This window comes from Paenibacillus segetis (assembly GCF_014639155.1).
In the GTDB taxonomy this organism is placed as follows: domain Bacteria; phylum Bacillota; class Bacilli; order Paenibacillales; family Paenibacillaceae; genus Fontibacillus; species Fontibacillus segetis.
On sequence record NZ_BMFT01000001.1, the window covers coordinates 461,373 to 519,043 of the forward strand.

The following is a 57,671-nucleotide window of genomic DNA, read 5'->3' on the forward strand; positions in this document are numbered from 1 at the left end:
CCGGGTTAATGAAGTGCTGGCTGTGACGTCTTCAATTCAAGGTACCGATCAAGCTGCGAGTGGTAACATGGAAATGATAAAGCCAGACGTTCCAGTCATCGAGTTTGACAAAGTCTCATTTGGCTACAATACAACGGGTGAGATGGCGTTGTCTAACATTTCTGTAGCGATTCATCATGGGGAAACAGTGGGTATTATTGGCGGTACAGGTATGGGGAAGTCAACTTTTATTAACTTAATCCCGAGATTTTATGATGCCACTGAGGGGGAAGTGAAGGTTGATGGGGTCAATGTGAAGGACTACCCGTTACGCCAGCTCCGTGAAAAAATCGGGATTGTTCCACAAAAGGCGGTGCTGTTTAGTGGAACGATTGCGGAGAATATCCGCTGGGGCCATGAGCAAGCTACCGATCAAGAGGTTAAGCTTGCGGCAACTATTGCGCAGGCAGACGAGTTTATCTCCAAGCTTCCAGAGGGCTATCAAACGGTGATCTCGCGTGGCGGTGGGAACTTATCAGGCGGGCAGAAGCAACGATTAACGATTGCCCGTGCTGTCGCGGCGAGACCTGAGATTCTAATTCTGGATGACTCCTCCAGTGCGCTGGATTTTGCTACAGATGCTGCATTAAGACGAGCTATTAAGGAGCACAGCGGGGGGATGACCTTGCTATTGGTATCTCAACGGGTTAGTACGGTTCAACATGCAGATAAAATTATTGTGTTTGATGAAGGACGTATTGTTGGAATAGGCCGTCATGAAGAACTCCTTCAGGGCTGTGACGTCTATAGAGAAGTTTGCAATTCGCAGCTCTCAAGTCAGGAGGTGGGCTAATGGGAACCAAGGAAACATGGCAAAGGTTGCTTAAATATGTAAGTAGATATAAGAGTTCGGCATTCTGGGCGATTCTGTGCGCGGTGATCAGTGTAATTGCTAGTCTCATTGGACCATTTATGATCGGTCGTGCTATTGACGAGATGGTTGGACCTGGGGATGTAAATTTCTCAGGGGTAACGACATTGCTGATCGGACTGGCGTTTATTTATTTGATTGGAAGTCTATTTGGCTGGCTGCTCACTTATCTAACGAACCGTATTGCATACCAGACGGTTAATGATATGCGGAGTGATTTGTTTGATCATATGAACGTGCTCCCACTTAAGTTCCACGACCGTCATCCCCATGGAGATAGCATCAGCCGTTTCGTTAATGACATGGATGCCGTGTCGGATGGACTGTTACAGGGGATCTCGACATTTCTGACGGGGATAATCACCATCGCAGGTGCCATTGGGTTCATGTTATATATCAGTCCGATGATGACATTGGTCGTGCTTTTATCCGCATTGGTGACTTACTTTGTGGCGAGATTTATTACGATGCGTTCTCAAGCGCTCTTCCGGCAACAGGCTCAAATCTTAGGTGGCTTGAATGGATACGCAGAGGAAATGATCGGCGGTGGCAAGGTAATTCAAGCGTTTCACTATGAAGATCGGTCCTTTGAGCAATTTAAGTCTAAAAATGAGGAGCTCTATCAAGCGGGTGTGAAGTCGCAGTTTTATGGCTCATTGTCTAATCCATCAACACGATTGGTTAATAATATTACATTCTCGGTTATTGCTACGATTGGGAGTATGGCGGTTATTTTATCTAAAATATCGGTGGGTGATTTATCTAGTTTTCTTATTTATTCTAATTTGTTTGCTAAGCCTTTTAACGAAATCACTGGGGTATTAACACAATTTCAGGCGGCAACAGCCTCGGCTCAGCGTATTTTCACCATACTTGATCTGCCACCGGAAATACCGGATGCAGTTGCTGATACGGAGGAACTGGAGCATGCTCAAGGGACGATCAAGTTTGATCATGTGAAATTTGCTTATGTTCCAGAGCGTCCACTCATTACGGATTTCAGTCTAGAGGTGAAGCCGGGAACCCGGATCGCTATCGTTGGACAGACAGGTGCGGGTAAGACGACCCTTGTTAACCTGTTGATGCGGTTCTACGATGTGGACGGTGGCTCTATTTTGATAGATGGCGTCAACATTAATGAGATGAGCCGCGATAGCCTGCGGCGTAAATTCGGTATGGTATTGCAGGAAACGTGGCTGTTTACGGGCAGCATTCGCGATAATATTGCATACGGTAAGCCAGAGGCTACGGAGGAAGAGATTATTGCTGCGGCGAAGGCAGCTAATGCGCATAGCTTCATCAAGCGGTTACCGCAGGGTTACGATACTGAAATCAGCGGAACAGGCGATAGCTTGTCCCAAGGACAGAAGCAACTGCTCACGATCGCACGTGTAATGCTGGTTGATCCGCCGATGCTTATATTGGATGAGGCGACGAGCAGCATCGATACCTTGACGGAAATCCGTATTCAGAAGGCGTTCCTGAAGATGATCGAGGGACGTACCAGCTTTGTGATCGCACATAGGCTCTCCACGATCCGCGAGGCTGACCTAATTCTGTACATGAAGAATGGCGATGTCGTCGAGAGTGGCAGTCATCAGGAGCTTTTAGCGAGCGGTGGACATTATGCTCAGTTGTATAATAGCCAGTTTGCTACGGCGTAGATTGATTATCGAGTTGGATGAACAAGTTTTGAACATGAACTTTTAGAGAGAGAAATCTGTGATATAATCATATAAATTGTTCTTTCGGAACATCAAATGGTTTGCCCTTATCTTAGGCAAACCGTTTTTATTTGGATACATAACAGTAAGAGAAGAAAGGAACTTAATCTATGAGTAGAACAGTAACGATCAAAGATGTGACTCTAGGAGAAGGCGCACCCAAAATTTGCGTTCCCATGGTAGGAAAGAGACTGGAGCAATTACAGGATGAGGCAACACACCTAACAACACTTGATCTGGATATTGTGGAATGGCGGGTCGATTTCTTTGAACAAGTGGAGAACATCGATGCGGTTACCGGGGCTTTGACGCAGATTAGGTCCATTCTGGGGGACATTCCGTTGTTATTTACGTTTCGAAGTGCCAAAGAGGGCGGCGAGAGAGAAGTAAGTACTGCATTTTATTTTGAGCTAAATAGAGCTGTTGCTGTAACGGGAGAGGTCGAACTTATAGATGTAGAGCTGTTCAATGAGGAGCAGGCGATCAAGGAACTGATTAGTGTAGCTCATGCACATAAAGTATTTGTCATTATTTCTAATCATGATTTCGACAAAACCCCACCGAGGGATGAAATTGTATCGCGCTTGAAGAGAGCACAGGATTTAGGCGGGGATATCCCGAAAATAGCAGTGATGCCAACAAGTCCGAGCGATGTGCTGACCTTGCTCGAAGCAACATGTAGGATGAAGGAACAATATGCCGATCGACCGATCATCACGATGTCGATGGCAGGTACAGGCGTCATCAGCCGCCTAGCGGGGGAAGTATTCGGCTCAGCGCTAACCTTCGGTGCCGCTAACCAGGCCTCTGCCCCAGGGCAAGTACCGGTAGCGGAATTACGCAGCATGCTGAACCTGCTACATCGCAGCTTGTAGGGACAAGGGGACAGGTTCCTGTCCCTCTGTTCCTAGAGATCTAGCGTTTGGATGAGATGGTCGGCGGCTTCTTCGAATCCGAGTCCGTCAATATTAACGGAGGCATGATTTGAGGAGTATGAGTTCTGACGGGTATAGAATAGTTGTTCTATTTCTTCCATGCTTTTGTTCTGGAGAATGGGTCTGCTATCTATGATCAAGTGTAGTCTTTGTTTCCATGTTTCCCAGGAAATATTAAGATAGACAACGTTGGACGTCGACAGACAGATATTTTTAATCTCATCCTGCAGGAACGCACCACCACCAAGAGAAATAATTTTATGCTGCGAGTTGCTACATACATCGAGAATATAGTCTTTTTCCATTTGGCGAAACGCCTTTTCCCCAAGAGACTGGAATATTTGCGTCACAGGCATTCCGTATTTTTGCTCGATTTGAGCATCAACATCAATAAAATCACGACCTATTTTCTTAGCGAGATGTTGACCAATCGTGGTTTTCCCCACGCCCATAAAACCAATTAAGACAATATTTTTATCCTTTTGAGCTATTTCCTCATGGGACAGCAATCCGACCACTCCTTAACGATTCAGTACTCATTGTGTTTGACACTCATTATAAGGTCAACAAGAAATTACATCAATAACTCTATGAAAACAGGACTCCAAACCATTTTCAATACTTCACTAGGATTGGTTTGTGTTTGATTCCAGTTTCTAACACACATTTATAGGGAAAAACTCCCGTTAATTTGCTGAGAGGACCCCTCATTACAAGTTTAACTGGAATACCTCCTGTTAATTCAATCGATCATACCCACAATGGGCTTGAAGTGCAAAATTAGATGGAGATATTCCAGTTAAGTTACCCTAGAGTTGGATGGCCCCATAATTAAATGGAGAATTTCCTGTTATTTATCCTTAATCTACTATTTGGTGTTGATCCATAACCATTTAGAACAAGAAAAGAGACCTTCAGCAGGTCCCTTTCTTCTTGTTCATATATTTATTCATATGCTAAATCGTTATGGTCCTGCAGTAAGAATTGATAGTTGGTTCGGATGAACTCAAGAACTTTATCACAAATAATCTGGTGACCCGCTTTATTAGGATGGATGCCATCTACACAAATAAATTTGGTGAAATCAGGATGTTCAAGGAAGGCTCCTCTTACATCGATATATTTGGTTTTAGTCATTTCAGACACTTTAATAATCGTCGAATTGTATCTTTCTTGCCACCAATAAATTTTGGTGACGCTCCCCAGCCATTTCATGATGTTGGTCTCAGCTTCAGGATTATTCTGGCTAACCCATTTGAAGTATTTGTCAGCGTTTAAAGGGGGAAGGCTCATTAAGATCGGTGTGATCTGTTGACTTTTTAGAAAATGAATCGTTTCCGTCAGCATTTTCTCAAATACGGTGAAATCAGTCTTAGGGTTGTGTAGCGCATCTGGGTTGTCGGCAATTTCATTCCAATGGAAATCACAATCGTTACCACCATACTCGATCAGCACAATATTAGGTTTGTCCTTCACAATGTCTTTCTTCAGATTGCCGATTCCTTTGATCAGCGTATTGCCAAACCTTGCTGTATTTCGGACGGCGCCTTTAAGTTTATCCTGTAGAAGTGATACATAATTGTCTTCGAGTATAACGTACTTGCTTCTCACTTCATCATAAATTACACCCTTGGAAATGGAATCTCCGGAAACAATATATTTAAAATTATCAGTTAAAAACTCCTTGTTAATTTCATTCATAGTAACACCCCGTTTCCAAACTGCTCAATAACTTGATTGTAATGCAGTTACAAGGATGAACGCAAGTATGGACAGGAGCTATCGCGAATGAGAGAATGTATTTATAATCAGATATAGTCGGAAATAATAGTCGAAAACAAAGGGGATGTGATAACTGTGATACGATTCGGTATTATTGGAACGAACTGGATAACTGAGCGCTTCATCCAATCTGCAATGGAGACAGAGCAATTTGCTCTGACTGCGTTATACTCCCGTACGGAAGAAAAGGGCAAGGCTTTTGCTGCTAAATTTAATGATCCCAAAGTATATACAGATTTAGAACAAATGGTAGCAAGCGATCAGTTGGATGCTGTTTATATCGCTAGCCCTAACTCATTTCATGCTGAGCAGGCTATTCTTTGCATGAATCATGGGAAGCATGTTCTTTGCGAGAAGCCGATGGCTTCCAATGTGTCAGAAATGCAAAGAATGATCGAGGCTGCTCGTAGTAACAACGTGGTGTTAATGGAAGCCATGAAATCTACGCTTATGCCTAACTTAAGAGTGATTAAGGACAATCTGTATAAAATAGGTCGTGTTCGTCGCTATTTTGCAAGCTACTGTCAATATTCCTCCCGGTATGATGCCTTTAAGCAAGGAACCGTTCTGAACGCATTTAATCCCATTTACTCCAACGGTTCTTTGATGGATTTGGGTACGTATTGTATTTATCCTATGGTTACACTGTTCGGCAAGCCCGATTCTATCCAAGCTGTCGGCGTTCAGCTCTCTTCAGGTGTTGATGGGGAGGGAAGTATGGTGCTTAAGTATAAGGATATGGATGCGGTTATTATGTACTCCAAAATTGCCGATTCTTACTTGCCAGCAGAGATTCAAGGCGAGAACGGTACTTTAGTTATTGATAAGATCAATCAGCCCTATAGTGTGAAGATTCATTATCGAGACGGGACGATTGAAAACCTTACTCAGCCGCAATATCAAGAGTCCATGTATTATGAAGCCGAGGAGTTTATCGAATTGATTCAGACGGGTTGTCGTGAAAGTAGTATCAACTCATGGAGTAATTCGCTTATGGCCGTAGAAATTATGGACGAAGCTAGACGACAGATAGGGCTTACTTTCCCAGCGGATTTAACCTAATAGCAAATTTATTTACAAACTTCTCTAACCGAAATGGTTAGGGAAGTTTTTTTTGTGATGAGGTAGAGACTTTACATAGTTTAATCCCTAGTTAACACTGTCCTGATAAAATTTTAACAAACGTACCTAATTATACCTGTAGTTCAGAAAGGAAGCTTGTGATGATCAAATTCGGCTTATTACGCCGGTCATTCTGCATACGAGCGTCAATGTTGACGTTATTGGTAATGACATTGTTGCTGTCTGGATGTCAAAGTGACTTGTTCTCTAGCAGCTCAAAAACGTTTGTTATTCTGTCGGGCTCCGAGAATAAACCCTTGGAACCCTTAGTGAAGCGAATCGCTAAGGAATCAGGATATGATGTTTCATTCGATTACAAAGGTTCTATCGACAGTATGAATCTACTACAAGCGGATTCCAGTCGGTATGATGCGGTCTGGTTGGCCTCACGATTCTGGATTGAGCTTGGTGATCAGAGTAAAAAAGTGAAGCTTACGCAGTCGATTATGACTTCACCCATTACGTTTGGTATCCAGAAGTCGAAGGCAGAGGAATTAGGTTTCGTCGGTAAGGATGTTACCATTCGTGATATTTTAAACGCGGTAAATTCGCATGAACTGAATTTTATGATGACTTCGGCAACTCAATCAAATTCAGGATTAAGTGCCTATCTAGGATTTCTACATGCTCTATTACAAAAAGACCAGGCGCTCACGCATGACGATTTGCAGAATGAAGCGCTACGCGCAGAAGTGAAGCAATTACTACAAGGAGTGAACCGTTCGTCGGGTAGCTCGGGCTGGTTGAAGGATCTGTTCCTACAGGGGGATGGCAGCTACGATGCTATGGTCAATTATGAAGCGGTCTTAATTGAGACGAATCAGGAGCTTGTGAAACAGGGGAAGGAGCCATTATATCTGGTGTATCCTACGGATGGGCTTAGTATCGCTGATTTCACCCTTGGATATATCGATAATGGTGATGCTGACAAAGAGGCGTTCTTTAAAAAAATGCAAGAAAATCTATTGAGCGAATCGACACAGCAGGAAATAGGGGAATTGGGTCGACGTACTGGATTTGGTGGAGTGGTCGCCAATCGTAATCCTAATGTGTTTAATTCCGAATGGGGAATCGACTTAGATCGTAACATTTCACCAATTGCATTTCCCAGCAGCGATGTAGTTCTGGAGGCTATGAACCTGTACCAGACTGCGCTTAAGAAGCCAAGCTATACCGTTTTTGCGCTAGATTATTCAGGCAGCATGGCAAATAACGGAGAGACACAATTGAAGAAAGCGATGGAGACTATTCTAGATCAGGAGCAAGCGAGCAAGTATTTGCTGCAAGGTTCTGACGAGGATGTAGTCGTCGCGATACCTTTTAATAATCAATTGATTGATGTGTGGAAAGCTGATCATTTAAGTGATTATAAGTCACTATTAGAGCAGATCGAGAATTTAAAAGCTGATGGTGGAACTAATATCTACAAAGCATCCATACAAGGTTTGGAGCAAATGAGGAACGTGGATACCAGTAAATATAATGTGGCAATTATCCTGATGACGGATGGAATGTCAGATGGATCTTATGATGATTTTGCACAGACTTACCGCGAAGTTGGCAAAGACATTCCCGTATTCCCAATCATGTTTGGCGATGCCTCTGACGAACAATTGAATGGACTCGTCAAACTCACTCGTGGGAAGTTATTTGACGGTACGAGTGATCTGATTAGCGCTTTTAAGGAAGCTAAGGGATATAACTGAGAGAAGGGACAGATGATCCATGCAAGCTGCTAAAGGAATCACAGCGGGAGTGCTCGGAGCTGCGGCTTTTTCCCTCTTTCTGTTCGTCATCCATGCCCCATTTCTACTCTCGGTTGGTAGTGGAGTTGCGGTACTGGTAGCTGTGGAGCTATTATGGCGAGGCCGGGCGAAGATCGAGATACAGCTACCAAATCAGCCTGATGAGACCTCAATGGACTTTTATAAGCAAACGATTCAGGAAGGCCGGGTTCATGCTGAACAAATTAAACAATATTTGAAGCTTGTGGAGGACGCAGGTGTGTATGAGAAAATATTAGAAATTTGCGATACTTCCGATCGAATCTTTGAAACATTGCATAGTAAGCCCCAAAGTGTGAAGGTTATTCGCCAGTATTTCACTTATTATCTGGAGACAACCAGCAAAATTATTGGCAAATATGTAGAGTTGAAGCGGCAAAATATCCGTGATCAAGAAGTGGAAGAGATTATCACCAGAACTGAGAGTGATTTGGATTTGATAGCGAAGTTGTTTCAACAAAATCTGAAGAAGCTTGTTTCTGATGATGTCCTGGATCTCGATGTGGAACTTGATATGCTGCAATCTATGCTCAAATCGGAGGGCCTGAAGTGAAGGGAAAACAGTGGGGGACCTTAATTGGGATTATTATTCTAGTCTTTGTTGTAGGTATTGGTTACTTGTTTAGTAGAAACAGTGATCTCACTTCTGGGGGGAAGGGGAATATTACGGTGGTTGGTAATCTTGGGGGAGAGAAGATCGGTTTATTCTCCGACGAGGAAATTATCAAAATATTGAAAGATAGATATCATATCACCGTTGATTGGAGAAAAGCAGGTAGCATTGAAATGGTCAAAGACTATAAGCAAGGGCCTGACTTTTTATTCCCTTCGAACCAGGTAGCACTCGAGTTGTTCAAGAATAACCACGCGGAGGAGATTAAGGGTAGTGAAATTATTTTTAATTCTCCCATTGTATTCTATACATGGAATCGCATTGCAGACGCTCTAATTGACCAGGGAATCGCCCGTCAGAACAATGGAGTCAACACCGTAGATACTGAATCTCTGTTAGCGCTCGTAAACGAAGGAAAGTCATGGGATGACATCGGTGCAAATAAGAATGATCCAAACTCCAAGCTGTATGGTAAGGTGACGATCATTTCAACGGATCCATCCAAATCGAATTCCGGCAATATGTTTGCAGGATTGTATGCCAATTTAATCAGTGGAGGCGTAGTTAACGATAGCAACATTGCTGCTGCGCTACCTCAAATCAAAGCTTTTTTTCAAAATTTAGGGTACCTAGAGCCCTCCTCGGGTGATTTGTTCGAGCAGTATCTCAAAACGGGCATGGGCGCCAAGCCGATAATTGTAGGTTACGAGAATCAGATGATCGAGTTCGCTGAAGATAATCCCGCTGTGTGGGAACAGGTCAAGGACCGTATGCGGGTGCTCTATCCAGTTCCAACGGTATGGAGTTCACATCCTTTAATTGCGCTGAGTGACAATGGTAAGAAACTTATTGAGGCTTTAAAAGACAAGGAAATTCAAGAACTAGCTTGGAAAAAGCACGGGTTCCGCTCGGGAATCGTAGATATTCAGAACGATGTGTCTGCACTTGGAATTGGGAATATCCCAGAGACAATTGACTCGGTTATTGCAATGCCCACACCAGCCATTATGGATCAAATCATTCAAGCTGTTCAATAAAAATAAGGAGGTTTTCTCATGATCGAATTGCAAAATACACCTAATCAAGGTGAGTTAACAAACGAACAATTGGAGAAGGTACAGACCATTGCGGCAGAACTTGATTTGTCTGATGGTCAGAGCATTACATATTATGGAGCAGGTGTGCAGAAGGAATTATCCACTTTTTCGGATAAAGTTCTTGAACATGTAACGATGAAGGACTCAGGTGCTGCGGGTCAAATCCTGGGTGATCTGACTTTGAAGCTAAAAGGGTTGGATGTAGATAGCCTATCTGGAGCACAATCGGGGTTTTTCTCGAAATTATTTCGGACATTTGCGAACAAAATCGAAAAGTTTATCATGCAATATCAGGAGATTAACGGGTACGTTGAGCAAATTACAGTGAAGCTCGAAAAAGCAAACAATACATTGATCAAAGAAACACTCACTTTGCAGGAGTTGTTCGAACGTAATGGAGCGTATTATCAGGAGCTATCCGTATACATTAAGGCAGGTGAATTGAAACTTCAGGAGCTGCGTGATAAGGTTCTACCTGCCTTAGAGGAGCAAGCGAAGTCGTCACAGGATCAACTGGTGATGCAGAGGTATTCAGATCTGGTGTCGGCTGCGGATCGCTTTGAGAAGAAGCTGTATGATTTGAAGCTTTCGCAGACAATCTCTCTACAAGCTGCGCCTCAAATTCGTCTGATCCAATCTAACAATCAAGTGCTCTCTGATAAAATACAAAGTTCAATTCTCAATACCATCCCGATCTGGAAGCAGCAAATCATCATTGCTATTAGCTTATTCCGTCAGAACGAGGCGTTGAAGCTTCAGCAGGAAGTGACGAAGACAACCAATGAGATGCTGCTCAAGAACTCGCAAATGATGAAGCAAGGAACGATAGAGATCGCCAAGGAAAGCCAGAAGGGGATTGTTGAGATCGAGACGTTGAAGAAGACGCATCAGAACTTGATTTCCACACTCGAAGAGACGATCAAGATTCAACAGGATGGGCAAGCAACCCGGAAAACGGCCGAAGAAGAAATGATCAAAATGAAGGAAGAGCTCCGGGATAAACTATTGAAATTTGCCGAAGAAGAACGTAGCATTAGATAAATTTATGGAGGAGCAATTATTAGCTTTCATAACGGAGCATGAGTTTGATACTTAGGAATTGGAGAAGGACAGCACAACAGAGTATATCTCTTTTGTTCTGCCCTTTTTTTGTTGCTTATCGATTTGGCAATATATAACTGGGAATTTGCAGAAAACGGTAGTATATTGATACACATCAAATTTGGTGGTGACGAAATGATCAAACGATCCAGATTTATTAGTATTAAAACAAAAATTATTGTTCCCTTCCTGTTTGTTATCATCGTGCCTATTCTAATTATGTCCGTCAATTCTTATATTTCATCTCAGCAACTTTTGGAGAAGAAATATAGAGATTTATTGATCGATATTACTCAGCAGTCGAATATCCGCATTGAAGAATTTCTAAATGAGATTGAGAAGATTTCACTTGTCTCCAGCTATGGAATAAACAGCTATGTGTCAGCAAGTTCCCAAGAGAACTACCCGATTCAGAATTATCTCCGCGACAGCAGCACGACCCATGAGAATGAGGCCTCACGTTTATTGATGAACTATATTACGATGAAAGATCGGGCTTTCTCCGTTTATATTTACAATATGAATCAAGGAGAAAATCTATATATCAGTTCCAATAAACCTATTGATTACACTTATAATCCGAAGAAGGAGCCATGGTTCCAAAATTTTTTGAAATCAGAAGACGTTGTTATGAATCTTCCAACCCATTTGGATGATCAGACTAAAAGTAAAGATAATTGGGCGATTTCCAATGTCCGTAAAATATTTGATCTAAAGAATGGAAAGCTGCTAGGTGTAATGGTTATCAGTATTGATTTGGATTTTATTAACAAGGTCAATGAGCGGCTCCAGGAAGAACGGCGTTCAGCTTTTACGATTGTTGATGATCAAGAGCGGATTATTTATAACCGTGATTATAGTAAAATAGGCAAGCTCTTTAAGGAAACCTTGTCTTTGGATCCGAAGGAAGACTTAATAAACGACGGGAGTCAAATTGTTCGAACGGAGGGCAGAGACTATATCCTGATTCGAAATCCATTTAAAGAGCAAAAGTGGACTACCTATCTGTACATGCCACTGGAGGAATTGTCGGTGGAAGGGAAAATCTTGAAGCGCAATTTGCTCATCATTGTGGTAATGCTGGTTTGTTTTGCGATTATCTGCTCCATTTATTTGTCCAATCTGGTGACTAGACCGATAAAGAAATTGATGAGAAATATGAGTTTGGTGGAGAAAGGGAAATTTGATCATCTCCCTTCAGGACAATCAAACGATGAAATCGGTCTCCTTGCTAACCGTTTTGATCAGATGAGTTCCGAGTTGAAGCAACTCGTCGAACGTATCTATCAAGAAGAAGAACAGAAATCCGAGGCGGAGATTCGGGCGCTTCAAGCGCAGATTAATCCTCACTTTCTATACAATACCTTAAACTCTGTGAAGTGGATTGCCTCAATGCAGCGTTCAGACAAAATAGTAGAGATGACTGAAGCATTAATTTCCATGCTGCGATATACCGCGAATAATACAGGTGCTCTCGTACCCATTCGAGAAGAAATGGACAATATTGAGCACTATATGTCGATTCAAAAAGTAAGATATTTCAACCGTATTCAGGTTAAATATGAGGTTGACGATATCCTATTGGATTATCAAATTTTGAAGCTGACGATACAACCGATTGTTGAAAACGCTATCTTTCATGGTCTCGCTGAACAAGAAGATGAAGGGACGATCACGATATCCATTTACCGGGAAAATCAGGATATTATTATCGGGGTCAAGGATAATGGACAAGGGATGGATCAGGAAACGATCGAACATTTGCAACGAGATGTTCTGGGCGTTGAAGGGAACTTTAACGGCATCGGAATCTCCAATGTCCATAATAGATTAAGACGCATTTACGGTTCCAATTATGGAATTCACTTCGTAAGTGAACAAGGTATGGGAACCATTTTTTATATCAGAATTCCACAAGTATTGATGTCAGATGGGGGAGGACAACCATGATCAATGTAGTAATCGCCGATGATGAACTGCTCATGCGGATAGGACTCAAGTCGATGATCAATTGGGAGGAGCAGGGCTTTCAAATTATAGGTGAAGCAGCTAATGGTAGGGAAGCGCTTGAAATCGTTCAGGAGCACCGTGTCGATTTAATCATTACCGATATCAAAATGCCTGTCATGGATGGGTTGGAATTGATTCGTGAGGCTTCCCAATGGATGGACTCTTGCCAATATGTGATCTTAAGCTGTGTAGATGAATTTAAGTATGCTCAAGAGGCTTTGAAACTAGGGGCCGCTGATTATTTGATCAAGAGTGATATCAAACAACAGCAGTTAGTTGAGGTTCTTAATACCGTCAAGAAAAAAATAACTCACTCCGCCCCTAAAGGTCATTCTGATCAAACGGAGCAGTATAAACAAAGTGTAAGTTACTTGAAGGAAACGTTGTTCAAAGAAATATTCAGCGGGTTTCGAGAGGAACAGGAAATACTTCAACAGATTTCTGCTTTAAATATTGCCATAAGACCGGACGATATGCTCCTCTTCAAGCTTAGGGTAGATCAGTTTGAGACGATTCGGACCAAATATGTGGAGAAAGATGAGAAACTACTCCGATATGCGGTCGTCAACATATTGGAGGAAATGATACCAAAGAAGTGGGCCAAGGAGATCATTATTGAGAATTCGGCTGAATATCTCTTGGTGATGAATATACCGGGGGAAAGCGAGGGTAGGCGGCCTAAGGAGGAACTTAACCGGTTGTTCGATAAGATTACGTTAGCGATGAAGGATTTCCTCAACATTTCCTTCTCTGTTGGTGTAAGCTCCATCGTTCCTAGCTTTAGTTACTTGAAGACGGCTTATAAGGAAGCTGATTTGGCACTCAGAAATCGTTTTTTTGCAGGGTCCGGTAAAGTTATCTATTATGAACATGCCACGACTGTGGTTGCTTCCGATAGTTATGGATTTATATTGAGTAGGGAAGATGAGAGAGCTTTAAAGACTGCATTGGAGGGAGACGATTACAGTCAGTTTCGGGAACGATTGGAAGTGATTAGAAACGCTTTGAATAACGAGTCTATTTCGGAGACAGTCATACGTAATGTTTATATTCGGGTCATGGAATTGATCAGCTCACGGTTTCCTGGTACTCCGCCCTCTGTAGCTGGGGGGAAAACACTGTACGAGCAATTACTGGGGCAAGAAACTTTTCAGAGTATCCATGACTTTGTAACGGGTTATTTAGAGCAGGGAATTCAATATGGCCGTACTTTAGAGATTGCCCCGCAGAGCTATGCGGATTCGGCTATTGCTATCATTATGCGAGATTATGCTGTAGACATCTCACTGCAAAGCGTGGCCACTCAAATCAATGTAAATCCGTCTTATTTAAGTCGGATCTTCAAACAGGAAACTGGCGGGAATTTCATCAATTTCCTGACAAAGGTCAGAATCGATAAGGCTAAATACTACCTGGAGGCGAAAAACTTCAAAGTGTATGAAGTGGCTGAGAAGGTTGGGTATCCGAATACAACGTACTTCAGTAAAATTTTCAAAAAGATCGTAGGGGTCACTCCGGAAGAGTATCGTGGGTAAAAAAAGTGCTAGAAGTAGTAAAGGAAGTGCATACCTGGTATGCACTTCTATTTGTGAGCAGGGATAGTAGGTAAAAAAAGTGGAAGGTCGTGTAAAGAACGTTTATTCAGGAACCGGCCGAACTTCTTTATAGTAATAGTTGTACAGCAACGGAATGAAGAGAGGGGAATAGATATGTTGAAATCAAGTAAAGGATGGGTATTGCTATTAACCGTGATGTTAGCGGTTTCATTAACGGCCTGCGGTGGTGGTAATACTGCAAACAGCGGTAGCAGCAAAGAAGAAGAAAAGGCGGACAAACAAGTAACGCTTCGTTACTCCAGTTACTTACTCGATACGGCGCAAGCAGGTAAAGCCTACTATGATGCGATTGCAGAATTCGAGACTCAAAACCCTAACATCAAGATAGAGACTGACTTTATCCAGAATGCCAACTATACCGCAGGGATTAAGACACGGCTTCTTGGTGGGGAGAAGATGGACATATTTGATACCTGGTCCCCTAGTTTATTCGCTGAATTTAATGCATTAGGTGAACAAGTATATTTGGATCTAACCGGATCGGATTTCCTTAGTGACTTCCTCCCGGCTTCTCTGGAACCTGTAACTATTGACGGTAAAGTTTTCGGCGCTCCAGAGGTAATGCACAGCGATGGACTATTATACAACAAAACAATGTTCGAAGAATTAGGACTACAGGTTCCACAGACGTGGGATGAATTTATTGCGCTATGTGAAACGTTGAAGCAAAAAGGAATTATACCCGTGGCTATGGACTCTGAGTGGTGGGTTCCGCAATTTTTCTGGGGCTCTATTATGTCTAATAGTGGTGCGGATGCAAACTGGACGAAGAAGCTGGAGAGCGGCGAAGTGAAGGTGTCTGATCCCATCTTTGTCGATGCGATTCAGAAACATAAAGAGCTTGTAGAGAAAGGGTATGTTCCGAAAGAATGGACCGGAATGAAGCATGAGCAGTCCAAAGACCTTGTAGGTCAAGGGAAGGCGGCGATGATCATCACTGGAACATGGGATATCCCAAGTTTGATGGAACGTAACACGGATATCGATATTGACTTCATGATGGTACCGGGTAATGAGAAGACAGTTCCAAATATTAATATCGGGACTTATCGCGTTATTAACGCCAATACGGAGCATCCAGAGGAAGCGAAGAAATTCATATCGTTTATGAATGGTAAAGTCAATCAGGAGAAATTGGCCCTAGGAACTCTTGCGGTTCCATCTATAGCAGGTTCTAAAGTCGATAATCCGGTCGTTGAGAAAATTGCAGCGGTTGTTACTCGTGACGATGCTACTTTGTACTGGCCTCATACGGTTTCGACTGAATCTCTGCAAGTAAAAATTCTAGAAGGCGTTAATAAATATTTAGCAGGCCAAAGCCTGGATGATGCGATTGCAGAAATTCAAAAGTCTGTGGACGATGCTAGAAACAATAGATAGATCACATAAGGTTCAAGATTTCTTCAAGTCATCTTGAACCTTATGAATTCATTGGATCGAAGGTGACCTAAAGATGAGTACACATTCCCTCAAGAAGCACGCTGGTCGTCGGAAGAGAAACACCATACTGTTCATGTTCACTGTTCCAGCCCTACTTGTGTATACCATTTTTTTCATGCTGCCCATTCTGGGTGATGTCTATTTAAGTTTCTTTAAATGGAACGGCGGTAAAAGTGCGGCAATGACTTTTGTTGGACTAGATAATTTCATTCGTCTCTTTACGGATGATAAGGAATTTGTAAGTGCTATGTGGCACAATCTGGTTTATATGATTACAGTTATCGTGATTCAATTATCACTAGCGCTTCTGTTTGCATTGATTCTATCGAAGAAGCTTCGCGGAAGCAGCTTCTTTAAGACGGTATTTTTATTGCCGGTAGTTCTGTCCAATGTGACACTGGCCTTGGTATGGTCCTATATGTTTGATCCACTTAACGGATTTGTAAACTCATTTCTGGAAACAATCGGTCTCAGCTTCTTAACGCATAATTGGCTTGGAGATAGCTCGACAGCTTTGTTCTCCATCGCTTTTATTAATGCGTGGCAGTATGTGGGGTATTCTATGGTGATCTTTATTGCTGGATTGCTTACGATCCCGGAATCCCTATACGAGGCCGCAGAGATAGATGGAGCTGGTAGATGGGGAAAATTCAAGAATGTGACGATCCCTTTGTTAATGCCAGCTATTATGATGAATGTGGTGCTCTCGACAACTGGAAGTCTAAAAGTGTTTGATCTGATTTATGTCATTACACCGCCAGGTGGACCTGTCAGCAGTTCCACAGAGGTACTGGGAACACTGATTTATAAAACAGGCTTTACATATGGGGAGATGGGTTACGCTGCAGCCATGTCGCTGATTCTACTACTCATTATTATGGTTGTTGGGTTTATGCAAATCAGGGTTTTCCGCGCTCAGGAACTGGACTAATAGAGGAGGGACTAACTGACATGAAAGATAGATTATTGCCTTTACAATATGTGCTTTTGGTACTCTTTTCATTAGTGATCTTTACCCCGCTCGCCATTGTATTCTTTGGTGCATTCAAGACTTCGGGCGAGTTATTCAACAATCCATATTCCTTTCCCGGAAAGCCGGTATTTGAGAATTTTAAGGAAGCTTTAATTCAGGGGAATATGCTGATTTACTTCAAAAACTCGTTTATTATTTCATTTGTTTCCCTAGCCGTTATTCTGTTATTTAGTACATTGTCTTCCTATGCAATTACAAGGCAAGGATTCAGAATGGGTAACAAAATTTATATTTACTTTGTGTTTGGAATTATCGTACCCTCGCAAGCGGTTATGATTCCGACTTACATCATGATGGCTAGATTAGGACTCGTCAATACGATGTGGTCTGTCATCATTATTTATATCGCTACGACGATGGGATTCTCAATCTTTATTCTAAGCGGGTTCTTCCGTACCATTCCGCGTGAGCTGGATGAAGCAGCGGTTATTGATGGGTGTAATGAAATTCAAGCGTTCTGGAAAGTAATTCTGCCTCTCTGTAAGCCTGCCGTCACTACAGTTCTGATCCTGAACTTGCTTACCATCTGGAACGATTTCTACAATCCGCTGCTGTACATTCGAAGCGAAGACATCAAGACACTCTCGCTGGGCTTATCGAAGTATATGGGACGTTATATTACGAACTATCCGATTATGTTCGCTGCGGTGGTCATGGCTTCACTTCCGGTGATTGCAGTGTTCGTAGGATTACAGAAGCAGTTCGTTAGCGGGATTACCGCAGGCTCTGTGAAGGGATGATAGCGAATAGTTCTTCATCAATCTATTTAAAAGTTAACTAAAGAGGTGCAGACATGTCACAGTTCATATATATCGAAGAGAACGGTTTATATCTTACTTTTGAGATTAGTGATACGAAAGATGTCCGTCTTTTACACTTTTCCGCTCAGCCGAATCCAGATATTGAATCCTGGGACGACAAACGAAAACGTAAATTTCGTTTGGTTGAAGTGCACGTAACAGGAGAGAACCAGAATGATCACCATGGGTCCAAACATACTGGCTCCATGCCGGGTAACCGTTTGCGACTGCTGGAATGGAAGGACAACCATAATGAATTAGGACGGACGTTGGAAATTGTGCAGTATGATGATTCCACGTGGATCGAGGTTGCGAGTCATTTCCAATTTTACAATGGGATTCCGATAGTACGAAGCTGGACAACGGTAAGTAATAAGGGGCAAACGGCAGCTGGACTGGAGTATGTTTCCTCTTTTGCACTAACAGGTATGGATAAGGATGGCTTGTCCCATAGAAATGAGGCTATCCGGTTGCATATTCCTCACAACACTTGGTTTGGGGAGTCACAGTGGAGTGAATATTCCCTTCCTGAACTAGGGCTGCACGATATAAACGAATTTTCAATGAAGCGTATTTCTATCAGCAGTACGGGGTCCTGGTCTACTTCACAATATGCTCCCTCCGGGATTATGGAGAATATGGAGAGCGGTTTATCTTTATTCTGGCAGATTGAGCATAATGGCTCCTGGCAATATGAAATTAGTGACATCAGTCATCTACTCTATTTGCAGCTTAGTGGTCCTACCGAGCAAGAGCATCAGTGGTGGAAGGAACTGCAGCCGGGGGAGAAGTTTGTGAGTGTTCCGGCGGCAGTGGGCTGCACAGTTGGGGGATTCAACGAGGTTGCCGGCAATTTAACCAAGTATCGCAGAACTATAAGAAGAGTAAATGAGGATAATAAGAAGCTGCCGGTTATTTTTAATGATTATATGAATTGTTTGTTCGGTGATCCTACCACGGAGCGTCTTTTGCCTCTCATTGATGCTGCAGCCGAAGCCGGATGTGAGTATTATTGCATTGATTGTGGCTGGTACTCGGATGGTGAATGGTGGGATGGCGTTGGTGAATGGCTGCCTTCTCCGGCTCGTTTTCCCGGTGGTATCAAGGAAGTATTGGATCACATCAAGAAGAAGGGGATGGTCGCCGGATTGTGGCTTGAACTGGAGGTTATGGGTATTCAGTGCAAGCTAGCCTCTGAGGTGCCAGATGATTGGTTCTTCATGAGACATGGCAAACGGGTCATTGATCATTCACGCTATCAACTAGATTTCCGTAATCCTCAAGTTAGAGAGTTTGCGGATACGGTTATCGATCGTCTAGTCCTTGAATATGGTGTTGGATATATTAAGATGGATTATAACATTAATGCGGGTGTAGGAACTGACCAAGCTGCCGATAGTTTAGGTGACGGTTTGCTGAGTCATAATCGGGCATATTTGGAATGGCTGGATGAAGTGTTTACCCGTTACCCAGAGCTCGTAATCGAGAACTGCGGCAGTGGTGGAATGCGTATGGACTATGCTCTGTTAAGTCGTCATAGTATTCAATCCAGCAGTGACCAGACGGATTATTTGAAGAATGCAGTAATTGCTGCGGCTTCGGCCTCGCTCGTCACTCCTGAACAATGTGCAGTGTGGTCTTATCCACTTCGTGAAGGAGACAATGAAGAGGTTATTATGAACATGATTAACACCCTATTGCTCCGCGTTCATCAGAGTGGCCATTTGGTAGAGATCAGTGACGAGCGGTTTGCGCTTGTTAAAGAAGGGATCCAGTACTATAAATCAATCCGCAGAGACATCAAAGAGGGGCTGCCATTCTGGCCGCTTAGCAAACCGGGATTCTATGATCCTTGGATCAGCTATGGTCTGGATTGCGGTAAGACTCGTTACGTGGCAGTATGGCGTATGGAAGGGGAGAAGGATACCTGCGTATTATACATGCCGGATTTAGTTGGCAGAGAGGTTCTTGTTAAGGTTGGCTATCCGCAGGAAGGCACTCTATCTTACCAATGGAATAGAGAACAGGGGAGTTTGAGTGTTCAAATTCCAACTCGAAGAAGTGCGAGATTGCTTGAGTTACATGTTAAATAGACAAAGGCTCAGGGGATAGTTTGGCTATTGCACCCACTTTATGGTTAAATTGAACTAACGAAACAACTAAACAGTGGGTGAGAGACTAATGAATACAACAAAAAAGAAATCGAATCGTATGGCCGAAATTTCGCTGGGTGTCATGGGCGCGGGATTTGTGGCAACCCTCCCATTCTCGGGAACGGGACTTGCCCTTCTACAGGGCGGATTTGAAGCAGGTCTAGTCGGAGGACTAGCAGACTGGTTCGCCGTTACGGCACTTTTCCGTCATCCGCTGCGTATTCCGATTCCTCATACGGCGTTGTTGCCTAAGAATCGGGATAAAATGACGAAGGCGATCACTACCATGGTGGAGACGGAGCTACTGAATCAAGAAAGTATTCGGGCTAAAATAAAGCAAATCCGCATTACGGATATTGCGCTGCAAAAATTAAAGGAATCCGTAGAGTCGGAATCTTTTCAAAGAGGGATTGCTGGTGTACTTGAGACAGCTGTGAGAAGCTTACCTACGGACACGGTAATAGAATATGCCAAGCGAATGCTGGTGCGGTACTTAGATCGTCTTGATGAAGGTGCGCTGCTGGATAAATTGATCAAGGGAATCATTAGTCACGACTATGACGAGAAGGCACTTGATTTCGCGTTGGAACGAGCGGAACAATGGGTGAAGCTGGATTCTACGAAAGATTTCCTTGGGAAAATGGCAATGCAGCGTATTTCGGAGTTGGAAGTCAACGGCTTGATGAAGTTTGCGCTGGGTGCATTCATGGGCTATTTGAATGAAGAGAAATTAGGCTCGGTGCTGCAAACTTTTATATTAGATAAAATATCAGATTTACAGATTCCGGATCATCAAGACAGATATAAATTACTCTTTTTCTTTCAGAAAGAGTTATTGTCGCTCTCTAAGTCACCTTCTCTGTTAAATGAACTGTCACGCCTTAAGCATGTATTGGTCGAGAAGGGGGCGGAAAGCGATAAAATTAACGCAATGACAGAACGGGCCTTGGAACATTTGGCAGTCTACATTGGAAGTGATGAGTTCCGCACGGAGCTTCTTGTTCCTTTCATGGAGAAGATGGTAGCAGAAATTGACCGGAGACCCGAGTTAGTGGATCGTGCCGAAAATTGGATTCAAGAGCAAATTGTTTCCTTGATGGAGAAGCACTATTCGAAAATCGGTGAGCTAGTGGAAGAAAACTTAAATAAGCTCGACAATGATTCTTTGATTGAGTTTATCGAGGATAAGGTGGGGCATGACTTACAATGGATTCGGGTGAACGGGGCCGTATGCGGGTTTATCGTTGGTCTTGTTTTAACGGGATGTAAGCTATTGTTAACCTAGAAGTTAAGCTGATGAAGAGTAAAAGGCTGGGACCACTCGTTAATCGAGAAGGTACCCAGCCTTTCTTTGTATAGCGCACTATTCTAAAATAACCTTAAGCTTTGATGTACATTTTGTTGTAGTAATCTTCAAGCATCCGCTTTGTAGCGAACTCCTCGCGTGTAGTCTCAATACTCTTATGCATCATTTCTACCCATTTCGCACGGTTCTCATAGTAAGTCGGGAGCACGCGGTTCAATAGGGTGTCATACAATGCTTCGCTATCGTGGCGATCAAGTACGGCGAAGTCCGTTGTTTCGAAACCATCGCCGATTGCCCAACCATTTTCGCCATCGATACAAGCTTCTGGCCACCAACCATCAAGAATCGAGCAGTTCAGTACGCCGTTCATGGCGGCTTTCATTCCGGAAGTACCACTTGCCTCAAGTGGTCTACGTGGGTTATTGAGCCAAATATCTGATCCGCGAGTTAATTGTGCTCCGATCGTCATATCGTAGTTCTCTAGGAACACGACGGCCTTCGGATATTTCTTCATCATAGCTACAAGGTTGCTGACGATTCTTTTACCGGTGTCATCAAGCGGGTGAGCTTTCCCAGAGAAGACGATTTGGATTTTACCTGTTTCCAAATAAGGCTCGATGATTTCCGGTTGGGAGAAGATCAGATCACTTCGTTTATAAGGAGCTGCTCTACGTGAGAAACCGATCAACAGGTTATCTGGATTTAGCTCGATTCCGGAACGCTCAGCGATGAACTGAATGAGTTCGCCCTTGATCTCCGTATGGGTTGCCCATAAGTCGCCACCATTTTCAAAAGCGTTGGTCATGCGTTCATCAACCCAAGTTGGGGTATGAATCGCATTTGTAATTCCGATGATTTCGGATCTGCCGGAGACTTCTTTCCACATCTTGTTGGAAGTGTCGGCATGAAGATCAGCTACACCATTAGAGATGCGGGATAGGCGAAGTCCAGCAATTGTCATGTTGAACGGATTACCGCCAATGCGTTCCATTTGATCACGAGTCAAACCGTTGAAAGCACTCATATACTCAAGACGTTCCAGTGGATGAGTCTCATTTCCTTCTTTGATTGGAGTATGGGTCGTGAATACGACTTCTTCTCTAGTTGCCAGCCAAGCTTTCTCGAAAGTGAGGCCTGCACACATTTTCTCACGGATTAATTCAATGGCAGCAAGTGCAGCATGACCTTCGTTAAAATGGTAGACGTCGATCGGGATTTGAAGCGCGCGCATGGCCTTGACACCACCGATGCCCAACACGATTTCCTGTGCGATCCGTTCTTCACCAAACCATCCGTATAGTTGGCCGGTAATCCAAGCATCACTGTTCTCAGGGATGTCAGTATCGAGTAAATAAAGTGGATTATTGCCGAATTTATCTGTTTTCCATACTTTACAAATCACATCGACATTTCTGACTTTTACGCTTACCTTGACCCCTGTATCTTCAAGAAAATCGTAGACATAGTTGTGATACGTGTCGTAGGGCTTACCGTTTGCATCAATTCGTTGATCCGTGTATCCTTGTTTCCATTTCAATCCGATAGGTACGATAGGGGCATTAATGTCCTTAGCACCTTTGATGTAGTCTCCAGCAAGGATTCCTAATCCCCCGGCGTACATTTTGAAATCAGAATGAAGTCCAAATTCCATGCTGAAATAAGCAACAGTAGGTAATTTCTTCTCACTCATTTGAAGTGACCTCCTAAAAATTTGTAGTTATTAATGCAAACGTTTGTCCATCGGACGATGACATGCCCAACTGTAAGCGATTTCTAAGGATATATTAGCATAATTTTTCCTGAAACGGACGAGTTATTTTTAAAATATATGACAAATCACAAAAATATTCTGAAAAATGTGATATTGAACACTAAAAATGAACAAACGTTTTCATTAGAACAGAAATATTAATAAATATATTATAAATTAAAGATAATGAGAGGAATTGGATGAAAATAACGGATAATGGCTGATTTAATAGTACTTTATGATATTCGAACTGGTTGACGGATGATCCAAATATTGTATGATAATCGCAAGATATAAAGCGCTTACTTTGAGTTGCATGAGATTATATCTATTATTGCGCTCTTTCGTACAAACGTTTGCATTATTTTATGAGTAGAAAGAGAGCAAAAGACCAACAGCCTATGTGAAGACAGATATCAAAATGTATAGGAGGTCATTAAGGGAATGAATCGTGGAATGAAAAGGGTGCTTTCCTGGTTACTTATTATTTGTTTGGTGCTGAGCTTCTCCACAAACCTGCAGCCTGTAGTTAAGGCAGAGGGCGATCAACCGACAATTCTAGCACAAAGTACTGAAGGTCAGGTGCTGCAGAGCCCGGTTATCGGGACTCGTAATGCTTCGGGAGCTGAGGTTACTTTTAATTATCAAGGTGCCGAAGCGGATGCAAGAGTAATTGTAAAGGGAGAATTCTATAATAACTGGGCAGCAATAGATCTAGATAAGGGAGCGGACAATACATGGTCCGTGAGTCGTCAAATCGAAGCTGGTTGGTATGCATACGGTCTGGCAACATATGATTCGAATGGAAAAGACGACTGGAAGAGAGATCCTCTAAATACTACGGTTATAAAGGATGGTAATCCAGGACTTTCTGTACCAGGGATTAAAATTAATATGGATGATGAGGTACAGATTGGTACCTCAACCGTTATAAATGCAGTATATTATACGGGCGATAAAGATGTTACTGAGAAGGTACAACTTAATGTGACTGACTCTTCTGGTAATGCTATTTCAGGTATTACAGTTTCAGATGTAGGCGACGGCAAGCAGAAAAATCTAATTATCGACAGTGCCGTCGAACCTGGAACAATTAAAATTGAAGGAATTTACGATACTTGGACGCTAACAAAGACAGTTAATTTAACAAAAAATAAACTAACAAGCCCTGTCATTAATGGGGACGGGACGGTTACTTTTAATTCTAAGTATACGGGAGAGACACTTTATCTCGTTGGTGCCATGAACGACTGGCATGAAAATGATGCCATTCCGTTAACTAAGAAAGATGGAGTGTTTAGTTTAACAATTCCATTATCGCCTGGGACGTATGAATATAAGTTTATCCCAACGCTAGGTAGCTGGAGCGGGGATATGCTTGATTCCTTAAACCCTAACAAAAGTAACGGCAATTCTTTAGCTATCGTTCCAGGAATAATTATTAATTCGGATAGTACTGTTGAAACAGGTTCACAGCTGGATCTAAAGGCGTCACTTCAGAAAGCGGACGGGACCAAAGAATCTATCTCTCCTACATGGTCACTAAAGGAAGCTATAACGGGTGTATCGCTCACGAATGATAAACTGATTGTTGAGCCAGGAGTTGCAGCTGGTCAGAAGGTAACGGTTATCGCTACTTATGACGGTAATACCTCGCAACAGGAAATTTCCATCGTCGAGAAGATGAACTCGTATACCATTAATTATTACCGTTATGATCATACCGCCAAGGATTGGAATTTGTGGCTATGGCCTGATGGTGTGGGTGGTAAGGGTTTTAAGTTCACTCATGAGACTTCGGATGGATTTGCCCAAGGTACATTTAAATTTACGGAGTCTTCACTTAATATTATTCCTCGCTTGAGTACAGCTGACAAAGAATGGGCTGCTCAGGATTCTCAAGTAAAAGCATCTATACAGAATGGGAATTCCGTCGAGGTTTGGCTAGTTGAGGGTCTTGCTCAGGTATTTTATTCGAAGCCAGATGTTGAGGCAATTAAACCTGCTGAAAGGTCAATCCGCTTTGACTATGTCAGAGAGGATGGACAATTTGATGGCTGGAATATTTGGACATGGAACACAGGAAAATCGGATGGTGAAGTTAAATTTACGAAAATAAACGGTAACACTGCAACAGCAACGATTCCGATCGGTTCTACCGTTCAGAAAATCGGATTCAAGATACGTAAGGGCACTGATTGGGTTGTTATTGATCAGGATTATGATCGTGAGATTATAACCGGAACGCAAGTGCTGACCAAAGTAGTCGTTCAAGCGGGACAGGGACCGTTCCGCACACTGCCATCTGCGATGCCTCCGCATTTAGAAGATGGTAAGGCGACTTTCACTTATAGGGATCAAACATTGTTTGAGCAAGATAAGATGGATACTATTGATCGTGTCGAGTTGAAAATCAATGGTTCCACATACCTGATGCAGTACAATGCGAATGATGAATTGTATGAATACACCCTTAATTCACTGACTGAAGGGACTCATGAATATACCTTTTTAGTGACAAAAGATGGCGTGACCACGGAACTTAGTGATCCTACCAATATTAAAGACGGAAAGTCGGTTATCACTTATAAGCGGACGAATGTGAGTATTCAATCTGAGGTGAAGCCGTCAGCAATTTCATACAATGAAAATGCCGTGCTCGGGATCTCTTTGAGCGGCATTGCAGAGGATGAAATCAGACAGATCTATGCAAATTTAAGCTCACTTGGTGGTAAGTCTGAGGTTAAGATCGATATAGAGCTTAAGGCTCTTACGATCGCAGTGAAGGATTCGGTTTCAGCCGGAATTAAATCTATTCCTGTTACGGTTATAGATGTTTATGGAAATAAACATACACAGACTGCCCAGGTTACTGTGAAAACGCGGCAGACCGTAGGTAAAGACGATTTTGATTGGGATGAAGCACGGATTTATTTTATGCTAACGGATCGTTTCTTTAATGGTGATTCCACTAACGATGATCCAAACGGTGAAGGTTATGATAAGAGTCATTTGGAGTCCTACCATGGTGGTGATTTCAAGGGAATAACTAAGAAAATAGGTTACCTTAAGGATCTAGGGATCAATACGATTTGGATCACACCTATTGTCGATAATATTGATTTTAATAAAGGTGTAGATTTTGGTGGAACACAATACGCCTATCATGGGTATTGGGCTAAAGATTTTACGACGATTGACGAGCACTTGGGGGACTTGAACGACTTCAAGCAACTACTCGATACAGCGCATGATAATGGAATTAAGGTCATGGTAGACGTTGTATTGAACCATACCGGGTACGGAATGGATAAATTGACTCCAGCCTGGGTTACGAACGGTGTAACGAACCTTCCAACGGATGCGGAACGTGGTGTGTTCAATGGCATGTTGCGCAGCGAAAATGAAGATCCAATCATTCGCAATAATGTAGCTGGTTTACCGGATTTGATAACGGAGGATCCTGCCGTACGTGAGCAAATTGTAGCTTGGCAATCGGATTGGATTGAGAAATCAAAAACGTCCAAAGGGAATACAATCGACTATTTCCGCGTCGATACGATCAAGCATGTGGAAGATACGACCTGGATGGATTTCAAGAATGTAATGACTTCAATCAATCCAGCGTTCAAAATGATTGGCGAGAATTTTGGTGCCAGTGTTGATAATGATGGAGGTTATCTGCGCAGCGGAACCATGGACTCGGAGCTCGATTTTGCCTTCAAAGGAATTGCTAGGGAGTTTGTAGATGGAAATATTGAATCTGCAGAACAAAAACTTCAATCGAGAAACGGTAAGTTAGACAATACAGCGACGATGGGACAGTTTCTTAGCAGTCATGATGAAGATGGATTCCTAATCTCAACATTAAGCGAAACTGACAGGGTTAAATTCAAAAATGGAACGCTGGATGCTGAGGTTCTACGTGCAGCGCAAGGTAAACAAAAGGTGGCAGCTTCATTACAGATTACCTCTAAGGGACAACCGGTAATTTATTATGGGGAAGAGCTCGGACAATCTGGATTGAACGCTAATTTCGATATTGGCAGATATAGTGATAATCGCTATGACTTCAACTGGAACGGTTTGTCTGACCCAACTTATAATCATATTTACGATCATTACAAGAAGATGCTCAGCATCCGTGGGCAATATTCGCAGATTTTCTCCAAGGGAACTCGTGAATCAGTGGCTGGATCTAACGTTCAAGGTTACGATGTATTTTCTCGTACGTATGAGGGGAAGAGTGTTTATGTAGGAATAAACACGAAGACGGAGGCGCAACAAGTTACATTTAAGATTGAAGGTTCTCCGAACACGAAATTTGTGGATCAATACAGTAAGGTCACGATTGAAAGTGATGAAGAGGGGCAAATAACGTTCACGCTGCCAAGCAATTTGGACGGTGGAACAGTTGTCCTGACGGAGAAGACGGACTCACCGGGTACAACACCGACACCAAGTCCAACACCAACACCGACTCCATCGCCAGGTTCATCGTCAAATTCCTCATCATCCTCTAATGCTCAACCGAGTGCTACCCCATCCAAGTCAGCCGAATCTTCTTCGACTCTGGAAGTAGTAGCTAAGACTGGGGCGAACGGAAACAAAGAGGTTGAAGTATCTGCTGCAAGCTTGGAGCAAGCCATTGCAGCTGCAGCGAAGAAGAATGAGCCGGTAACGATCCATGTGACAGGTGTTACGGCTGGTGAATCGGTCGATGTGATTCTTCCAGCTGATGTATTGAAGAAGGCAGAATCGCAAAACGTAGGTTTACAACTTCAACTCCCGGATGGGGTAGTGAAGCTTCCATCGGGAGCCATTGACAGTGGTTCATTGAATCAAGGTGGACGCGCTATTTTCTCCAAAAATGTAGTTGCTGCAGACAAAGCAGAAGAGCTTAAACGAAATATCACTGCACTAGATGGAGCATATCGTCCACTCAGCGCCATTTATGATTTCTCTGTGAGCGTGATAGATGGTTTAGCGGGTACTCCAATTCATATCAATCTAAATGGTCCATTTACTATTGAACTTAATTTGGATCAGGCGACATTAAACAGTATCTCGAACAAGAACAAGGTGGGAGTATATCTCATCGGAGATGATGGTTCGCTGCAATATCTGGGCGGTAAGCTGAAGGATGGCACATTAACATTCCAAAGTGACCGTATGGGTCAATTCATTGTCATGGAATACAACAAGGTATTCAGTGACGTGAAACCAGGCTGGGCGAAGGAATTTATTGGAATTCTTGCTGCCAAACATATAGCGACTGGTAAAGACACTGATCGGTTTGACCCGAAAGGAAACGTTACGAGAGGTCAATTCGCAGCATTGTTGGGTCGGGCGCTTGGACTGAAGGCAGATATGGGAGCTGGTTCGGGTACGAATGCGAGTGCGTTAGCCGATGTACAGGAAGACAGCTACTATAGGGATTATGTGACCATGCTGAATAAGATGGGCATCATTTCTGGATATCCAGATGGTACTTTCCGACCAGATGAGTTGGTAACCAGAGAACAAATCACGACGATGTTGATGAAGGCTTACACTTACGTAACTGCACACTCACTGCAGGAGATTGCGGGGATTAATGAGGAATCCTTTACGGATATAGGAGAAGCCTCCAGTTATGCGCAGGAGAGCATCAAAGCAGCGAAGGCGCTCGGGATCATACAAGGAACAGGTCAGAATAAGTTCCAGCCTTCCACAATATCAACTCGTGAGCAGGTAGCAGCAATGATCGTGCTCTGGCTAGAGCAAGTAGGACTATAAAAGATCTGGGACAAGGGAACAGAAACCTTGTCCCTTTTTTTGTCCCCCTGTCCCTACTCCTCTTGGTCGGCGATGGATTGGATTTCTTCCATGCCGATATTGAGGTAGATATAGCCATCGTTGTTATGTTTCTTCAACGCACGATCTTTAACGAATTTGGGGCTGGCTTCGCCGGCCTCTTCGTCATAGACGAGCAGGATTCCATCTGTTTTTCGAAACAATAGCTCGTCCCTAGCGAGAAACTGCCATTTTCCGATATACGATTCTTTGCTTACTGCAGCGGAATAATCTACACGTTGAATAATATCCTGATAATAGTTTTTTTTCTCGTCTTTCCAATTTTCTTCTTGATTACTAAAAGCGGTGATGATGGAGCATTTTAGATGAGGGAACTCAGGCTTTAATGACAATGCTGCTTCAATAGCCCATAAGTCCACACCATATTGCCCAGGTGTAATGATCCATTCCAGACCTTCCTCAAGCAAAGGAATTAACCTAGAGGCGATCGCTTGGCGGATGTAAGGAATACCTCGATGCTTATTATCGTAAATTCCAAGCTCATGGGCTCGGTAACCGGTGACTAGAAGATTTTTCAAACGAAAGGGTCCTCCCTGAAGTAGTTCTTATATGATATTATATAAAATTAAGCAACATAAACTAAGGAAATGAATATGATCATGTCGCGCTAAAATGAGACTTATCGATCTGTTAAGTATAACTTATCTTTGGTTAAATGGATTAAGAACTCAAAATTTGGGAGGACGAATACTTGAAAAAGTGGACTTTAGGATTAATGGCTATGATTTTGGTGTTAGGAATTACAGCATGTGGAAATGACAAAGAAGCTAATGGAGGCAATACAGCTAACGGGGGAAATACAGATAAAGTAGCAGGAGCTAATGGAACTGCAGATTCAGCAACAGTTCCTACACTCGAAGAATTACTTCAGAAATCTGCGGACGCTTCTAAGGATTTGAAGAGCTTATCGATGGTAGCGGAAATGAATCAGGACATGGTCATAACACAAGGGGATCAGAAACAAGAGCAGAGTATTATAATGAAGATCACAAGTGATATTATCAAAGATCCATTGCAGTTGGTTCAAGAAATAAAAATGACGCTACCTGGTCAAGGCGATACAGATATGAAGCAGTATGTTACTGAAGAAGGTGTATTTGTAAATGTCGGTGGCGTTTGGTCCAAACAACCTAATGAGACACGAGAGCAGTTGCTCGCCAGCATCGAGGATTCGGCTAATCCACAAAAGCAATTAGAACAGTTCAAAACGATTTCTAAAGATACCGTAATTACGGCAGAAGGCGATGAATATGTATTGACAGCAGATGTATCAGGTGATGCTGTTAAAGGTCTGGCGAAAGAATTGATGAGTCGTTCCGGAGGAAATGCGGAGGATACGGCGGCCATGATAGAGCAAATGAATATCAAGAGCATTAAGATTACTACAGCCGTAAATAAAGACACTTATCTTCCTACTAGAGCTAACGTAGACTTAGTTCTGGAAATGGAACAGGAAGGTGCAAACATTTCGATGAACATGGTCATGAAGACTACCTCCTCCAAGTACAACGAAATTAGTGAAATTAAAGTGCCACAAGAGGCGCTGGATAGCGCTCAATAAAATACAAACCTAATTTAGGGACTGTCCTCATGAAGTAGATCCATCTACTCGAGGGCAGTCCCTTATTGTTATTACTTTCATCCATGAATGCACAGAAGGGTAAATATCGTATAAAAAGCGGCGTAGAACGTGCCGAGTGCAATGATTAAAAGGAATACGTTACTGGCATCTTTACTTCTTTGATCGGGCATGAAGTATCAGCTCCTTTTTAGTGACTCACAGTTCTAAATGTGAACATTTTGTGACATATCTAATTATTGAACATTTTGTGTCTAAATTCAAACATTTTTTTGAGATTAATTTTGGGGTAATCGATACCACATAGGAATGAGAAGCGTTTGGGATCGTGTAGATGCTCAATAAATCCACAAACAGAATGAAAAAACAAGAAGATCAAAACAAAAAAACCTCAACGAATCCGAAGCTCCGGGTTGTAAATCCGGGACGGTGTTCATTGAGGTTAATTATTTAACTTGGGGAAAGAGATTAAATTAACAGGAAATATTAACAGAAAATCCTCAGCTCATCAGCCATCTCACAGAGCTATACTTTCTGAGGCGCAAAACCTTCCTCTGCCAAGTATTCACCAGCTTCTTCGCGGGTTTCAAATACCATTTCCAAGCTCTGGCCGGAATAGATGTACCAAAGGTCATCTTCACATTTCAGCGTAAGTAATTGCCCATTTGGATCACTCCATAAGCCACCTGGACTTTCTTTCCTTGGGATCTCATTGTCCCTACTTATCGTAGTCACAGGAGCGAGCACATTTTCCTTCACGCCCACCGAGAGAGAGCGAATCGATTGCTCCACAATTTGTCGTAGTTCAGCTTCCGTATATTCGCGAATATTGACAAGCCCTTTCTCATCAACCGGATATCCCTTTAGTAGTCCGGCATAAATATAACCGTTGCCGTTCGGATGAATATGGTATGCGACGGTTTTCTTGTCGTAGGCACTATTTTCATAATGGAAGTTCACACGTCCTAAAGAGACGTCTCTGCGTTCTAACTCTGGAAAAGATTGTAGAATATCAAGTTTTTGTTCAAAAGTAAGCATTCGTCATCCTCCGTAATACGGTTTCAATTCATTTACGTTTGTGATTATATCATACCCCGATTGCGAGAAACTTCGTTTTGATAATTAAAGATGAACCTAATGAGCAAATTTTATAACTAATTGTATATATTCGCCAATATGGTTTTGAATTATAATGACTATGTGGACGACTATATAAGCTAGTGACTGGAGGAATCACAATATGTTATTACAAGATAACGACGTGGTGTTATTTCAAGGTGACAGCATTACCGATGCAGGCCGTAATTATGAAGATGGAGCATCTCTTGGTGTAGGATACTCGCTTCTGATTGCTTCCCAACTGGGACATATGTATCCCAAAATGAATCTTTCTTTTCTGAATCGTGGAATCAGCGGTAACCGAGTTGTTGATTTACAAGGCCGTTGGGATGAGGATTGTCTGGATCTGAAACCAACTTGGGTGTCGATATATATCGGAATTAATGACACGTGGCGGAGATATGATGAGGGGCAAGAGACAACGGCAGCACAATTTGAAGCTACTTATCGAGATATTATTGTTCGTACACAAGAGAAGTTGAATGCTAACCTCATTCTTATCGAGCCTTTTGTACTTCCAGTACCAGAAGATCGTAAGAAATGGCGTGAGGATTTGGATCCAAAAATCACAGTCGCTAGGGAGCTTGCCCGTGAATTTGGCGCGATATACATACCGCTTGATGGACTTTTTGCAGCAGCTTCTACCCAAGCTGAGCCTCACTTTTGGGCACCGGACGGAGTGCATCCTTCCCCAGCGGGACATGGACTCATCGCTGATGCATGGATGAAAGCTGTAGGAGCTATTCGTTAATAGCTGACGTTACCGTCGTATATTAGAAATTGACCAGACCATACTAGCCCGATATCAGTCTCTTAACTGATGCCGGGCTCTTTTCATATATTGGGTACATATTAATAGAGTGTTCGCTTTGTTCTAATATGGAGGAGGTAGATTATGAACATACGTAAAGATGGAAAGATCAAATGGGGCATTATGGGGACCGGTGTCATCGCCGAACAGTTTGTAGCTGATTTGGTACACACGACAAATGGGGAAGCTTATGCGGTTGGTTCTCGTAGGGAAGGAAGTGCTGAAGAATTTGCCGAGAAATTTAATCTTCCTTGTGCCTATGGAAGTTATGAGGAGTTAGTCCATGATCCAGAGGTTGATGTGATCTATATTGCGACACCACATCCTTTTCATCAGGAGAATGCGATGAATAGTCTTCGTGCGGGCAAATCCGTGCTGTGCGAGAAACCATTTACAGTGAATAGTAATGAGCTTGAACTGTTAATTTCAATGGCACGGAAGCAGGGATTATTTCTAATGGAAGCCATGTGGATGCGCTTTTTACCACCTATGGTAAGGGTTAAACAATGGTTGTCCGAAGGTAGAATTGGCGATGTGAGATTGGTAAAAGCGGAATTTGGAATTATGAGTGATTGGGACCCGGAAGGTAGATTGCTGAATCCTGATCTTGCTGGAGGAGCACTGTTGGATGTGGGGATTTATCCCGTATCCTTTGCTTCTATGATTTTTGGGTCCTCACCCACAGAGGTATGGAGTACTGCACACATCGGTACAACGGGCGTGGATGAACAATTTTCATTGATTCTCTCTTATGGCTCACGCAGGTCTGCTTGTCTACACGGAGCAGTTCGTCTTGATTTGAAGAATGAAGCATACATTCATGGTACGAAAGGCTATATCCACCTTCCTTCCCTGCATAATGCCGCTTCAGCCACGCTTTATGTGAATGGCGAAGAAGTGGAGACTTTCTGTGATGATCGGGCAGGTAAAGGTTACTCCTATGAAGCAGAAGAGGTCGGAAACTGCATTCTTAATGGCCTCAGGGAAAGTCCTATGATGCCTTGGGAGGAATCGCTAGGGGTTATGAGATTACTTGACGAGGTCAGAGAGCAATGGAAACTGCAATATCCATTTGAATAGGAGCGGGCGAGATAGTCATCTGGAGAGCAAATTGGTAAAATAGAGCTGAGGGACCCTATATCAAGCTTGCTAGGAGGAAGAGGAACTATATGAATCAATCAACTGCTAGAAAAGTAAAGTGGGGCATTATGAGTACGGGATGGATTGCTGAACAATTTGCCCAGGATTTGGTTCATGTTAACAATGGAATAGCCTATGCAGTTGGATCACGTAGTCAGGAAAGTGCAGATCGTTTTGCGGCTAAGTTTAACATTCCACATGCTTATGCTAACTATGAGAACTTGGTGAACGATCCTGAGGTTGAGGCCTTATATGTTGGAACACCACATCCATTTCATTGTGAGAATGTATTGCTAGCGTTGCGGGCTGGCAAGGCGGTATTGTGCGAGAAGCCTTTTACGGTCAATAGTGATGAACTGTCAGAACTGATTACCACTGCTAGGCAAAGTAAGTTATTCCTGATGGAAGCGATGTGGACCAGGTTCCTAACTCCCATTGTTCAGGTAAGAAAATGGCTTAAGGAAGGCCGTATCGGTACAGTGAAGTTGTTGAAGGCAGACGCTGGATTTCGAGCGGATTGGAATCCACAAGGAAGATTGCTTAATCCTGATCTAGGAGGAGGCGCGCTACTGGATATCGGTATTTATCCAGTGTCTTTCGCATCGATGATATTTGGGCCCCATCCGGAGAAAATACAGAGTAATGTGCATATTGGAGAGACTGGAGTTGATGAGCAGTTCTCACTCCTCTTGGATTATGGTGAGGGAAGAACAGCTACATTAAATGGAGCTATTCGCCTTCAACTCAGAAATGATGCTTATATTTATGGAACAGAAGGAATGATCCATGTTCCATCTTTCCTCGAAGCAAAGTCAGCGACTTTGTTTGTGGATGGGAAGGAAGTAGAGAAGTATACTGATGAGCGAGAGGCAATTGGTTATGCGTTTGAAGCTGAAGAGGTTGGACGTTGTCTCCTTACTGGTGTTACTGAGAGTTCCGTCATTTCTCTCGACGAATCTCTCAATATAATGAAGTTACTAGATGAGGTTCGTAGGCAGTGGGGATTACGATATCCTTTTGAATAAGTAGTCATAAGGAGGAGACCGAAATGAAATTGTATTTCAAAGACAATTTTCTTAACGCGGGGATTGGCGATATTATGAACGAATCCGGAGGCAAGATCGGTAGTTTGGATCTGAAAGGTGCCTTCGGTTCCTCTCTGGACGTGTATGATTTGGCAGATAACCTCTTATTCGGGGGTAAATTTCAATGGGGAAAGTGGGAAGTTACGGCTGCTGATGGACGCTCTGTTGGGTTGTTAAAGGCCCGAATCAGTTTCTTCTCCAAGCGATTCACGTATGAGGCTTTTGGCCGAGGCGAGTTCGAGATAACATCCCCTGCCATGTCCAAGGAATACAATATTGAAAGAAGTAATGGGGAAACGGTAGCGTCTTTTTCCAAAACGAATAGCTGGATGATGCCTGGGGCTTATTGTTTGAATAATTATAGTTCTGACTTAGATGACTATGAACTTGTCACAGTTGTGATGGGTGTCAATGCTATACGTAAGCGGCAGCAGTCTAGTGCTAATTCTGTTTGAGTAAATCATTTTTATTACATAAAAGTCTTTCAGGGGTTACATAGTAAATAGAATATGAAGGTTGTGGAAGCTGTAAAGTTATGGATTATTCGTGGTCAAGAAGCAGGTATTTCGAAAATATTGTATAATGGAGAGAAATGTGTGGTCCTGCAGATTTATTAGAACTGAGGCTGTACAGCAATAATTTGGAAGAGGTGTACCATTTTTGGAGAATCATGACTTACTGCTTGAACAGAAAAATATACAACATGCTATTATAGGTGATGTTATTACCGACTTATCTGAGATCCTTAGTAATCTTTCAAAGGCAAGATTATCTGCATTGGCGTCGACACTTAAGCTACAAGGTCGCTCGAAGATGAAGAAGGATGAGCTTGCTGCTGCTTTGGTGAGTGAGATTACAGATGTGGAAAAACTAGAGTCCATTCTACTACGCTTAGAATCCGCAGAGTGGGAGTTGTTCGAATCACTGCTCGATACACCGATTCAACAGGACAATTTCGCTAAATACGGATATTATTATTTCTTAATGGAGCACGGGTTGATCTTTACTTATTTTAACGACAATAAGCTGTATTTGATTGTTCCTGATCAGGTTCGTACTGCTTATGCTCAAATAAATCAGACTGAATTCAGAAAAGCCCATGACAGACGTCTTAATATCTATAACTACACTTTGGCTTTGACTAACCTGTATGGGATCTTTAAGCCGGATCAACTTCTGAAGATCTTTAATGATCAGAAGAATGACTCGCCACTTAGCGAACAAGAGCTTATGTCAAATATCTCTGTTTTCTTAGAAAGAGAGCAGAACTTCGTCCTGAAGGATGAGTATATTGTTAATACCTCTCTCCTGTTTGAAGGGGACGAGAAAGAGTACAACGAACTATTGAAGCATATTAAGAACAAGCCACATTATGTTCCAGCTAAGAATGAGCTTCTCCAATATGCGGATGACAGTTATTTTGAGATTACAAAGCAACTAGTAACTCTACGCAATTATTTATCCAAAGACCTGTGTCGTGATCCCGAGCTGCTCGACTATTTGATCGATGATATTCAGCTAGCATGTTCAACGGAATCGTCACTACAGGAAATTGTCTATGAATTTGAGAGAAGAGAAATTCAATTTCATAACAAAGAACAAGCCCAAAACGTAATGTCTCTAATCGCTGATGTGTACAACCATACTAGACTGTGGTCGAACTGTGGATATACACCAACAGAGATGAGTAAGCTTCCGGGTAATTTCCGTTCAGGTCCGATGGCGGTACCGTTCCGTGTACCTAACAACCAGCCGGTTAACGTAACTAAGATCGGTAGGAACGACCCTTGTCCTTGCGGTAGTGGGGCTAAGTATAAGAAATGCTGTGGTAAGTAGCATTACGTTTAAAAAGAAAGGCAAGCTCCTTAGGGGCTTGCCTTTTTTGTATCAGTGAACTTTAATATTTGACAACAAATGGTGTGGGGGAGATACTATTTTTACATACGTAGGCATAGATAAGTAGTGATCAATATATGGAGGTGTATGTTACAGATCAAAGTTGGATATTTCGGTAAGTACGCTGCCAGGTCAGTTTGTATATCATGGGATGAATAAATTATGTAACCAAATATAATTAAGGATGTGACTACATATGGCTTTCTTTGATAAATTAGGCGAGAAAATTACAAGTACAAGTAAAGATGTAGCTAAGAAAACGAAGGATCTAACTGAAATTGCTAAGATCAACATGCAAATCGGTAGTGAAGAAGATAAGCTGAAGAGCAAATATCTTGAGATTGGCAAATTGTATTATGAGTTATTTAATGAAGCCCCAGGCGAACAGTTTACCAATCTATGTGAAGAGATTACAGCTTCTATCAACCAGATTGATTCATCGAAACGGCAAATCCTAAGCATTAAAGGAGTGAAAATCTGTACCAATTGTGGTGCAGAAGTACTTCAAGATGCTGCATTCTGCGGCTCATGTGGGGTTAAAGTAGAAGAGGAAATTCCTGAGGAATCATTAACGGTAATCGATGCCGAAGTAGAAATCATAGTACCGCAAATCCATTGTTCACACTGTGATAGTGTGATTAATGCAGATGCTGCATTCTGTGGAAGTTGTGGACAAAAGGTCGAACAGGTGTAAATGTAGATTCAAAGTAAATGAAGAAAAGATTTGAATGTTGAACTCCCCTGAACTCAGGGGAGTTTTTGTGATTTATAGTCTCTTTAGCATAGAAATTTATCAACAAGATAAATTTCAGGTTGTAATGGCTGCTGCTGAATTACCCTTATATATGGAGAGATCGAGATCACAGAGCTACCTAAGTGTTATTGTAGGAAATTAACCCCCGATTAGAGGATTTTGGACCACTGAGATAAACGTGGGAGAGTTACTATTAAGGTGTGTATTCTTACTATAACGGAGGTGCTTTCATGCGGATTATTGTAAAAGATACGGAACAAGAGCTGGATATGGCAGCCGCACTTGAAGTAACCAAGCAGGTTATTGTGAAACCGGACAGTGTAATAACCTTTGCCGGAGGGCAGACCACGATTGGACTTCATCATGAAATCGTACATTTGTATCAGCAGTGGGGCGTGGATTACTCAAAAATGAAGGCGTTTACATTAGACGAGTATGTGGGACTCTCTCCCGAAGATCACAAAAGTGTGAGCTTCAGAATTCGCAATCAAGTATTGGACCATCTCAATATAAAAAGTGAACATATTCATATGCCTGATGGCATGGCGGAGGATCTGGACACAGCTTGCCATGAATACAGTCGTCTTCTGGACAAGCATCCTGTAGACCTTGAAGTACTAGGTATAGGTACGAACGGTCATATCGGTTTTAATGAACCAGGAACCGCCTTTCATCTGGATACGCATGTGAAAGATCTGGAGAGCAGGACTGCCGAGATGAAGGCGGGATTTTTTGGCTCTGCGGCGATGGTACCGAAGCAAGGTCTTACTGTGGGAATCAAGCGAATCATGATGTCCAAGCAAATTTTGCTACTTGCCAAGGGGGAGAGCAAAGCAGAGATCATTAAAAAGGCATTATATGGTGAAATTACACCGGAGATTCCTGCATCCGTTCTACAATTACATCCTTTTCTAACCGTGATCCTTGATAAAGAAGCTGCCAAAATACTCTAGAAGTGAGCCGTAGTAACTAAACTCAACCCATAGGAGGTTATCGCGTGTACCCAGATGATCCAGTTACCATTGGAATTGACATTGGTGCAACAAAAATACTTATCGGATCTGTGACGCGGGAGGGAAAGGTTGTTCAGCAACGTAGATATGACATCGATCTTTCGACTGAAACTGTGCTGAAAAGTAGTATATATGATTCTATCGATGATTATATGGCGGGGCAGCCAGGTAGAAATGTATCCAAGACCATTGGTATTGGGGTGTTCGGGCATGTCGATTACGAACACGGTAAATGGTTGGGAAGCATGCGGTTGCCTGGAATGAGCAAGCTCCATTTTAGAGAGGATTTACAGGAAAAATATGGTTTTGATATTGCAGTGGATAACGATGTTCATGCGGCAACCCTTGCTGAGATGTATCTGGGTAAAGGACGTCAATACAGAAACTTCTTATATGTGAATATCGGAACAGGAATTGCTGCCGGTATTGTAAGTGATGGAAGATTGGTGCGCGGGGCTGTTAATTATGCAGGGGAGATCGGTCATATTTTTGTTGGAAAAGATATGGAACCTTGCATGTGCGGGAGAAACTGGTGTATGGAAACAGCCGCTTCTGGTGGAGGGTTGATCCGCCGGGCAAGCAGCTGGTTAAGTGATTATCCAGATTCAATTCTAGCCCCTCTGATCCAATCGGGCACTGTCGTCTCGATGGATATTTTCCTAGCAGCGCGGCTTGGAGATTCATTAGCGAAAAAAATTTACAAGGAATTCATCTGGTCCATGGGAATAGGTCTAGTTAATCTAGTGAATATACTGAATCCGGAAGCCATCATCATGGGTGGCGGCGTCATGCAAGATGAGTGGATGTTGAAGGAATTGAGTGGTTTTGTGTATCAGAATGCGGCAAAAGTTCCCAGCAGTGCACTGCGAGAAATCACGCTCACCGAGCTTGGACCACAGGTAGTAGGTCTGCTTGGAGCGGCATGTCTGGCATGGAATTACGAAGGAATGAAATGAAATCAAAGTTAATCAATCTATATTATTTTGGAAGGGATATGAGGTAGCAATGAAGATACTAATGAATCATATCGGATATGACCGTTGCGCCGCAAAACACGCAGTTATTATAGGAATAAACGGAGAGGAGGCAGGGGAGTTTCGGGTAGTTGATGGTGCTACGAGCTCGGTAGTATACAGCGGGTCAGCGATAGCAAATGGTCCGGTAAATCGGTGGAAGGACTGGTATTTCTGGACAATAGATTTTGATAGTGTGCAAGAAGAGGGCAGCTACTATATCGAGTGTGACACTTCGGGAGGAAATTTGCGTTCCTATGAGTTTTTAATAGAGGATAATCTACTAGGAAGACAAAGTCTTTCCGATGTTATATTTTATTTTAAAGCACAGCGCTGTACGGGTGATTTCGATAGATACGATTATCACCTACCTTTTACGGGAGAGAGAGAAGGTCGACATGACCTACATGGTGGCTGGTATGACGCCACTGGAGATTATGGCAAACACTTATCTCACCAATCACATACAACCTACTTTAATCCACAGCAAGGATCATTTACGGCTTGGGTGCTATTTAAAGTGCATGAACTTTTGGAGGATTCAGGTAATTCCCATTATTATCAGATCAAGCGTAGAATCATGGACGAAGCGATGTACGGTGCGGATTATATGTATAGGATGAAGGCACCTTCAGGAACCTTCTTCCGTTCGGTAAGGCGGATCGGTGAATTTATGAAGGCCGAGGATCGGGGAATATCATTTCAATATAAGGGTTCATCTACTCAGTTTGGAGCTGCAGCGACTGCGGGTGAAGAACAGATTACCGATGAGTCTTACGAGACAGGTTTTCGGCAGGGGGCAGGTTTTGCCATTGCTACCTTGGCTGCGGCGAGCAGGTATTCTTATCCTGGAGACTATACTCGTGAGCAATATCTCGAGGCGGCAAAGGAAGCCTACGCTCATCTGGAGAAGAATAATCACCTTTATTTAAATGATGGTAAGCCCAATATTCTTGATGAATACTGTGCGCTTACAGCACTTACCGAATTGTATAAAGCATCTCTTGAACCTGATTATCTAAAAAAAGCTGGTGAAACGGCTAGCCGCTTGATTGGATATTTACGTTCTAGTGGGGAGTGGAATCATTACTGGAGTGCCAATGATGAAGGGCGCCCATTTTTTCATCCTTCGGATGCAGGGCTACCGGTAATCGCACTGCTGAACTATTTGGACATCGAAAAGAATAAGGATATACGCGCCAAAGTTCTGGAAACGGTAAAAAAAGCGATGCAGTTTGAGCTAGAAATTACCCGAGAAGTGAACAATCCTTTTGGTCTGGCGCGTCAATTGGTTCAAAGTAGTGATGGAAGAAGATACACCGCGTTTTTCCTTCCTCATCATACCGAGGCTTCACCTTGGTGGCAGGGTGAGAATGCCCGATTGGCTTCTCTTGCCGCGGCTGCAAGGTTGCTCAACAAGCATCTTGATGAACAAGACAACCTGAAGGTAGAGTTACAGTCTTATGCAGATCATCAGCTCAATTGGATTCTAGGCCTGAATCCATATGATAGTTGTATGCTCCAAGGATCAGGTAGGAATAATCCAGCGTACCATTTTATATATGGTTTCGATTATATGAATTGCCCAGGAGGAATCTGTAACGGGATTACAGGTGATGATTCTGGTGGAGATGGAATTGAGTATTTTGCACAATCAAAGGTGGGCGTAATCGATGATAACTGGCGGTGGGGTGAACAATGGCTACCTCATGCTTCCTGGTATATGTATACCGTTGTGCTTGGGAGTTTAGAGTAGAATAAGGGGCAATAGGGAAGGTGATTATACAACAAAACAGCTCTCCACAGAGAGCTGTCTAGTAGATAAAGATTTTATGGCGTAGCTTATGGCTGCGCCTTTTCGTTGTCTCCATTAAAGAAAGTCTCTGCTTTATCCCGGTGCTCGTCCGTAACCTGAGCGGAAATCGCCTTGATTCCTGCCGCGATTACGGCTGCATCATCAGTAAAACCAAGTCCAATTAGCGCATCAGGAATAGCGTCTATCGGGGAAATGAAATAAGCGAGCGCACCGAAGGCGATGCCTTTTGCCCATAATGGGGTTTTGGCGTCTAACGCACAATAGTACATTGCAATCGCATCCTTGGTGAATGGGATTTTCCCGGCGAATTTCTTGGTTTTAGCCCAAAAGTTCTTCGTCACTATTTCCTCATTCTCTTTGCTATAGGGTAGCTCCTGCGCTGTCAACTCCGGACCAAAATGATCATCGACTTTCATTATGGATTACCTCCTGAAGAATCATATAACCCAGTATATTACTTTCTGTTACTATAGACAAAAAATTGTGATATAAAATTATGTTAAATAATGGATTTGACTTGCGATTTGTTAAGTAGTATATTCTATGTGTAACCGGTTACCTATCTGAAGTGGAGTGAAGATATGGCTTCAATAAAAGATGTTGCTAAGCTTGCGGGCGTATCCGTTGCCACGGTATCTAGAGTGCTAAATGACAAAGGATATGTGGGACAGCATTCGAGGGAAATGGTAGAACAAGCGATTAAACAGTTGAACTACAAGCCAAATGAGGTAGCTAGAAGTCTGTTCAAGAAACAATCGAATACGATTGGTCTAATTGTGCCGGATATCATGAATCCTTATTTTCCCGAGTTAGCTAGAGCTGTCGAAGATACGGCTTCTAAGTTTGGATACAATGTTATTCTATGCAACTCAGATGAAGATAGGGTGAAAGAACAAACATACCTAGATATGCTACAGCAAAACTATGTAAACGGTATCATTGTTTCTTCTAATACAATGACCGCTGAACAGATTAGAGAACTTAATATTCCCGTTGTAAGTATTGACCGAGAAATTAGCAAAGGGCTTCCGACGATTGTTGTGGAGAACATGAAAGGGGCCAGTAAAGCTACTCACTTTCTGATGAATAAAGGATGCAGCAGAATTGCACATATCAGAGGTCCTCAGGGGGTTGTCAATGCGGAGGAACGTTGTGAAGGTTATAGAGAAGTAGTTCATCAGGAAGCATGGTTCAGTGAAAGCTACATTGTCGATGGAGATTATGACATGGAATCTTCGATCGAAGCTACGCTAGAACTTTTAACAACTCACCCTGAGATTGATGGTATTTTTGCAGCGAATGATATCATGGCGATTGGCGCTATGAAGGCTGCTAACCAGCTTGGAATAAGGGTGCCTGAGGAGCTTGCGATTATTGGATTTGATGGAATTAGGTTATCTTCCGTAACGATTCCTGAATTAACGACCATTGTTCAGCCGATCTACGAGTTGGGTGAAAAGGCAACAACGATGTTAGTTAGTTTAATGAATCAGCAAGAAGTTGGACAAACTTATTATAGATTAGATGTGGAACTTATAGAGAGAAATTCAACGTAAGGAGTAGATAGAGATGGAGAAGAAACCAAAAATTACTGTTGTTGGAAGTATAAATATGGACTTAGTTACAATAACTTCTCAAGTGCCGAAGAGAGGGGAGACGTTATTCGGAGAACATTTTCAAATGAATCCAGGTGGAAAAGGAGCCAATCAAGCAGTAGCTGCGGCTAGACTAGGAGCGCATGTCCAGCTGATTGGTTGCGTGGGCAATGACAGATTTGGTCAGGATATTGTAGAACACTTGCAAGAGCAAGGTGTCGATGTAAGCAATGTGGAACCGGTTACAGATGTAACTGCTACGGCTACAATCATCGTTTCTGATCAAGACAACAGTATTATTGTTGTCCCTGGGGCTAATAATTATGTAACGGCATCATTCGTTGAATCGAAACGAGATGTTATTGCAGATAGTGATATTCTGATCGTTCAGTTGGAAACACCACTTGAAGGTGTGCGAAAAGCGGTACAGATTGCTAAGGAAAACGGAGTTAGGGTCATTCTCAATCCAGCACCTATTCAAGAGTTACCTTCAGATTTGATTAAGGATATTGATTATCTTACCCCAAATGAACATGAACAGGCTTTGCTCAGACAAGGAAGAAGTGCAGACGAATTAAACGGGAAGCTTATCGTCACGAAGGGTAGTCAAGGGGTTTGTATTTATGAAGAGGGTAAGGAAATAAATATTCCTGCTTATAAAATAGAAGTTGTTGATACTACCGGAGCAGGTGATTCATTTAATGGTGGATTAGCTCATGCACTAAGCAAAGGATTTAATTTAAAAGATGCTTGTAAATACGGCAATGCTGTCGCTGCTTTATCAACGACTAAGCTTGGAGCCCAAACAGGAATGCCTACCGGTGCAGAGGTTGAATCGTTTATTAAGAGTCGGGGGTGATCAGACTACAAAGTCTGTACTATTATTGAAATCGCTTACTTCATACATTCAAGGAGGAACAATACAATGACTACAATTAGACCAATTATTATCGACACAGATCCAGGGATTGATGATGCAGTTGCACTCGCAATAGCACTATACAGTGAGAAATTAGATGTTCGCTTAATAACTACTATTGCTGGTAATGTTGGACTTGATAAGGTGACAAAAAACGCCTTGAGATTGCTGAAGTTTTTCAATAAAAATGTACCGGTTGCTCTTGGAGCGGATAGACCGCTGATCAAAGCACCTATCGATGCTAGTGATATACATGGATCTACGGGGATGGACGGTTTTGATTTTGAAGAGCCAACGGAAGATCTTGTACTTAAAGAAAATGCTGTGAATGCGATGCATCGCGTCATTATGGACAGTAAGGAGCCCATTACATTAGTTCCGATTGGTCCATTAACGAATATTGCTCTCCTATTAAAAATGTATCCAGAAGTCAAAGAAAACATTGCTGAAATTGTCTTGATGGGCGGTTCAACAGGCCGGGGCAATGCTGGTGTTATGGCGGAATTTAACATTTTTGCCGATCCTGAAGCAGCAAAGATCGTGTTCCAGAGCAATCTTCCACTTGTTATGGTGGGACTCGATGTTGGTTGGAAAGCATTGGTCTACCCTGAAGATAGCGAACAACTAAAAGTGATGAATCAGACGGGAAATATGATCTATCAGCTATTCCAGAAATATAGAGGCGGCAGCATGAAGACAGGATTGAAAATGTATGACGCCACTGCAATCGCTTATTTGCTTGAGCCGGAAATGTTCCAAGTAGTAGATACATTCGTGGATGTAGAGTTGAACGGTTCCATGACAACAGGATGCACAGTAGTGGATTTAAAGGGATATTTAGGGAAGCCTAATAACGCAAAAGTATGTGTGGATATCGATCCGCAAATGTTTAAGCAATGGTTCATGGATAGCTTGAAGAAATGTAACTAACAGTGAGGAGAAGGGGGTTCAAACATGAGTTCTAATTTAGTAATGTATGCCTCGGCTATTATTGGAGTAGCAGTAGTGATCTATATGTTGATCAAAAAAATGGACATTAAGATCTCACTATTCCTTATCGGGATTCTATTGATCTTAGTTAGTACTGCTATGGGAAAAGAAATCGCCGTCAAAGACTTTGTCTCAACGGGAGCCGTATGGTTAGATCCGCTCCAGGTGATAGTCACCCAGTTTAAACAAACGTTTACTGCAGCAGGTTTTATTATTCTCCTACTGGGAGGATATACAGCTTACATGTCATCCATTGGTGCCAATGAAGTTACTGTAAGCGCACTAACGAAACCGATCTCAAAGATTAAATCAGTATATGTGTTAGTTCCCTTGGTATTCTTATTAGGAAACGCATTGTCACTTGTTATTCCAAGTGCCTCAAACTTGGCTATTATATTACTTGCAACTCTATATCCGATTTTAAGAAAAACGGGTATGTCTGCATTAACTGCGGGTGCGGTCATAGCTACGTCAGCCACTATTGTTCCGACTCCACTAGGAAGCGACAATGTGGCGATCGCGGAAGAATTGGCGAAACATTCATCCTTTGCGGGCTTAACAGTTACTGACTATGTGTTTAACTACCATGCCTTAATTTCAATACCAACTTTGATTTTTATAGCTGTCGTCCATTACTTCTGGCAGAAGAGATTGGATAAAAAAGCTGGCTTAACTGGACAAGCTGGAAAAGATGATCATGTGGAAGTGGATAGCGTCGCTGAAATTACTGGAGGTAAATTATACAAAACGGTATATGCGATTCTCCCGATCTTCCCAATTATTCTTTTGTTAGGCGCTTATGCTGTTCAGATTACTACGGGTAGCACCATCGAAATTAGCGTTGAGATTGCTACATTAGTATCCTTTGTTCTTGCTATTGTGTGTGAATTAATTAGACATAAAGGCGATAAGAGCGTCTTAGAAAAGACGGAAGCATTCTTTAAAGGAATGGGCGGAGCAGTTCCAATTGTGGCTCTGTTGGTTGCAGCATCTGTATTTGTAACCGGTTTGAAATCGATTGGTTTGGTTGACGAACTTCAATCAGCCATGCAAAGTGTTCAAGGCAATGGATTAGACTTTATTCTACCTCTCATCTTAGTAGCCTTAACGGCTCTGATTGTAATATTGAGCGGAAGTGGTACGGCTCTGTTCTTTGCCATGGTACCTCTAGTCGTTCCATTAGCTGTGGCGGCAGGAATTAGTCCGATTGCCATTTCGGTACCACTTGGTCTAGCAGGAAACCTCTTCAGAGCTGTTTCTCCTGTAGCTGCGGTTATCCTCATTGTTGCCGGAACAGTTAAGAAGAATCCAATTGAATTGGTAAAAAGAACTTCGGTTCCAATGATTGCTGGTGTAGTGTTTATGTTCGTATTGTCCATGATTGTATTCCTTTAATTTCGTAAAGAGACCGTAATAATTACCAGAAAGAGCAAGCATTATGCTTGCTCTTTTTTTGTTGTTGTGCAACATATTTGAACTCTATTCTTCGTGACAAAATGCTATTTTTGTGCAAAAATTTACATAATCTAGTACTTCTAATAATACTCGAATGGCAGAATGAGGATGTTGTACTAGCTATTAAAATATGGGAGGGTAATAATGAACAAGTTTACTAGAATCGGAGCCAAATGGTTGAGGTCAGGAATTGCGTTATCCTTGGCATTATCACTTCAATTAGGGTTTGGTAGTGAGCTTCAATCTATTTATGCCGAAGGACCAAGCGATCCTGCACCATTCATTACGGCAAAAGTAGTCAATGAAAATGCAGGTAAAAAAGTTCTTTTTGATAACACGCATGGACAGACAGCTGGAGCTGCGGATTGGGTGATTGATGGTGGATTTTCGGATTTTGGGAATGCGTTAGCCAACAACGGTTATGAAGTCAAAGAACTTCGTAAGGCTTCACCTTTTACTTACAGTGATTTGAGTAGCTACGCGGTATTTGTTATTGCTGAGCCGAATATTCCTTTTAAACAAAGTGAACAAGCCGCTATGGAACGGTACGTAAAAGAAGGTGGGAGTATCTTCTTTATCGGGGATCACTATAATGCAGATCGTAATAAAAACCGTTGGGATGGCTCCGAATCCATAAATGGTTATCGTCGGGGGGCATGGACGGACCCTGCGAAAGGAATGAGTACGGAGGAGAAAAATTCCGCAGCGATGCAAGATGTTGTTAGCTCGGATTGGCTCGGAAGTAATTTTGGTATACGGTTCCGTTATAATGCGTTAGGTGATATTACTGCAAATGGGATTGTTGCTTCGAATCAAGCTTTTGGAATTACTGCGGGTGTATCGAATGTAGCGATGCACGCAGGTTCTACATTAGCTATTACAGATCCTACTAAGTCCAAAGGAATCGTATATCTCCCAAAAACGAATGAAGCTTGGGGGAGTGCGGTTGATCAAGGCGTTTATAATGGTGGGGGAATTGCAGAAGGTCCATATGCAGCTGTATCCAAAGTTGGACTGGGCAAGGCTGCTTTCATTGGAGATTCCTCGGCTGTAGAGGATGCTTCCCCTAAATATTTACGTGAGGAAACAGGAACTTCGAAGACAACCTATGATGGTTTTAAAGAACAAGATGATGCGAAACTACTCGTCAACATCGTGAATTGGTTATCGAAACAAGAAAACTATACAAGTCTGGATCAAGTCCCTAATTTACAATTGGATGAGAAGACGGCATTACTTCCTTTTGAGGCACCAGCAGCTTCTACTGAACCGCAATCTGAACCATGGTCTGCTCCAGCAGCCGGTTACAAATGGTGGGATCAGTCAACCTTCAAAGCGGGTTCTTATGGTGGTCCTACTGCAAGTGCAAATCCTTCATACAGTTTCGTACATCAGGCTACACTTCCAAATGCAGTGGATTTCCAAATCCGTGTCGTAGTAGATAATCTATCACCGAATTCGACCGTATCAGGATTTAGCGCGGGAATTTACCTGACTTCTGGGGGAACTCAAATAGCCAAGATTCAGAACGAAGATGGAACTTGGCCAGCTGCCTATGGCTATGGTAATTTTAGCGTGACTGCAAATAGCCAAGGTCGTGCCTATAAAGATTTAACAGTTAGAATCAAACCAGGTACAACAGGAGCTTCCAATCTGAGATTAAGACAAAATGGTAATAACCTATTAACTACACCAGTAACGTTAGGCGATGTGCCAGCAGAAACACTTCCACCTGAAGGAAATCCTACGCCTGCCTTAATCACGATTGCCGAAGGACGGAGCAAGCCAGAAGGTACTGTAGTCACATTTCAAGGTACGATAACGACAGAACCAGGAGCATTTGGAGGTCAAACCTTCTATTTGCAAGATGCAACTGGTGGTATTTATGTATATCAGAATACAAGTGGATTTCATCAAGGGGACGTTGTTAAAATCACAGCACCACTAGCTCTTTATAATACGGAGCTTGAATTGAGTAATCCTGTTTCCATTGAGAAGACGGGAACAGCACCATTACCTGTTGCAGTACAGACTACTACTGTAGATAATAGCAACCAAGGACAGCTGATCGAACTGAGCAATGTTACGATTCGTAATATAATTAGTGCTGTTCCTACAGGTTCTTTTGAATTTGATGCTGTAAACGGTAGTATTAGTAATCATGTGCGTGTAGATGTCAGAACAGGTTTACAGTTAGCTGACTTCCCTTATAAGGAAGGTCAGGTCGTGAATTTGAAGGGGATTTCCTCTATTTTCAAAGATGTATATCAGTTGAAATTACGGGGATTAAACGACATATCTCTTCCTCCAGTATTTCTTCCACCAGTAACCACTGCTACTCTGTCAGGGACACCAAACAATAGCGGTTGGTTTAATCAGAGTGTGAACCTTACTTTGGCTGCTACAGATCAAGGTCCGGGCCAAGTCACGACGAAATACGCGATAAATGATGGACCTGAAGTTTCTTATGTTGGACCTATCACAATTGACGCTGAAGGATTTAATGTTGTCCGTTATTTCTCTATTGGAGCTACTGGTAGTGTAGAAACAGCCAAGTCTATAGAAGTGAAGCTGGACAAGACTGCGCCAACGGTTACATTGTCTCAATCAGGAAAAGCAGTCGGAGATGTTCTGGAACAGGATATCTTGAAGTTTGAGCTAACGAGTACGGATGTAGGCTCTGGTGTAGCTACTCAACAATTATTGGTAGATGGAAAAGAAGTTCAACTGGGTCAGTCGATGAATGCGAAGGACCTTGGTTTAGGTAATCATACAGTGCAATATACTGTGGTGGATGTTGCCGGTAATATATCAACGAAAAGTATTCCTTTCCAAGTAATTCGTCCTCTGTCCCAGGGAGCACCTGGTAAACCTGTACTGTCGGATAATAATACTTACGATAATGGGTTAAGAGATGGAGATTATTCCGTTACGATGAATTTATGGTGGGGTAATAACGGTTCCGAATTCAGATTGTACGAGAATGGGGTATTAATCAGTACGAAGAAATTAACGGATGCTTCTCCTAATGCACAATCAGTTATAACTGATATTACTGGTAGAGCGAACGGAACGTATACCTATACATGTGAATTGATCAACTCCCAAGGAACAACTTCGTCTGATCCACTTGTTGTCGTTGTTAGTGATGCTTCTCCAGGCAAACCTGTATTATCACAAGATAACTGGGACGGTGATGGAAACTTCAACGTATCCATGAATATGTGGTGGGGAACGAATGGTTCGGAGTATCGTCTGTACGAGAATGGACAATTAATCGATACGCAAAATCTATCACTAATTACACCTAACGCACAGCGTGCTGTAACTTCGGTGAAAGGTAAAGCAGTAGGCACATATGAATATCGTGCTGAATTAATTAACGCTGCGGGTGTAACTTCTAGCGAGAGCATTACGGTGCAGGTTGTAAAATAACACTATATTATTGTGGATTAAATAGCTTGAAAAAGATAAGGCCACGGATGATCTATAAGATCGCCGTGGCTTTATTTAAACTCATATTGCTTTTACTCATGTTCATAACAAAACATAATTCTATAGATTTGCCCAGACGAATTATTGACCCCGTTGAGATCCATCGTCTGGGCGATCGCATCAATCATCTGACTCAACAGTTGTTCTCGTGATTGGAACAAAAAAAGGATCTATTTTACTTTTTTTGGTTTAAATTTTACACAATCGTTTATCGACGTTTACGATCACTTAACCATGCTACCTAGGATTGAGTGTACAATTTTGATTGAACAGAAGACATTTTCCTAAAAATTTAACACAAAACAGGGGAAATGGAGTGGGACTTTATGTATCCAGAGAAGATCTGGGTTGGGTTAGCACTTCGGTTAAATTGAAAAAATAAAGGTGGCCAACAAGATGTTTGAGCTTATTACCCCGCAGGGGGGCAGAACTGTATCAGCTATTCTATTTGATAAGGATGGAACACTGCTTCAATTCGTGTCCCTTTGGGGAAGCTGGAGTGAATGCCTTCTGAATCGATTCACCGAGCATTTAGGGAAGAAGGGGCTAGTGATCCCGGAAGAGGTCTTTCCTTCATTATTAGGTACTGTCCATGACCATAATGGAGTCATCTATGATTATGATCGAAATGGTCCGCTGGCTATGGGCACGATGGAGGATATCTATGCGATTCTGTCCTGGCAAGCTTATTTGTCTGGATTGTCCTGGGTAGAGTCCATAGAGCTTGTTCATCTCTGTAGACAAGAAGCGGATGAGATGTTGGAACAGAAACGACCAGTGCTTCCGCTTGCTGGGCTGGAGTGCTTTCTGGATGCTTGTGCTAGCCAGGGCATTCCTATGGCTGTAGTCACTGCTGATGAAACAGCGGCGGCGGAGAAGCATCTACATTGGCTAGGGATACGGCATTATTTCGCTGAAGTCATTGGAACGGATCAAGTGGTTCACGGTAAGCCGTTTCCTGATATGTTGCAACTAGCCTGCAGGAGGCTTGACCTAGATCCCTCCGGAGTAGCAGTCATCGGTGATACCAATGGAGATATGAGAATGGCCAAGGCAGCCGGTGCGGCAGTGGGAATCGGACTTACAGGTACAGCAAGCTATGAATCGGCGCTTAGTATGCTACCTGATGCAGATATCATCGTGTCATCTTATGAATATCTGCAAATCGAAGAGATCACAGAATGAAAGTTGCTGAGGGCATGTAGGCATGGATTTTTCTGGCTATGGCCATCAGTACTTATGTTTCTATTCTATGGAATCTGCCGAATATAATCTTTACATTAGGTAACCATGATGTGGGTCTCGGACGCATGGCTTCTAAATTGAAATTTATAAAGATAAAGTACTTGTGCGTGACCGGGACTTTCGATCAGAAACTTGGATCGAGAAACAGTACATTTCAATATAGCTCAACCAAATAAAGCCACGGTGTCATTTTAATGATCACCGTGGCATTATTTAGGTTGAGGATTAGCATGCCATAAATACAGTAGTCAAGAGGTGTATATCAAAGTAAAGACTAGTGTATAGAATGAATGCGGTTACATTATTATACTGAAATCAAGCAAGAAAGCTGTGAAACATACAGTTAGAGCTTGGTATTATATTTTGACAATTGGGAGGGGTTACATGAAAAGAAAGCAGAAAAGTCTTCTGATCGGTGCATTGATCCTCAGTTTTGCCTTAACTGCGTGCGGCGGCAATAATGCGATGAATAAGGCGAATCAGGCTGAGGAGCCAGGCAACGCGACAACAGCACCGATACAAGAGGGCGCACAGGATGTGCAGGAAGTTGTGGAAGTGTCGACGGTTTCACAAAGTGATCCATATCTTAAATTTGATGAAGGCGAGAGCTTTGACAAGAACGCAGTTTACGACGCGTATGAGAAAGACATTGGCGTGAAAATTACGAATAAATGGGTGGCAGACGTCACTCAGTTCAAAGAAAAATTGAAAATGACGATTGCATCCAACGATATTCCGGATTTAATGCTTGTGGAAGCGACACAGCTCAAAGATCTGGCGGATGCAGATATGATCATGGATATCACGGATGTATACGACAAGAACGCAACAGAAGAGACGAAGAAGTTCCTGACGATGGACGGCGGCATGCAGATGAAGACGGCGACGATCGACGGGAAACTGATGGGGATTCCGAGCTCCTACAATCCTTACCAATTCCAATACTTGTACGTACGTACGGACTGGCTGAAGAAATTGAACCTGCCTGAACCGAAGACGATGCAAGACGTGATGACAATCGCCGAAGCCTTCAAGACGAAAGACCCAGGCGGCACAGGCAAGCCTTACGGTCTCGCAGTCAGTAAGGAACCATTCAAGATCGATACAGGTGTAACAGGTCTCCGCGCATTCCTCAACGGCTACCATGCGTATGAGAATATGTGGATGGAAGATGACAACGGTAATCTCGTGAACAGCGACATTCAACCGCAAGTGAAAGATGCGCTCAAGGCGCTGCAGGATATGTTTAAGAAGGGATTAATCGATCCTGAATTCGCGGTTAAAGATACGGAAAAAGAAGCAGAGCTTCTCTATAACAACAATGTAGGTCTCGTATTCGGTGCATCCTGGACGCCTGCACAGCTGGCGAAGGGCGCTATCAAAGACGGTAAAGTCGTGCAAGAGTGGGGCGCATACCCAATTCCATCAGCAGATGGTAAACCAACACTGAATCAAATTGGCTTAGGCGTGGATCAGTATTATGTTATTTCCAAGCAAGCGAAGCACCCAGAGGGCGTTATCCGCTTGGTGAACCAATGGATCACGGTGGATAATGCTATGAATCAGACAGATGAGCAAAAAATCTATTTGTATGGTAAAGACAAGGAAGAAAAAGGAAACAACTACTGGCTGCTTAGCCCACTACGCGTTGGTAAACAGCTGGATAACAACGGTGAAATTCTGCCGAAAGCAATTGAGACGAAAGATGCTAGTATTATTCAAACCCAAGATCAGAAGAATCGTTACGAGCGTGCTATGAAATACGTTGACGGCAGCGATATCAACATGTGGTGGGAATATTTGATTTCGGGCCCGAATGGTGCAAGCTCTCATAATCCTAAAATGATGCAAAACAAGGAGTATCTTCAAGACAAATTCTATGGCGCAGCTACGCCTACGATGGTGGAGCGTCTAGAACTTCTGAAGAAGAAGCGCGACGAAATCTATTTCAAAATCATTATGAACCAAGTGTCCGTCGATGAATTCGATAAATTCGTTACAGAGTGGAAGAAGCTTGGCGGTGATGACATTACCAAAGAAGTGAACGAGTGGTACGCAAGTCACAAATAATTGCATGAGAGATGAATTGAGGGGTTGATTAACAACAACCCCTCTTTTAATACAGCGAGGTGAGATGCATGAATGTATTGGCACGAATGTGGAAGCGGGAGTGGCCTCTTCATATGATGTTGCTTCCAGGATTAATCTTGGTATTGATCTTCAGCTATTACCCGATGGCTGGCATTATCATGGCTTTTCAAAAGTATATCCCGAACAAAGGGTTGATAGGATCACCCTTTATTGGGATGAGGAACTTTCAATTGTTAATGGAATACCCCGACATCGGACGTGTCTTTCTGAACACGATTTATATTGCGGTTATGAAAATTATTGCCGGATTGATTGTGCCTATCACGATAGCGATTCTGCTCAATGAGCTGCGGAAAGAATGGGTCAAGCGGACGTTCCAGACGCTCGTATACTTGCCACACTTTCTATCTTGGGTTCTATTAAGCGGTATTTTGGTTGATATTCTATCCCCATCCTCCGGTATCCTTAATCAAGTGCTCAGCATATTTGGGATCAAGCCTATATTCTTCTTAGGTGATAATGCCTGGTTTCCTTATGTGATGGTCATATCAGATGTATGGAAGGAGTTCGGGTTCGGGACGATCGTCTACCTGGCTGCACTAACTGGCATTAATCCATCGTTGTATGAAGCAGCTGAGATCGATGGAGCTGGACGATTCAAACAGATATTGAACATCACACTGCCAGGGATGATGCCAATCATTATCCTGATGCTCACACTCAATATCGGTAATGTATTGAATGCTGGCTTTGAGCAAATATTCAACCTGTACAGTCCACCGGTCTATGAAAGTGCGGATATTATCGACACCTTCGTATACCGTTTGGGGGTCCAACAAGCACAGTTTGGATTCGCGACAGCGGTAGGGCTGCTTAAATCCATCGTTTCCTTTATCTTCATTTCGGTTTCTTATGTCTTAGCCTATCGGATAGCGAATTACCGCATCTTCTAAGGCAGGTGTCGGTAATTCAGAAGGGAGAGACACACATCGTGCATAATAACAGATCATGGTCCAGAAAGTTATTCATGATATGCAACTTTATCTTTTTGGCATTCATATCCTTCTTATGTCTTATGCCTATTATTCATATTCTAGCGATCTCATTCAGCTCCGGACAGGCGGCAGCAGCCGGTAAAGTTCTACTCTGGCCGGTTGAATTTACAACCGCTGCTTACCAAAACGTATTCGGAAAACCGGAGTACCTTCGCGCATTCTGGATCTCGATCCAACGGGTCATTATAGGGACAACGATCAGTATGACGCTGACGATTATTACAGCGTATCCGTTGTCCAAAGATTCCAGGCAGTTCCGGCTGCGTACATTCTACGCATGGGTATTCGTATTTACGATTTTATTCAGCGGAGGACTCATTCCAACGTACACCACGATTAAATCTCTCGGAATGATCGATACGATGTGGGCGCTGGTTCTACCGGGAGGTGTCGCAGTATTCAACGTCATTTTGCTCCTCAATTTCTACCGCAGTTTGCCGAAGGAACTTGAGGAATCTTCGCGAATTGACGGAGCAGGACATTTCAAGACGTTATGGAAAATATACGCGCCGTTATCATTGCCTGCATTGGCAACGACAGGCTTGTTCACGATGGTAGGCCATTGGAACAGCTGGTTCGACGGGATGCTCTATATGAATCATACCGAGAATTATCCACTGCAGACCTTCTTGCAGACGGTCATTGTTAAACTAGACTTCCGTTTCATTAAGGCGGAGAATGTCGAATTGATGCTTAAATTGTCGGACCGCACAAGCCGAGCAGCGCAGATTTTCGTCGCTGCATTCCCGATTCTCATCGTGTATCCATTCTTGCAGCGATTCTTCATTAAAGGAATTGTGATGGGGAGTGTCAAAGAATAGTATCGGAGTTACTCTGATCATGAACTAGATGGGAGAACAAACGATGAAGTTCTTATTCTTTTTACGCGACTCCTCCATTTTCAAGAAGGTGATGGTTGCCTTCTTGACAGCGCTGCTACCGCTGATGATGATTACCTGGATGATTAATGAGCGAGGTTCTGACAATATTCGAAAGGAAATATCGGAGTCGATTCTGAATACGACAAGGTTCTATCTGGACTCATTGGATAAGGAGGCAGACAGGATTGACCGCTATTTACCGAACTATGTCATGGACAAGGATTTGATGGAAATTGCCACAACCGGCCATGACATCACATATTATGAGCTCACGCACAAAATATTGGAGATTCAGAAACGGCTCGATCTGATGAAAAATTCGAGTCCGTTTATTCAGGAAGCAAGGGCTTACGTTCCCTTAATTGATCGTACTATTCTCAGTCTGAAGTATGAAACGTCGATTGATGATTCGGAATACACAGCCATGCAGCAAACTGACAAACTGTATGCAGAACCGTTTACGTACTGGAATGATCGCTTGTTTATTAGTATGCAATATCCAGCTAATACAATAAGAAGGCCTATCTACATTGTCGGGGTCGAGTTGTCGGCAAATAAGATCAGGGAAACGCTGGCACAGATCGGAGAATCACGAGACGGACAGAGCGTATTGCTGAACTTGGATCGGGGCTGGGAAATCGAGAGTGGCACCGATTCAGCTTTAATGGAACGAATGAAAGAGTTTGCCGCGGAGAAGCGAGCTTCCAAATCTGAGGAGGGTTATGAAACACTGCATTATGCAGGACATCGTTACCTTACTGTATATAAATACTCCAATGTTTGGAACTCGTATTCGATTACTTGTATCCCGGAAGCTAATGTCTTAGGCCCGTTGCAAAAGTATCGATTCTGGTTTCTGGGGGCATGCGTTCTTGCCGTGTTCATCGTGTTCTTCTTCTCTTATTTCCTATTACGGTTTATATATCGCCCGCTTATGAAACTGGTCCATTCGTTCAGACGCGTCCAGCAGAACAGGTTGGATCTGATCCCGATTGATCGTGGTCATGACGAATTTGGTTACTTGTATCAAGCTTTTAACGATACCGTACGTTCTTTGAAGACATTAATCGAGGAAAATTATGAGCAGCAAATCCGCAATCAGCGCTCAGAGCTGAAACGACTGCAATCACAGATTAATCCTCATTTTTTATATAATTGCTTTTTTGTATTATGTCGTTTGATCAAGTCTGAGCATCAAAAAGATAAAGCATATCAATTTTGCATGCATATCGGCCAATATTTTCAATTTATTACCCGGAACGATGAGGATGAAATTCCATTTGAGCTTGAGGTGGAGCATTCCCGTACCTATGTTGATATGCAGTCCATTTGTTATGGTGACCGGATTCAAGTTAAATTTGACGGAGAGGTCCCGAAGGACATGGTTGTTCCAAGGCTTATTTTGCAGCCGATTATCGAGAATGCGTATAAGTATGCGCTGGGCAATATGCTCCCCAAAGGCGAGCTTTGGGTTCATACAGAGCGAAAGGGAAACGACTTCTCTTTGTATGTTGAAGATAATGGCAACAGTATAAGCGATGAGGAGATCGAACAACTCAAGCTGCGGCTGAAACAGTCTTCCAATCGTATCGAAGAAACGACCGGTCTTATTAACGTTCATCGCAGAATACAATTGCGTTACGGTGTAGATTGTGGCATTACGTTGTCACGTTCCATTCTAGGCGGACTGAAGGTAAGGATCAACCTGAACATAAGCTAGAGCTAGAGGAGGAAACAGCATGTACAGACTGCTTATCGTTGATGATCTTCCGATTATTGTTGATGGTCTTCTTGAACTTTTTGAGCAAACCGTTCATTTAGAGCTCGATGTCATGAAAGCTTATTCAGGAGAAGAGGCTCTGGGGGTGTTGCAGAATCACAGGATTGATATCGTGATTTCAGACATCAAGATGCCCGGGCTTGAAGGGATTGAATTGCTGCGGGAAATCAAATCACAGTGGCCTTCCTGCAAAGTCATCTTTTTAACGGGATATAATGAGTTTCATTATGCAAGGAGTGCCATTACATACGGTGGCTTCGAATACATTTTGAAGATAGAAAGCGATGAGAGAATTATCGAGTCTGTGGAACGCGCGATTAAGAAAATCGAGGAGGAACACGACCAGCAGCAGATGATCACAAAGGCGCAAACCAAAATGAGGTTGGCGTTGCCTTCGCTGCAAAAAGACTACATGTGGGGACTGTTCCAAGGCAAGCAGGAAACGGAGCGTCAATTGAAACAAGCATTTAAGGAAATTGATATTCCACTGGATGCGGGGATGCCGGTCTATTTGTTGCTTGGCAGGGTGGATGCTTGGAAAGAGATGTTTACGACACCGGACAAAGCACTGTTAACCTATGCGTTCCAAAATATTTGCGACGAGTATTTATCAGAGCATGTGAGGTGTTTTTCCGTTGTGTACGATTTGTCGAAAATCGTCTGGTTGATTCAACCTAAAAATAAAGAGCAATCGTTCACGGATTTAGACTCCTTGGAATGGGTCAAAGCTTATCGGTATGCAAGCGGTATGCTAGAAACGGTCCAGGGAACGTGCAAGAAATTGTTGAACTTGCCTGTTTCTTTTGTTCTTGGCAGCGAGCAGACGGCGTGGAGCAGTATTTCTGACCGATTTCACTCCATTAAATATTGTTTTGTATATGGTCATGGCTTGTCCAGCGAGGTCATT

The 57,671-nt window shown here is 42.7% G+C and carries 43 protein-coding genes (2 of these 43 cut by a window edge); 37 read left to right on the forward strand and 6 right to left on the reverse strand.

The features are described from left to right. The 3 genes from IEW05_RS01970 to aroD form a co-directional block, all read left to right on the forward strand. A protein-coding gene (locus tag IEW05_RS01970; protein WP_229753404.1) for an ABC transporter ATP-binding protein crosses the window boundary here: on the forward strand, window positions 1-832 show its final stretch. It extends 920 nt beyond the left edge of the window; 832 of the gene's 1,752 nt are visible here — the last part of the coding sequence; its start codon lies beyond the left edge, outside the window; it ends in the stop codon at window positions 830-832. After that, complete coding sequence (locus tag IEW05_RS01975) at window positions 832-2,574, forward strand: ABC transporter ATP-binding protein (RefSeq protein WP_188535301.1); 1,743 nt, start codon at window positions 832-834, stop codon at window positions 2,572-2,574. The genes IEW05_RS01970 and IEW05_RS01975 overlap by 1 nt, the downstream gene beginning before the upstream one ends. Window positions 2,575-2,744: 170 nt before the next feature. Beyond that, complete coding sequence (gene aroD / locus IEW05_RS01980; protein ID WP_188535302.1) at window positions 2,745-3,509, forward strand: type I 3-dehydroquinate dehydratase; 765 nt, start codon at window positions 2,745-2,747, stop codon at window positions 3,507-3,509. Window positions 3,510-3,541: 32 nt separating this feature from the next. Here aroD and IEW05_RS01985 read toward each other — a convergent pair whose 3' ends face one another. Together IEW05_RS01985 and IEW05_RS01990 are read right to left on the reverse strand one after the other, a co-directional pair. Continuing rightward, complete coding sequence (locus IEW05_RS01985; RefSeq protein WP_229753224.1) at window positions 3,542-4,078, reverse strand: shikimate kinase; 537 nt, start codon at window positions 4,076-4,078, stop codon at window positions 3,542-3,544. A gap of 436 nt (window positions 4,079-4,514) precedes the next feature. Beyond that, the gene (locus tag IEW05_RS01990) at window positions 4,515-5,270 is read right to left on the reverse strand and encodes an SGNH/GDSL hydrolase family protein (protein ID WP_188535304.1); all 756 of its coding nucleotides are present in this window, start codon (window positions 5,268-5,270) and stop codon (window positions 4,515-4,517) included. Window positions 5,271-5,429: 159 nt separating this feature from the next. Here IEW05_RS01990 and IEW05_RS01995 point away from each other — a divergent pair, with 159 nt between their 5' ends. The 12 genes from IEW05_RS01995 (at window position 5,430) to IEW05_RS02050 (ending at window position 21,405) form a co-directional block, all read left to right on the forward strand. Next, window positions 5,430-6,413 (forward strand): Gfo/Idh/MocA family protein, encoded by a 984-nt coding sequence (locus IEW05_RS01995; RefSeq protein WP_308420419.1) that lies wholly within the window; start codon window positions 5,430-5,432, stop codon window positions 6,411-6,413. Window positions 6,414-6,574: 161 nt separating this feature from the next. Then, window positions 6,575-8,179 (forward strand): VWA domain-containing protein, encoded by a 1,605-nt coding sequence (locus IEW05_RS02000; protein ID WP_229753225.1) that lies wholly within the window; start codon window positions 6,575-6,577, stop codon window positions 8,177-8,179. A 19-nt stretch (window positions 8,180-8,198) separates the two neighbouring features. Beyond that, window positions 8,199-8,810 (forward strand): 5-bromo-4-chloroindolyl phosphate hydrolysis family protein, encoded by a 612-nt coding sequence (locus IEW05_RS02005; protein ID WP_188535309.1) that lies wholly within the window; start codon window positions 8,199-8,201, stop codon window positions 8,808-8,810. Further along, window positions 8,807-9,907 (forward strand): hypothetical protein, encoded by a 1,101-nt coding sequence (locus IEW05_RS02010; RefSeq protein ID WP_188535311.1) that lies wholly within the window; start codon window positions 8,807-8,809, stop codon window positions 9,905-9,907. The genes IEW05_RS02005 and IEW05_RS02010 overlap by 4 nt, the downstream gene beginning before the upstream one ends. Before the next feature lie 18 nt (window positions 9,908-9,925). Continuing rightward, a complete protein-coding gene (locus tag IEW05_RS02015) occupies window positions 9,926-11,008 on the forward strand; it encodes a toxic anion resistance protein (RefSeq protein ID WP_188535313.1) in 1,083 nt (360 codons plus the stop codon). Between the two features lie 195 nt (window positions 11,009-11,203). Continuing rightward, entirely contained in the window at window positions 11,204-13,018 is a 1,815-nt protein-coding gene (locus IEW05_RS02020; RefSeq protein WP_188535315.1) for a cache domain-containing sensor histidine kinase, read from the forward strand. After that, window positions 13,015-14,613, forward strand: coding sequence for a response regulator (locus IEW05_RS02025; RefSeq protein WP_188535317.1), 1,599 nt, complete (start codon window positions 13,015-13,017; stop codon window positions 14,611-14,613). Before IEW05_RS02020 ends, IEW05_RS02025 begins: the two co-directional genes overlap by 4 nt. 174 nt (window positions 14,614-14,787) lie before the next feature. Further along, window positions 14,788-16,074, forward strand: a complete 1,287-nt coding sequence (locus IEW05_RS02030; protein ID WP_229753226.1) for an ABC transporter substrate-binding protein — start codon at window positions 14,788-14,790, stop codon at window positions 16,072-16,074. A 73-nt stretch (window positions 16,075-16,147) separates the two neighbouring features. Beyond that, complete coding sequence (locus IEW05_RS02035) at window positions 16,148-17,065, forward strand: carbohydrate ABC transporter permease (protein WP_188535319.1); 918 nt, start codon at window positions 16,148-16,150, stop codon at window positions 17,063-17,065. 20 nt (window positions 17,066-17,085) lie between these two features. Continuing rightward, the gene (locus IEW05_RS02040) at window positions 17,086-17,907 is read left to right on the forward strand and encodes a carbohydrate ABC transporter permease (protein ID WP_188535321.1); all 822 of its coding nucleotides are present in this window, start codon (window positions 17,086-17,088) and stop codon (window positions 17,905-17,907) included. Window positions 17,908-17,960: 53 nt separating this feature from the next. Further along, window positions 17,961-20,060, forward strand: coding sequence for a glycoside hydrolase family 36 protein (locus tag IEW05_RS02045; protein ID WP_188535323.1), 2,100 nt, complete (start codon window positions 17,961-17,963; stop codon window positions 20,058-20,060). An 88-nt stretch (window positions 20,061-20,148) separates the two neighbouring features. Then, window positions 20,149-21,405 carry a DUF445 domain-containing protein gene (locus IEW05_RS02050; RefSeq protein ID WP_188535325.1) on the forward strand — a complete coding sequence of 419 codons (1,257 nt, stop codon included), beginning with the start codon at window positions 20,149-20,151 and terminating at the stop codon, window positions 21,403-21,405. Between the two features lie 94 nt (window positions 21,406-21,499). Here IEW05_RS02050 and glgP read toward each other — a convergent pair whose 3' ends face one another. After that, complete coding sequence (gene glgP, locus IEW05_RS02055; RefSeq protein ID WP_188535328.1) at window positions 21,500-23,116, reverse strand: alpha-glucan family phosphorylase; 1,617 nt, start codon at window positions 23,114-23,116, stop codon at window positions 21,500-21,502. A 504-nt stretch (window positions 23,117-23,620) separates the two neighbouring features. On the opposite strand from glgP, the gene IEW05_RS02060 reads away from it, so the two are divergent. After that, the gene (locus tag IEW05_RS02060) at window positions 23,621-28,954 is read left to right on the forward strand and encodes an alpha-amylase family glycosyl hydrolase (protein ID WP_188535330.1); all 5,334 of its coding nucleotides are present in this window, start codon (window positions 23,621-23,623) and stop codon (window positions 28,952-28,954) included. A gap of 53 nt (window positions 28,955-29,007) precedes the next feature. On the opposite strand, the gene IEW05_RS02065 is transcribed toward IEW05_RS02060, so the two are convergent. After that, window positions 29,008-29,550 (reverse strand): SLOG family protein, encoded by a 543-nt coding sequence (locus tag IEW05_RS02065; RefSeq protein WP_188535332.1) that lies wholly within the window; start codon window positions 29,548-29,550, stop codon window positions 29,008-29,010. Window positions 29,551-29,723: 173 nt separating this feature from the next. Between IEW05_RS02065 and IEW05_RS02070 the strand changes: the two genes are divergently transcribed. Continuing rightward, entirely contained in the window at window positions 29,724-30,593 is an 870-nt protein-coding gene (locus IEW05_RS02070) for a DUF6612 family protein (RefSeq protein WP_188535334.1), read from the forward strand. A 543-nt stretch (window positions 30,594-31,136) separates the two neighbouring features. Here the strand turns inward: IEW05_RS02070 and IEW05_RS02075 are convergent. Further along, a complete protein-coding gene (locus IEW05_RS02075; RefSeq protein ID WP_188535336.1) occupies window positions 31,137-31,649 on the reverse strand; it encodes a hypothetical protein in 513 nt (170 codons plus the stop codon). A 202-nt stretch (window positions 31,650-31,851) separates the two neighbouring features. On the opposite strand from IEW05_RS02075, the gene IEW05_RS02080 reads away from it, so the two are divergent. From IEW05_RS02080 to IEW05_RS02120, 9 genes are all read left to right on the forward strand, one after another. After that, window positions 31,852-32,481 carry an SGNH/GDSL hydrolase family protein gene (locus tag IEW05_RS02080; RefSeq protein WP_188535338.1) on the forward strand — a complete coding sequence of 210 codons (630 nt, stop codon included), beginning with the start codon at window positions 31,852-31,854 and terminating at the stop codon, window positions 32,479-32,481. A 144-nt stretch (window positions 32,482-32,625) separates the two neighbouring features. Next, window positions 32,626-33,621: a Gfo/Idh/MocA family protein gene (locus IEW05_RS02085; protein WP_188535340.1), complete on the forward strand. Its 996-nt coding sequence runs from the start codon at window positions 32,626-32,628 to the stop codon at window positions 33,619-33,621. Between the two features lie 89 nt (window positions 33,622-33,710). Then, window positions 33,711-34,706, forward strand: coding sequence for a Gfo/Idh/MocA family protein (locus tag IEW05_RS02090; RefSeq protein ID WP_188535342.1), 996 nt, complete (start codon window positions 33,711-33,713; stop codon window positions 34,704-34,706). Window positions 34,707-34,729: 23 nt separating this feature from the next. Beyond that, window positions 34,730-35,221: an LURP-one-related/scramblase family protein gene (locus tag IEW05_RS02095; RefSeq protein ID WP_188535344.1), complete on the forward strand. Its 492-nt coding sequence runs from the start codon at window positions 34,730-34,732 to the stop codon at window positions 35,219-35,221. Window positions 35,222-35,426: 205 nt separating this feature from the next. Beyond that, window positions 35,427-36,602, forward strand: coding sequence for a YecA family protein (locus IEW05_RS02100; RefSeq protein ID WP_188535346.1), 1,176 nt, complete (start codon window positions 35,427-35,429; stop codon window positions 36,600-36,602). Window positions 36,603-36,858: 256 nt separating this feature from the next. Continuing rightward, complete coding sequence (locus tag IEW05_RS02105) at window positions 36,859-37,356, forward strand: zinc ribbon domain-containing protein (RefSeq protein WP_188535348.1); 498 nt, start codon at window positions 36,859-36,861, stop codon at window positions 37,354-37,356. Window positions 37,357-37,646: 290 nt separating this feature from the next. Beyond that, window positions 37,647-38,369 (forward strand): glucosamine-6-phosphate deaminase, encoded by a 723-nt coding sequence (locus tag IEW05_RS02110; protein WP_188535350.1) that lies wholly within the window; start codon window positions 37,647-37,649, stop codon window positions 38,367-38,369. A gap of 44 nt (window positions 38,370-38,413) precedes the next feature. Then, window positions 38,414-39,385 carry an ROK family protein gene (locus tag IEW05_RS02115; protein ID WP_188535352.1) on the forward strand — a complete coding sequence of 324 codons (972 nt, stop codon included), beginning with the start codon at window positions 38,414-38,416 and terminating at the stop codon, window positions 39,383-39,385. Between the two features lie 49 nt (window positions 39,386-39,434). Next, window positions 39,435-41,198, forward strand: coding sequence for a glycoside hydrolase family 9 protein (locus tag IEW05_RS02120; protein ID WP_188535354.1), 1,764 nt, complete (start codon window positions 39,435-39,437; stop codon window positions 41,196-41,198). Window positions 41,199-41,284: 86 nt separating this feature from the next. On the opposite strand, the gene IEW05_RS02125 is transcribed toward IEW05_RS02120, so the two are convergent. After that, on the reverse strand, window positions 41,285-41,674 hold the full coding sequence (locus IEW05_RS02125; protein WP_188535356.1) for a YkvA family protein: 390 nt from the start codon (window positions 41,672-41,674) through the stop codon (window positions 41,285-41,287). 165 nt (window positions 41,675-41,839) lie between these two features. Between IEW05_RS02125 and IEW05_RS02130 the strand changes: the two genes are divergently transcribed. The 11 genes from IEW05_RS02130 to IEW05_RS02180 form a co-directional block, all read left to right on the forward strand. Continuing rightward, window positions 41,840-42,814 (forward strand): LacI family DNA-binding transcriptional regulator, encoded by a 975-nt coding sequence (locus IEW05_RS02130; RefSeq protein WP_188535358.1) that lies wholly within the window; start codon window positions 41,840-41,842, stop codon window positions 42,812-42,814. 13 nt (window positions 42,815-42,827) lie between these two features. Then, complete coding sequence (gene rbsK / locus IEW05_RS02135) at window positions 42,828-43,712, forward strand: ribokinase (RefSeq protein WP_188535360.1); 885 nt, start codon at window positions 42,828-42,830, stop codon at window positions 43,710-43,712. 66 nt (window positions 43,713-43,778) lie between these two features. Beyond that, window positions 43,779-44,702: a ribonucleoside hydrolase RihC gene (gene rihC, locus IEW05_RS02140; RefSeq protein ID WP_188535362.1), complete on the forward strand. Its 924-nt coding sequence runs from the start codon at window positions 43,779-43,781 to the stop codon at window positions 44,700-44,702. Between the two features lie 24 nt (window positions 44,703-44,726). After that, entirely contained in the window at window positions 44,727-46,157 is a 1,431-nt protein-coding gene (gene dcuC / locus IEW05_RS02145) for a C4-dicarboxylate transporter DcuC (RefSeq protein WP_188535364.1), read from the forward strand. Window positions 46,158-46,361: 204 nt separating this feature from the next. Continuing rightward, window positions 46,362-49,652, forward strand: a complete 3,291-nt coding sequence (locus IEW05_RS02150; RefSeq protein WP_188535366.1) for a chitinase N-terminal domain-containing protein — start codon at window positions 46,362-46,364, stop codon at window positions 49,650-49,652. A 456-nt stretch (window positions 49,653-50,108) separates the two neighbouring features. Continuing rightward, entirely contained in the window at window positions 50,109-50,897 is a 789-nt protein-coding gene (locus IEW05_RS02155) for an HAD family hydrolase (protein WP_188535368.1), read from the forward strand. Between the two features lie 444 nt (window positions 50,898-51,341). After that, a complete protein-coding gene (locus IEW05_RS02160; protein ID WP_188535370.1) occupies window positions 51,342-53,027 on the forward strand; it encodes an extracellular solute-binding protein in 1,686 nt (561 codons plus the stop codon). 68 nt (window positions 53,028-53,095) lie between these two features. Next, a complete protein-coding gene (locus IEW05_RS02165) occupies window positions 53,096-54,001 on the forward strand; it encodes an ABC transporter permease (RefSeq protein WP_188535372.1) in 906 nt (301 codons plus the stop codon). A gap of 38 nt (window positions 54,002-54,039) precedes the next feature. Next, entirely contained in the window at window positions 54,040-54,924 is an 885-nt protein-coding gene (locus tag IEW05_RS02170) for a carbohydrate ABC transporter permease (RefSeq protein ID WP_188535374.1), read from the forward strand. Window positions 54,925-54,967: 43 nt separating this feature from the next. Continuing rightward, window positions 54,968-56,704 carry a sensor histidine kinase gene (locus tag IEW05_RS02175; protein ID WP_188535377.1) on the forward strand — a complete coding sequence of 579 codons (1,737 nt, stop codon included), beginning with the start codon at window positions 54,968-54,970 and terminating at the stop codon, window positions 56,702-56,704. Window positions 56,705-56,723: 19 nt separating this feature from the next. Continuing rightward, window positions 56,724-57,671, forward strand: partial view of a response regulator gene (locus tag IEW05_RS02180; RefSeq protein WP_188535379.1) — the 5' portion only. Its footprint extends 711 nt past the window's final position; the window shows 948 of its 1,659 coding nt (coding positions 1-948); it begins with the start codon at window positions 56,724-56,726; the stop codon falls past the right edge of the window.

Excerpts from the sequence above, each read along its gene's own strand:
- IEW05_RS01975 (WP_188535301.1), top strand. The coding sequence starts at position 832 with ATGGGAACCAAGGAAACATGGCAAAGGTTGCTTAAATATGTAAGTAGA.
- aroD (WP_188535302.1), top strand. The coding sequence starts at position 2,745 with ATGAGTAGAACAGTAACGATCAAAGATGTGACTCTAGGAGAAGGCGCA.
- IEW05_RS01990 (WP_188535304.1), bottom strand. The coding sequence starts at position 5,270 with ATGAATGAAATTAACAAGGAGTTTTTAACTGATAATTTTAAATATATT.
- IEW05_RS02000 (WP_229753225.1), top strand. The coding sequence starts at position 6,575 with ATGATCAAATTCGGCTTATTACGCCGGTCATTCTGCATACGAGCGTCA.
- IEW05_RS02005 (WP_188535309.1), top strand. The coding sequence starts at position 8,199 with ATGCAAGCTGCTAAAGGAATCACAGCGGGAGTGCTCGGAGCTGCGGCT.
- IEW05_RS02015 (WP_188535313.1), top strand. The coding sequence starts at position 9,926 with ATGATCGAATTGCAAAATACACCTAATCAAGGTGAGTTAACAAACGAA.
- IEW05_RS02020 (WP_188535315.1), top strand. The coding sequence starts at position 11,204 with ATGATCAAACGATCCAGATTTATTAGTATTAAAACAAAAATTATTGTT.
- IEW05_RS02025 (WP_188535317.1), top strand. The coding sequence starts at position 13,015 with ATGATCAATGTAGTAATCGCCGATGATGAACTGCTCATGCGGATAGGA.
- IEW05_RS02030 (WP_229753226.1), top strand. The coding sequence starts at position 14,788 with ATGTTGAAATCAAGTAAAGGATGGGTATTGCTATTAACCGTGATGTTA.
- IEW05_RS02035 (WP_188535319.1), top strand. The coding sequence starts at position 16,148 with ATGAGTACACATTCCCTCAAGAAGCACGCTGGTCGTCGGAAGAGAAAC.
- IEW05_RS02040 (WP_188535321.1), top strand. The coding sequence starts at position 17,086 with ATGAAAGATAGATTATTGCCTTTACAATATGTGCTTTTGGTACTCTTT.
- IEW05_RS02045 (WP_188535323.1), top strand. The coding sequence starts at position 17,961 with ATGTCACAGTTCATATATATCGAAGAGAACGGTTTATATCTTACTTTT.
- IEW05_RS02050 (WP_188535325.1), top strand. The coding sequence starts at position 20,149 with ATGAATACAACAAAAAAGAAATCGAATCGTATGGCCGAAATTTCGCTG.
- glgP (WP_188535328.1), bottom strand. The coding sequence starts at position 23,116 with ATGAGTGAGAAGAAATTACCTACTGTTGCTTATTTCAGCATGGAATTT.
- IEW05_RS02060 (WP_188535330.1), top strand. The coding sequence starts at position 23,621 with ATGAATCGTGGAATGAAAAGGGTGCTTTCCTGGTTACTTATTATTTGT.
- IEW05_RS02075 (WP_188535336.1), bottom strand. The coding sequence starts at position 31,649 with ATGCTTACTTTTGAACAAAAACTTGATATTCTACAATCTTTTCCAGAG.
- IEW05_RS02080 (WP_188535338.1), top strand. The coding sequence starts at position 31,852 with ATGTTATTACAAGATAACGACGTGGTGTTATTTCAAGGTGACAGCATT.
- IEW05_RS02085 (WP_188535340.1), top strand. The coding sequence starts at position 32,626 with ATGAACATACGTAAAGATGGAAAGATCAAATGGGGCATTATGGGGACC.
- IEW05_RS02090 (WP_188535342.1), top strand. The coding sequence starts at position 33,711 with ATGAATCAATCAACTGCTAGAAAAGTAAAGTGGGGCATTATGAGTACG.
- IEW05_RS02095 (WP_188535344.1), top strand. The coding sequence starts at position 34,730 with ATGAAATTGTATTTCAAAGACAATTTTCTTAACGCGGGGATTGGCGAT.
- IEW05_RS02105 (WP_188535348.1), top strand. The coding sequence starts at position 36,859 with ATGGCTTTCTTTGATAAATTAGGCGAGAAAATTACAAGTACAAGTAAA.
- IEW05_RS02110 (WP_188535350.1), top strand. The coding sequence starts at position 37,647 with ATGCGGATTATTGTAAAAGATACGGAACAAGAGCTGGATATGGCAGCC.
- IEW05_RS02120 (WP_188535354.1), top strand. The coding sequence starts at position 39,435 with ATGAAGATACTAATGAATCATATCGGATATGACCGTTGCGCCGCAAAA.
- IEW05_RS02125 (WP_188535356.1), bottom strand. The coding sequence starts at position 41,674 with ATGAAAGTCGATGATCATTTTGGTCCGGAGTTGACAGCGCAGGAGCTA.
- IEW05_RS02130 (WP_188535358.1), top strand. The coding sequence starts at position 41,840 with ATGGCTTCAATAAAAGATGTTGCTAAGCTTGCGGGCGTATCCGTTGCC.
- rbsK (WP_188535360.1), top strand. The coding sequence starts at position 42,828 with ATGGAGAAGAAACCAAAAATTACTGTTGTTGGAAGTATAAATATGGAC.
- rihC (WP_188535362.1), top strand. The coding sequence starts at position 43,779 with ATGACTACAATTAGACCAATTATTATCGACACAGATCCAGGGATTGAT.
- dcuC (WP_188535364.1), top strand. The coding sequence starts at position 44,727 with ATGAGTTCTAATTTAGTAATGTATGCCTCGGCTATTATTGGAGTAGCA.
- IEW05_RS02150 (WP_188535366.1), top strand. The coding sequence starts at position 46,362 with ATGAACAAGTTTACTAGAATCGGAGCCAAATGGTTGAGGTCAGGAATT.
- IEW05_RS02155 (WP_188535368.1), top strand. The coding sequence starts at position 50,109 with ATGTTTGAGCTTATTACCCCGCAGGGGGGCAGAACTGTATCAGCTATT.
- IEW05_RS02160 (WP_188535370.1), top strand. The coding sequence starts at position 51,342 with ATGAAAAGAAAGCAGAAAAGTCTTCTGATCGGTGCATTGATCCTCAGT.
- IEW05_RS02165 (WP_188535372.1), top strand. The coding sequence starts at position 53,096 with ATGAATGTATTGGCACGAATGTGGAAGCGGGAGTGGCCTCTTCATATG.
- IEW05_RS02175 (WP_188535377.1), top strand. The coding sequence starts at position 54,968 with ATGAAGTTCTTATTCTTTTTACGCGACTCCTCCATTTTCAAGAAGGTG.